Genomic DNA, 57671 nt, shown 5'->3' with positions numbered 1-57671 from the left:
CGCAGACACTGAGCTCGCAGATCGATGCCATGACAATCGAGGTTGTCCTGGTAAAAAGATTCGAAAGCAGGATCTGCCGGTTTTCAGTGCTCAGGTCTTGAGCCGATCCCACGAGCCATTTGAAGAATGGCGACCTCGGTTCGCTAAACGCCATGGAGTGCGCAATATGAGTGGTTATATGGTTAGCGGCGCGTCTGGCATTTTCTGATGTCGATTATCCCGTGATTACAGGTTGCGCTTAATAAAAATCTATTCTGACGTTTGCGTAAGGTGCGGGGCGCCGCGCAGTCCGGGCAGCGATATATAGGTGGATCGACGGCGAAGGTACTATGTGCGGCAGGGCAATGGCAAGCACATGTGCGGTGTTGGCGGCGAACGTAATGCATGCATTTTTTTACTCAAGGATAAGAAAATGAAGCAAGGCATTGGCTTACTCGTTGCACTGAGCTTGACGCTCCTGACGTCAGGCGCCGCAATGGCGTTCGACGAAGACGCGTCCTATAACCAGTGTGTGTTGCAAAGCCTGAAAGGGGTGAGAAGCAACTATGCAACGGACCTGATCACCGCGTCGTGCCGCAAGCTTTATAAAGAAAGCGCGTTCCTCAACAACAACGAGAAGAACTATCGCGTTTGTCTGTTGCAGAACCTGCAAGGCGCCGAGAACGATTACGCGTCGCAGCAGATCATGGCGGCTTGCGGACGGCAAAACGGCCGTTGATGGATAGCCGTTTTTTGCCAGAAATACTACGGGGCGTTCGTGTCAGTGCCCGTCAACCGACATCACGCCCAGATAGGACTCCAGTCTCAGTGCGCGGTCGCGCGTGAGGGACATGCCTTCTTCTTCCTGTATCGGTACGTACATCGTGCCCTGGCGCGTCGCGAAGATCGCCGATTGAGTCGATAGTTCGGTGTCGCGAAAAGTCAGCCAGCTTCGTTGCGACGCCTTCAGCTTTTGTGCGGGAACGGTGGGAAGTGTCTTCAACAGGCTTTGATACGCAACGTTCAGCCTGCGATCAAAAGCCTTGTAGGCGACCGAATAACACTCCGACATGTCCGCGGTGGATACGGTCTTCGGATTGTTGAGGCAGGCGTCCAGTGCCTCGGAGGTCTTGTCGCGGGGTTCTGCCGGCGCAGCGAATGCGGATGCCGCCGCGCACATGCCCGAGATCAGGACCAGCGGCGCGAGCCATCGGCTGGTTTTATGCAAGAGCGTGGTGATCATCCGGGAAAAATAGGGTGACGTGAGGGATCGTTATTTTGCCCTTAAAACCGGCATTGGATATGACATGCAAACTGGCTGCCAATATCTGCCGTAGCGCATTTCAGGCGATGATAGATTTACGCACACCCTGGAACCCCACTGGACTGACGGACAAGTTGCATGCGACCTTATCTCCCTCTGAATGCGCTGCGGGCGTTCGAATCGTCCGCGCGGCACCTGAGTTTCACGCGGGCGGCGCTCGAACTGAACGTGACGCAGGCTGCGGTCAGCCAGCAGGTCAGATCGCTGGAAGAACGGCTTGGCACGGCGCTTTTCAAGCGTTTGCCGCGTGGACTCGGCATGACGGACGAAGGCCTCGCGCTACGCCCCGTGCTGACCGATGCGTTCGACCGGATCGAAGCCGTGCTCAAGCAGTTCGATGGCGGCCATTTCCACGAAGTGCTCACGGTGGGCGCGGTTGGCACCTTCGCGGTCGGATGGCTGATGCCGCGGCTCAAGTCGTTCCGCGCCGCGCATCCTTTCATTGAATTGAGGCTGCTCACGCATAACAATCTGGTCGATCTGGCCACCGAAGGACTCGACTTCGCGATCCGGTTTGGCGACGGCACGTGGCCCGGTTCGGTCTCGACCAAACTGCTTGACGCGCCGCTCGCCATCCTGTGCTCGGCGGACATCGCCGCACGGCTGGACAAGCCCGAGGCCCTCGCCAACGAGACCTTGCTGCGTTCGTACCGGGTCGATGACTGGACACGCTGGTTCGCCGCCGCCGGCATTGCGCCGCGAACACTGCGCGGCCCGGTATTCGATTCATCGCGATTGATGGTGGAAGCGGCCATGCAGGGCGCGGGCGTCGCGCTCGCGCCCGCAGCCATGTTCGAGCGGGAACTGAACACAGGCGCGCTGGTTCGCCCGTTCGACATCGAGGTCAACGCGGGCAGTTACTGGCTCACGTCGATGAGAGGAAAAAGCACGACACCCGCCATGGTGTCCTTCAGCAACTGGATTGCCGCCGAGGTCACGGCAGCCCGCTCATAGGAAGCCCATGCCCGACGCCTTGAGCGTGGCGGCGGCGCGCGTCGAACATTCGAGCTTGCGGAACACGCTTTCCACGTGCGTGCGCACCGTGCTCGGACTCAGTTCCAGTTCGCGCGCGGCTTCCTTGTTGCTCGCGCCGCGGCTGATGGAGCGCAAGACATCGATTTCGCGTGCGGACAAACGCACCGCTTGCGGCCGCGCGTCATAACGCGGGCGTCGAGGCTGCGCTGGACCCGACGCAAGCAGTGCATCAACCACAGCGGCGTCGAAGCGTCCTTGTGCCGTTTCGGCGCGCATGAGTTCGGCGGCCGCGCCCGGACTCATGGCTTCACGCCACGGACGCGGCGAGCGCAGCGCGACCCACGCCGCCGCTGCCGCCAGCACGCGTGCTTCGAGCGGCAGCGCCGCATTGCCCGCGCTGCGAAAATAGCCCGTGCCGTCGAGCCGTTCATAGGCGAACGAGGCCAGCTCGGCCGCCTGTTCGAGCGTGCCCGTCTGCTTGCCGGCCCGCGAGGTCCAGTACGGCACGAGCCTCACTTTCTCCCACGCCGATGCCGACAGCCGCCCCGGCATGTTCCAGAGCGCGTTGGGCACGGCCGCGCGCCCGATGCCATGGATCAGCCCCGCGCGGTAGACGCGCTCTTGCGCGTCGTTATCGAGAGAAAGACGCGCGCAGCAAGTTGCGGCCGTCGCGGCGACTTCGCGCGAGAAGCCCGTCATCCACGGCAGTTTCAGGTCGATCACATCCGCGATGAGTTCTGGCGACGTGACCTGCTGCATCTGCGGCGTCAGCAGCGCTTCGTCAATCTCGCCGGGTTGCAGTGCATCGAGCGCGTTCAGCCAAGTCCCGGCATGCCTGGACACAAGCGCGGCAAGCCGGGCGGGATACCGGATGTCAGCCCGATGCGCGATCAGCGCGAGCGCGCGGTCGAGCCCGTACACGCGGCTGAAGATTTCGATATCGCCTGCCAGCGCCACCATGAACACCGGCGCGGGAACCTGCGGTCCCGCCATTCGTGCCGGCAGGCCCTGGCCGTCCCACGCTTCGAAGATGTGGCGCAGCGTGGTCTCGGTTTCGTGCGCGAGGCCGAGCATGCGCGCGACCTCGCCGGAGACTTCGCAATGAATCTGCGCAAGCGGCTGAATGGTGGCGCCCAGACCGCCCGGTTGCGCATGCAGCGGCTCATCCCAGTCGGGACGATTCGCGAGCATGGCTTCGCGGCCGGCGATGTCGTCGCCGAGCGCATCGGCGAAACCGGATGCGTTGGCCGTGCAGCCCGACCATCGGAGCAACGACGCCTCGCGCGCGGTGGCGCAACCGGCGGCGTCCGTTCCTGCCGCCTGCGCAAGTTGCAGCGCAAGCCACGCCGTGCGCAGCGAGTGGTCGGTCGGCTGTCCCATGCTGAGATCGCCGATAAAGGCGAGCGCCTTGACGGCGTCGAATGCGCGGATGTCAGAACGCGCGGAACGGTCGCTCTGCATGAGTTCGATGTCTCCGGAGATAAGGCGCACAAGGGCGAAACTTCAGGCCGTCACTATACGCGAGGCTTTCAGGGTCGGTCATTCAACCGATACCGCCCGCCGCCTTCGTCTGGGAAAGTAACGGCTCATATCGACCCACACAAGGAAATCACATCATGAACAATCTTCTTAAGAAAGTCCTCGCGTCCGCCATGCTGCTCGGCAGTCTGTTTGCAGTGCCCGCGGTCCACGCTGCTCCCGTGCAGGACCTGAAGGGCACGAACGTGGTGCTGGTGCACGGCGCATTCGCCGATGGCTCCAGCTGGAACAAGGTGATCCCGCTGCTCGAAGCGCGCGGTCTGCATGTGGTCGCGGTCCAGAACCCGCTGAGCTCGCTCGCCGACGACGCCGCCGCGACCCAGCGCGCAATCGAGCAGCAAAACGGGCCGGTCGTGCTGGTCGGTCATTCGTGGGGCGGCGTGGTGATCACGCAGGCCGGCAACGACGACAAGGTCAAGGCCTTGGTCTACGTCGCCGCTTTCGCGCCCGACAACAATACGTCGATCAACGACATGCTCAAGGGCAAGCCGGCGCCGGCCTGGGCGAGCCAGTTGCAGAAGGACTCCGGCAACTACTTGACGCTTTCCACCGACGCCGTCATTCATCAGTTCGCGCAGGATCTGCCGGTGCCGCAGGCGCGCCTGATCGCCGCCACGCAAGGTCCGTGGGCCGCGAGCGCGACGGACGACAAGGTGAGCACCGCCGCGTGGCACTCGAAGCCGTCGTGGTTTGTCATCGCCGATAAAGATCACATGATCGATCCGCATCTGCAAGCGGCCATGGCCGCGCAGATTGGCGCCACGGTCACGCACGTGAATTCGAGCCACGTGGCGATGGTGAGCCAGCCGAACGCGGTGGCGGCGGCGATCATCGCGGCGGCAACCAAGGTGCATTGATTGCATTGGATGGGCCAGGGTCGCACGATGCGGTTTGATGCGTAGTGGGAATTTTTTCGACGGCGCGGGTGGAATTTTCCCGCGATCCAGGGCGTTATCCGAACGAACCGCAGCAAGGCGGGAACCATCGGAGCCTGGAATGTTTGACTATCGGCGCATCCTGACGTGCTACGACGGCACGGCGGAGATGACGGCGGCGTTGCATCACGCAACGTCGCTGGGAAAATCCCTGGCGGCTGAGTTGCACGTGCTGGTTGTCATCGATACCGCCGCCATGGTGGCGTCCACGCTCGGCATGCCGTCCGAAGGCGCTTATCTGAACATCGAGCATGCGGCGCGCGAAACGCTCAGGCGCGGACTCGATCTCGCCGAGGAACGCGGCATGGACGCGCACGGGCACATTGCGATCGGCAATATTGCGGACAACGTGCAGCATTATGCGCAAGCGTTGCACGCTGATTTTGTGGTGCTGGGGCACAGGCGGCGCTCGGCGTTTGCGCGCATTTGGCACGGCCCCGCACCGCATCAGACGCTGATAGGGCGGTGTGGGGCAAGTGCTGTGATTACAGTAACGGTTTAAAAAGCGGCGGCCCTGGCGTGGGCGCGCCGCTTTTTCACGCGTGCGTACTACGCCAATCAGAACCGGTGAATGATGCCCACGCCTGCCGCAAACTGACTCGGCGACGAAGATGGCGCGGACTGGAAGCCATCGCCAATCGCCGACGTTGCATTGATGATGCTTACGCCGTTGGTGCCGAGCGTCTTGCCGTTCGCGCGCTGATAGGCCTGCAATGCATAGAGGCCAGTGCGCTTGGACAACGAATAGTACTCGGACAAGTTGAACTGCTGGTATTGCGCCGAACTGGTAATGCCGTTGGCCTTCGTCGCGCGCGTGTAGCTGTAGCCCGCCGCAAGGTCGATGAGGGTAACCGGCTTCCAGTGCACCACCGCGCCGCCCGTGTTGAAAATGGCCGTTGTCTTAAAGCTCGAATTGATCCCGGGAATGTATTGCACGTTCGAATACGAGAACGTGATATCGAAAGCCGGCGTGAAGGTATAGCCGCCAGCCACGGCAATGCGCTGCTGCGCCTGCGCAGTCTGGTACCCGTTGGTCACTGCCGATACACCCGATTGTCCCGCCGAGTTAGTGGTGGAATCCGCGCCGAATGCGCCGCCGCCCGGCGTCGAGTTGTTGATGCGCGTGATGCCCGCCGCAATGCCGAACGGACCAGTGGCATATTGCATCGCGCCGCTCCACGTCGAGCCCTGGTTCACGCTGCCCGGAACGCCCGCGAACGAATAGGAGCCGCTGATCGTGACGCCATAGAATTTCGGCGACGTGTAGACCAGCGAATTATTCGCGCGATAAATGGTATCGAGTTCATCCAGGTCGCCCGGATGCGCGCCGAACGCGCCTGTCAGCCACGTGGTCGGGCTATAGGGCGCAAGGAGCGTGTAGTAAGACGTGTACTGGCGGCCTGCCGTAAACGTACCGTAGACAGGGTTCGTCAAGCCGACCCACGCCTGGCGGCCGAACATGGCGTTAGTGTACTGCTGGCCGCCTGTCGCCGAGTTGAAACCCGACTCGAGCTGGAAGATGGCCTTGTTGCCGCCGCCCAGGTCTTCGGCACCCTTGAGGCCGAAGCGGCTGCCTGCCCAGACGCCCGGAAGCATCTTGACGTTGGAGCGTCCGCCGGAGTTCGACCCAAGCGACGCCTGGCTGCTCTGATACGTGATCGAGTCGTCGATAATGCCGTACAGCGTCACGCTGTTCTGCGCAAAGACCGGTGAGGCGAGGGTGGCAAGGCCGATGAGAACGGCTTTGCTGGCGTGGCGTGACTGCATGGAATCTCCTCTTTTTATATCGATGATTGCGGCTTGGCCAGCAGTGTCGCGGCCCGTTTTTTTGCTACCTGCTCTCATAGCAATCCTGAATATCCGCACTCCGGCGTGCCACATATGCCAGGCCGCACCGCGAGCAGATGACCGTCGAGTTCGCTGGCGCCGGTCGCCGGGCGTATGGACGTAATGAAAAGCGTGTCGAGGTCGCGGCCGCCAAAGGCGCACATCGAAGGCTTGCTGACCGGTAATGGCAGCGTGCGGTCGAGCGCGCCATCGGGCGCGAAGCGAAGCAGAGCGCCCGCGTCGTTGGCGCAGGTCCAATAGCAGCCATCGGCGTCGATCGCAGCGCCGTCAGGACGGCCGGTGAAACGGTTTAGATCGGCGAAGACGCGGCGATTGTCGGGTTCGCCCGTGTCCGTGTCGTAGTCGAACGCCCATACGACGCGACGCGACGCATGCGAGTCGGAGAGGTACATGGTCGTGCCTTGAGGTGACCATGCGAGTCCGTTCTGCACGATCAGATCGCGCACCACGGGCGCTGACAATGTACCGCTCGCGTCGTATCTATATAAACTGCCCGCCGGGTTGGACGCTGCCATGTCCTGCACCATCGTGCCAGCCCAGAAGCGGCCCTGGCGATCACAACGGCCGTCGTTGAAACGCATGCCGGGAAAGGGGAAATCGGGCGCGGCGAGCCGCTCGAACGTCATTGCCCCTGCGCTCGATAAAGTAACCGCAAAGAGCCCCGTCTCGCAGCCAGCCAACACCGTGCCGTTACGATCGAACGTGATGCATGCCACTTGTTCCGGCAATACCCAGTTCGTGCGCGTGCCGGTTTCCATGTGCACGCGGGCAATCGTGCGCGCCGGAATATCGACCCAGTACAACGCTTGGTCGGCTTCATGCCATACCGGACTCTCGCCGACTTGCGCCGGGGTTTGACCGGCTGCCTCGACACGTTCCACGCGCGCTGTGTTCATCGATGCATTGCTACGCATTGGCCGGGCGCGTGACGGTTGCGTCGGCGGGGCGATTGACCAGCGCCGGGCGAACCAGCGTCCAAAGCAGCACCACGCCGATCAGATCGCCAAATCCGAGCGCCACGAAAAACGGCGCATAGCCAATGGTCGAGACCAGCGCGCCGATCACGAGCGTGAAGCTCAGGTTGCCAATCCCCGCCGATAACCCCGCGAACCCCGTCACGGTAGCCACTTCGCGGCGCGGGAACAGGTCGGCCGACATTGAAATGACGGTGACCGACAACGTCTGGTGCGCGAAGCCGCCAAGGCAAAGAAGGAAGATCGCCGTGGCCGGCTCCTTCACATACCCCACGCCCGCCATTGCCGTCATAACAAGCGCACCCAGCGTGAAGACCATGCGCTTGCCGTTGATCACCGAGACGTTGAAGCGCTTGTTCAGGAACATGGAGATCGTTCCGCCCATCAGGCAGCCGATATCCGCTGCGACGAACGGCAACCACGCCGTCATGGCTATGGCCTTCAGGTCGAAGCCGCGCGCCTGATGCAGGTAGAGCGGCATCCAGAACACTAGCGTGCCCCACACCGGGTCGGCGAAGAAACGCGGCAACGCGATGCCCCAGAAATTGCGCTGGCTGAAGATCTGGCGCAGGTTGGGTTTTGCGCCGTTATCGGAGAGTTCGGCGTGTTCGCCTTCCACTATGTAAGCCGCTTCCTTCTGCGTGAGCGACTTGTGTTCGTTAGGATGACGATAGAACATGATCCAGAGCGCGGCCCACACGAGGCCGAGGCAACCTGCGATCACGAAAGCCATTTCCCAGTTGTACTTGAGGATCGACCATGCGATGAGCGGCGGTGCGGCAATGGCACCTATCGATGTACCGATGTTGAAGATTCCCGCTGCAAGCGCGCGTTCGCGTGCCGGGAACCAGAACGCCGCCATGCGCATGCCGGCCGGGATAAACGATGCTTCCGCAAGTCCGAGCAAGCCGCGCAGCACAAACAGCCCGACCCAGCCGCTGGCAAAGCCATGACCGATGCACACGATCGACCACATGACGCCGCATAGCAGAAAGCCGAAGCGCAGGCCGACGCGGTCCATGAGATAGCCGGTGACCGGCGCGCCGATGGGGTACATCACGAGAAAGGCGCCGGTGATCCAGCCGTATTGAGCGGTGGTGATATGAAGGTCGGCCATGACCGTCGGAGCGGCGACGCTCAGGGAACTGCGCGCGAGGTAGTTCATGACCGTGCCGAGTGTGAGCAGGCCGATCATCCACCAGCGCAGGCCTTTTAGTTTTATTGCCATGTCGGTGTCTCCGTGTCGTTGTTGTCTGACCAGACATTGCGTGGACGTAAGGTACGTTACGTAATGTGAACGCATCGTATGTCAGATGACTTAGCACGCGCAACAGGGAGGGACTCAGCGTTTACGCCAGCCATATTTAACCGAAATCTGGCATGAGGATGGCGAAAATGTTGGTAAAGCCAGGAGAGGCGGGGTCTAAGGCGTTTTAAGGCCAGTGCAGTTAGTTAGCAATATGAAATGACGTCATACAAGTAAGGGAAACCGATAAGTACCGTTAGGACAGTTCCGGCGTCCGACCCGCTTGATTGCGAGTTGCAGGATCGACGGACGCCAGGCACCGCATCATTTGGCCCCGTTTTGGCGATGCTAACATGCACGCTGCTAGAACATCAGATGTCATCACAGACTCGATTTGGATTAACGGCCAACCTCGCGTGTACCGGTCAATGATGCGCAACGACCGGACACTCCAATGCAATTCAATAAGCGTGTTTCGATATTTTGTTACAGAAAGTATCGCTTGGCCGCAATCACGCGCGTTGTGATCAGAATATGATTCGAATCACCCTCGCGAGGGTGAAGTTTGCCATTCAAAATGGACACAGGATGAAAAAGGCATTTGTCAGTGGATTATCCAGATTCAAGCGCCTGCTTGTTGGCCTGTCGCTGAAGGCGGATAACGTTGGTTATGAAAGTCCGCCGGTCTTTTCGGGAAAATGGCCGAAAATCACGAATAAAGGGCGTATTTATATTGCCCGGAATTGCTCTTTCCGTTCGTTCCGCACACGCCAGCACATCACGGTGACCAAGGACGCAATACTGGAAATCGGACGAAACACGTTCATGAACGACGGTGCGAATCTTTGCGCCACCCTGTCTGTCAAGATCGGCAGGAATTGCAAGATCGGCGATATGGCTTATATCTTCGACACCGATTTTCATCAGGTTTCGCCGCAACATCCAGCCAAGCGCGCGCCTATATCAATCGGCAATAACGTCTGGATTGGCGCGCGCTCCACCATATTGGCCGGCGCGGATATTGGCGATCACGCTGTCATCGCGGCTGGTTCCACGGTCGTGGGAGAAATCCCGGCAAAGACGCTTGCCGGCGGCTCTCCGGCGAAAGTAATCCGGGCGCTGGATGTTCCGGACGATTGGGTCAGAGATTAATGGTCCGAATGACTTATTACCACTAGTCAAAATCGGCCATTATCCAGACAGAAAGGCGCTTATCTCGAAGTAGAATAAAAACTGGTATTTTCGGGAGCACGCCTTCAAACAATAAAGGGAAATTCGATTTCCGGCTGTGGATCACCGTGCTTGTATCTGCTCATTAGTTCCGGATAAGGCGGCGACGTTTCACCCCCGCGATCGACAAAACGCGCGCCATCGCCCAGCCATCTGAACGACACCACCCGGCGCGACTGCTGTCCCGCCAGATTGCCGGGCGCGCCGTGCACGGTGTGGAAGTTGAATGCAATGGCGTCGCCCGGTTCCAGATTCCAGCCGAGAATCTGATAATCGCCACGGTTTGCATCGATATCCGGCAACTCCTCGAGCCGCTCCGACTTGTGATCGTAGGCAACTCCGCTGAACTTGCGCGGCCGGAACAACTTGCCCCACTTGTGCGATCCCGCCACGAACTCCACGCACGTTTCGCGCGGTACGGGATCAAGCGGAATCCACAGGCTCACGGCCTGATTCGCGCTCACGCAGTAGTAGGGTTCGTCGTGATGCCACGGCGTGAGCTTGGCCGCGCCCGCTTCCTTCACGAGCACATGTTCATGGAAGATGCGAGCGCGCTGCGAGCCCATCAACGCCTGCGCAACAGAGGCGGCCGTGCTGTGCTCGACAAAATCCCTGAACGGCTCGATGCGCTGCCAGTTGCAGTAATCGCCGAAGAAACGGCCTGAGGTTTTCTCGGGCGTGTAGTTCCTGAACGATGGTCCCGGATGCGTTGCGTTGTATTCCACGCCTTCGCGCAACGCTTCCATCCAGTCCGTGAACAACCCGCGCAACACAACCGCGCCGTCACGATCAAACGCTTCCCGTTCTGCCGCCAGCATGGTGTTCTCCTTTGACGTTGATGGGCTTTCCCTCGAATCACGCGCCCGGCAGCGCGGCTGCGGCGCCGCGTCCGCGCAGCCAGTTGATGCTGCTGAAAAGCGCAACCGCGAACAGGATCAGCATGGTCGCGACCGCGAGAATCGAGGGATCGATGGAATCGCGAATGCCGCTCCACATCTGCCGTGGCACGGTCCGCTGATCCGGGCCGCCAATAAACAGGATCACGATGACTTCGTCAAAGGAAGTCGCGAAAGCGAACACGCTGCCCGTCGCCACGGCGGGCAGGATCAGCGGCAAGGTCACGCGGCGAAACGCGGTCCATGGCGTGGCGCCAAGGCCTGACGCTGCGCGAATGAGACTTTGATCGAACGAAAGCAGGGAAGCCGTGACGGTGATCACCACGAAGGGCGTGCCGAGCGCCGCGTGCGCCAGCACCACGCCAACGTACGAATTCACCAGCCCCAGCGGCGCGAACACGAGATAAAACCCGGCAGCCACGACCACGATGGGAATGATCATCGGCGAGATGAGCAGCGGCATGATGACCGCGCGAAACGGAAAGTTGGAGCGGCTCAGCCCGAGCGCGGCAAGCGTGCCGAGGCACGTTGCCAGCAGCGTGGACGCCGCCCCGATGCCAATGCTGTTCACAAACGCGCGCTGCCAGTCGCTGCTGCCTAGCGCCTTCGAATACCAGTGCAGCGAGAAGCCCTGCATGGGATACGAGAAGTACGCGCCCGAGTTGAACGACAGCGGCACGATTGCAAGAATCGGCGCGATCAGGAAGAACAAAATCAGCGCGCAATGCAGGCGCAACCACCTGGACGCAATGCGCTCGGATAGCACGAGATGTCGCTGGCTTTGCATGATGACGTCTTCCCTGGTACTAGCCAAAGCGCAACCGGTCGATACCGACAAGCCGGTTGAACACGAAATAGAACACGGCCGTGAAGATCACGAGATACGCCGACAACGCGCCCGCCAGGCCCCAGTTGAGTTGCTCGTTGGTTTGCGCGGCGATGAGCTGGCTGATCATTTCGTCGCCCGCGCCGCCGAGCAGCGCGGGCGTGATGTAGTACCCGAGCGCCAGCACGAAGACCAGAAAGCAACCCGCGCCGACACCCGGCAGCGTCTGCGGCATGTAGATGCGAACGAACGCCGTCACCGGATGCGCGCCAAGCGATTGCGCCGCGCGCATGTAGACCGGAGACACGCCTTTCATGACTGAGTAGATGGCGAGGATCATGTAGGGCAGCAGGATATGCGTCATGCCGATCAAGACGCCCGTGCGGTTGAAAAGCAGCGGCAGGGGATGACTGACGATTCCCGAACTCACCAGCAGGCTGTTGATCACGCCGCTCGGTTGTAGCAACACGTACCACGCGGTCGTACGCACGAGCAGCGAGGTCCAGAACGGCACGATCACCAGCAGCATCAGGCGGTTGCTTTTCGCGGGCGGCAGCGTGGCGAGCAGATACGCGACCGGATAACCGAGCACAAGGCACAGCAATGTCACGGAGGCGCTGATCCACACCGTGCGCGCAAACGCGCTCAGGTAGACAGAGCTGTCTGCGGGAAGAGATTTGATCGCGCCGCCGGACGTGACTTCGGAATCCACGGCGGTCAGCAGGTAATCGGGTGTTGGAGAAACCGCCGAGCGCTTCAGATAACGCCATATGTCATGCGTGCCCCAACGTGCATCGAGTTCGATCAACGCAGGTTTCCATGCGGGTGGCGCGGTCTCCGGCAGCTGACGGGCGGTCTTCATCAGCAGGCTGCGAAACTCGGGCAGGTAGAAATTCATGCGCCGCGCGACCGGGCCGAGCTGGCCTTCCTGAGACGTCCGCCGCATGTCGGCGGCGAGCAGGGCGAAGGTGCGTTCGTCGGGCACGCCTTCGCCGTTCCATGCATTGAGCGCCTGCGACAGCGCTGGCAAATTCGCCGGCACTTCGTGGTTCACCACGCTCCTTGAAAGCAGGATCGCAATAGGCGCAATGAACGTGGCGAGCAGGAACAGCAGCAGCGGCAGCGCGAGCAGGAGTGCTTGGGCCGACGCTCGCCGGCGCGTCCTGTCATAAGCTGCGCGGCCGCCCGCACCGGGGTCGGCGCCGGCATCGGCCCCGGTGCGCGCAACGCCTGCTTCAGCCGGTTCCCGCAGATTGCTAGTCACAGTCACGGTCACGGTTCGCCTTGCCAAATTATTTACTGGGTCAGCCAGACCTGGAAGCGCTTGTTGATCTGGTCGGCGTTATCGGCCCAGAAACTCGCATTGATCTGCACTGCGCGCTTGAAGTTGGCGGGCGCGGTGGGCAAGTCGTTCAGGCGGGCTTTATCGATAAGCGGGATCGAGTCCTTGCGCGGCGGCGCGTAGGCAATGTACTTCGTCAGGTCAGCATAGCTTTTTGCAGTCGATGCGGACACGATGAACTTCGCCGCGGCGTCGGCGTTCTTCGCGCCTGCCGGAATGCCCCACCATTCGAAGTCGTAGACCTGGCCGTCCCACACCGATTCGAACGGCTTGTGATCCTTGTGCACGGCGTCGTCAATGCGGCCGTTGTAGGCCTGCGTCATCACCACCGCGCCGTCCGAAAGCAGTTGCGGCGGCTGCGCGCCGGCTTCCCACCAGACAATGCTCGACTTGATGGTGTCGAGCTTCTTGAATGCACGATCCACGCCGGCGGGCGTGCCGAGCACCTTGTAGACATCGGCGGGTTTGACGCCGTCGGCAAGCAGCGCCCATTCCAGCGTCACCTTCGGCGACTTGCGCAGGCCGCGCTTGCCGGGGTACTTTTTCAGGTCGAAGAAATCGTTGATCGAGGTCGGCGCGGTCTTGAGCTTGGTCGTGTCGTAAGCGTAGACCGTGGACCACACCATGGCGGCGACCGCGCAATCCATGATCGAGCCGGGAATGAATGCGCTGGTATTGCCCAGCGATTTCTTGTCGATTTTTTGCAGCAAGCCTTCGTCGCAACCGGTGATCGCGTCGTTTGATTCGAGGTCGATCAGATCCCACGTCGGGTTCTTCGCTTGCTCCATGGCGGACAATTTGGCGAGGCCTCCATCGTACGATTCGGTCGAAAAGCCGATGCCCGTAGCCGCCGTGAACGGCTCGAAGAACGCCTTCTTCGCGGCGGCTTCATACGCGCCGCCGAAGGTCACGACCGAGATTGTTTCGGCTGCAAACGCGCTGGCCGAAAACAGCGCGGCCGTCGACAGTACAAGCCCGGCGATGCCCGTCATACCGGTTCGGATAAGTTTGGTTTTCATGTCAGTGGACTCCTGCGGTGAGGGACGGAGCGAGGCCGTGGCTTGCGGTTACGGCCGTTGCGAGGATCTTGCAGTCGTCGTGGCGCCATGCCACGGCGGTTGCACTGCCAAGAGACGGAAGATCGTGATGCTGCGTATTGGGTACTTTGACAATCAGGCTGTCGCCTGTGCCCTGTTTCCCAAGTTTCAGGTGAACGCGGTGGTGGTCGCCGCAATACACGAGTTCTTCCACGCGCGCGGTCACCGTGTTGGTGCCGGTATTCGCACGCGACATGCTCTGAATGTCTTCTCCCGATGCAATGTGCGCGCGCTCCGGGCGCAGCGCCAGCATTGCTTCCTCGCCGTTGCGCAAGCCGCGTCCGCAACGTCCGCGAATCACCGCGCCATCGGGCAATATCAGGGTGGCCCACTCCGGGTCCTGATCAAGCACGCGTCCCATCAAGCCGTTGTTCTCACCCACAAAGTTCGCGACGAATGCGTTGTGCGCGTTCTCATAGAGTTCCGTTGGCGTTGCTGCCTGCTGGATACGGCCATCGGAGAAAACGGCCACGCGATCCGACATGGTCAGCGCTTCGGCCTGGTCGTGGGTCACGTAGACCACGGTCAAACCGAGTTCGCGATGCAGCCGCATGATCTCGTATTGCATGGTTTCGCGCAGGCGCTTGTCGAGCGCGCCGAGCGGCTCGTCCATCAGCACCACGCTCGGCTCGAATACGAGCGCGCGGGCCAGCGCCACGCGTTGCTGCTGGCCGCCGGATAACTGCGACGGACGGCGCGCCGCGAGGTGCGGCAACTCGACCATATCCAGCGCGCGCTTTACACGCGCCTTCTGCTGGGTCTTGTCCATGCGCCGCACGGACAGGGGAAACGCGACGTTCTGCTCGATCGTCAAATGTGGAAACAGCGCGTAGTTCTGGAACACCATGCCAATGTCGCGCTGGTGCGGCGGCTTGTCGTCGAGACGTTTCCCGTTCAGGCGAATCTCGCCCTGCGTCGCCGACTCGAATCCCGCAAGCATCATCAGCGTAGTGGTCTTGCCAGATCCGGACGGCCCGAGCAACGAGACGAACTCGCCCTTGGCGACATCGAGGTCGAGGCCTTCCACGACGTAATGAACGCCGTCATATGTCTTGCTCACGCCCGCGAAGGAGATGAAGGAGTGCGTTGACATCGTGTCGTGCCGTGAGAGTGTTGAGGATCAGGCGAGCGGTTGCGCGACGTGTTGGGCCAGATACCGCGCGAAATCGTAATTGGGCCTTTCCAGATGACTCAGGTGTCCCGGCCTGGCAAGCGGCGCGCCCACACCGCGAAACACGGCCTGCACGCCGCGCCGGTCTTCTTCGTTGACCGCATCGAGCAATGCCTTGAGCGTGGTCATGTATTCGGCCGCCTTTGGATCCGCGATGAACTCGGGCGCAAGGCCGCCGCCAAAGCGGATATGAACGCGCCCGGTGCCGACCGGCTGCAGCACGAGATACCAGAAGTATCCTGGCGTCAGCGTAACGAGGTGCGTCGGATAGATCGCGAGCAGCGCGGTCGTCTTGCGCCAGTGACCTTCAAGCCGGCGATTGTCAGGATGCGCCTGGCCAATGGGCAACGATGCTTCCTTCGTGATCCAGTGATAATTGAACGCGTCGCTGCCGGGCGGACATTCCATTTCTTCCAGGCGTGAATGTGGTCCGACGGTCGCCCGGTGCAGCATGGGCAGGTGATAGCTCTCCATGAAGTTTTCGGCGAGGATTTTCCAGTTGGTGTCCCACACATGTTCTTCGTAGAACGTTTCCTTATAGTCGGCCATGCCGTAGCTGGAAATCAACTCGGTAAGACCCGCAAGCTTCTCTGCGACCGGCGGCGCGCCGGCGTTGAGCGTCACGTAGATCCAGCCTTCCCAGACCTCGCACCGGACCGATGGCAAACGATAGTTCTCCTTGCAGAACCCGCTTTGCCGATCCATCATTGGCGCACCGCTCAATGCGCCGTCAAGCGTGTAGTTCCATGCATGATAGGGACAGACGATTCGGCGTGTGTTGCCGCGGCCTTCGAGCAGCACCGACATGCGATGCAGGCAGACATTGGAAAACGCCTTCAATTCCAGCCTCTCGTCGCGCAAGACCACGATCGGCTGACCATCGATATCCGCCGTGAGATAGTCGCCCGTTTCGGCAATCGCACTCGCCCGGCCAACGCACAGCCATTCGCTGCGGAAAATATTGGCTTGCTCGAGCGCGAGAAAATCCGCCGAAGTGTAGACGGCGGGCGGCATGGAACGCGCGTCGCTGAAGGGACGGTCGCAACTGGCCTGCAACTGACGGACGATCTCGAACCCCGCGCTCGACGCTGCCGTTGAAGATTCCATCGCGCCTCCCTGTCTATTCAGTGGATGCTACAGCCGGCGCAAAGTCCGCCAGGCTGCTCGCTGCATGGACATCAATCTATCAAGTCAAATTACCAGCCAAAATATTGTTTTCGCATGTAGAACCAAGTTTTTTCCTATCCAGGAATGGTTGCCTCAGCGCGGCCGTTCGCGCTTGATTTCCTCTTCACAGAACGCGGCGAAGCGCTGAACGACTTGCCGGGACTTCATGCTGCGGGATTGCGCAATCCCGAGCGTGGTCGCATTGACTTCGTCCCTGAACTGCTTGATCACGAAATCCTCGCCGTCCACCGTGCGGCTCGATTTCAGCGGAAAATTAAGGATGCTGTAGCCCAGGCCATTGGCGACCATTCCTCGCACCACTTCCGGCTGCGATGACCGGAATGCCGCAATCGGACGGCCGCCAACCGCATCGAAAAGACCGGCGAAATACTCGCGGCTATGGGGAAGATCGAGCATTACATAAGGTTCGTCGCGCAGGTCGGCGAGCGCCACCGTGCGCTGCCGCGCGAGCCTGTGGTTCTTCGGCAGGATCACATAAGGCGGCAGGGACAGCAGCGGCGTGAATGCTATTTCGTCGGTCAGGTCAAGGTTATAGGTCAGCGCGATATCGAGCGATCCATCGTGCAGGCCTCGCAGCAAATCGTCCTGATGCGCTTCCAGCGTGCGGAATGCAATGCCCGCATGACTCGCTATGAACCGGCTCATCATGGCGGGCATGAGCGGCGGCGCAAGCGAAACCAGACAGCCGAGCGTGATCGCGCCGGACATGCCGCCGTCCATTTCCTTCGCCGCGCTCTGGAGGTCTTCCGCGTTCTTCAACAGGTCGCGTGCGCGGCCGAGCATCTCGCGCCCGGCTTGCGTCAGGGATAAGCCGCTTGCGTGATGCCGGATGAAAAGCTGAACGCCGAACGACACTTCGAGGTCCGCGAGCGCCGTGGAAATCGATGGCTGCGAGATATGCAGCAACTTCGCCGCAGCCGTAAACGACAACACCTCCGCCGTCACCACGAAATACCTCAACTGCCTTAGCGAATAGCGTAATTGCGCAGGTTCCATGGGCCGCCCCGATCTTGTATCGAGCCTATTGTGCGTGGACATAAATAAGCTTGCATAGCCAAAACCAATGATTTGCATTTTTGAAATATGTTTTTCGGATGCGCAGCCTGAGCGTAGATTTTGCGAAAGATCAGTGCAAACGCGAGGGGGCGGTATGCAAACAGAGCAACGAGACAATGCCTTGATGGAAGCAGCGCACGAGTTGGATCACGATTTGCGCGCCGCATTTCTCGATTCGATGGCGTCCAATTCCACGTCGGTTCATGTAGTTACAACGGGCGCTGGCAACGAACGTTTCGGGGTGACTGTCAGCGCCTGCAGTTCGGTTTGCGCGGATCCACCCACGTTGCTGGTGTGCATCAATACACGCAGCCCCGCCAACGCTGCGATCGCGGCGAACGGCGTGTTCGCGGTCAACCTGCTCAACGTGGCGCAGCGCGGCATTGCCGATACTTTCGCTGGACGCTCGGCCACTGCCAGACCTTTCGACTTTTCATGCTGCACGGTGACGGCCGGAATGCTGGACGTGCCGCTTATCGATGGCGCGGTTGCGGCAATCGAATGCAGGCTTGTCGCGCGGCAGACCATTGGCACGCACACGGTGTTTTTTGGCGAAGTCGCCGCCATCAAGCGCGCGGCCGCGGCACATATGCCTTTGCTTTACTGCAAGCGCGACTATGGCCAGTTCCTGGCTTTCTAGGCGAGTTTGAAACACGCTATTTCCCAACGGATCGAGGCACAGCAATGATCAGAACAGGCGAGCAATATCGCGACTCCATTCGCGACGGACGACAGGTCTGGATCAATGGCGAACGCGTGAAAGACGTGACCACGCATCCCATGTTCAAACCGATCGTGGATATCCGCGCGCGCATTTATGACATGGCGCATGAGAAGGCGACGCAGGACGTGATGAGCTATGTCGATGAAAAGACAGGCGAGCGCAACGCGGTCGGCCTGAAGCTGCCCTATACGCAGCAGGACTGGCACGACAAGCGCCTCGCCGTCGATACGGTGCTCGACGACATCGGCGGAATCGCAACCCGTGTTGGCGATGAAACCATCGGCGAGATGTGGTCGCTGTACGACGGCAAGGATGTGCTCAACGAAGTCGATCCGCGTTTTGCCGAGAACATTGAACGGCACATCCATCGCGCGCTGCATGAAGATCCGTTCCATGTCTCGGCCAATACCGATCCGAAGGGGGACCGCTCAAAGCCGCCTCAGGAGCAGGATCCCGACATGCTGCTGCATGTGGTGAAAGAGACTGATGCGGGCATTGTGGTTCGGGGTGCGAAGTATGAAACGGCTGCGGCGTATGCGAACCAGGCGTTCGTGAAGCCGACCATCGCGAACTGGGGTGACGCAAAACTTTCCGACTATGCGGTGGGGTTTGTCGTCAACATGTCGGCGCCGGGACTCAAGTTTATTTGTCGTACAGGCTTTGCGGGCCGCGCGAATGCGGAGGATTATCCGCTGTCGAATCGTTGTGATGAAGTCGACACACTGCTGATTTTCGACAACGTACTGATCCCCTGGGAAGACGTGCTGTTTTATCAGCACACGAAAGCGGCCACGTTTATCCGCTCCACGTTGCATCGGTATAGCGCGTTCGCGTTTGTCCAGCGCAACCTGCGGCTCGCGGACCTGATGATCGGCGCGGCGTTGTTCAACGCGCGGCAAACCGGACTCGAAAAACAGCAGGCGGTGCAGGAAAAGCTGTCGACGCTCGCCGTGTATCGCGAGACCATCAATGCACATCTGACGGCGTCGATTGCATGCGGCGAACGCAGTCCCGCAGGCCTGATGATGCCCAATCAATCGCTGCTATATACGGGCCGCGTGCAAGCCTGTTCGCATCTTCACGAGATGATGCATCTTGCACGCGAACTCTGCGGCGGCCAGATTTGCGTGACGCCGGATTCGGCGTCGTTCGCGAACCCGGAGATCAGCGGCTGGCTCGACAAGTTCTACACAGTCAACGACAACTGGGTCTCCGACGATCGCCGGAAGCTGCTTGCCTTCGCGCGTGACCTGCTGAATTCGGACTACGCCGGGCACCGGCTCACGTTCCAGCTGTTTGCGCAGTCGCCGCCGTTCGCGCACCTCGGCGCGGTGTTCCGCAACTTCGACTTCGACAGCACGCTCGGCTACGTGAAGAAAGCCGCAAACCTGTCGGACCGTGTCGATCAATCCAGCGCGGAGCCGCGGCTCAAGCGCGTTGTGTGAGGTGTCCATGAGCCATACCCGTATCCGCAAGTTCAACACGCGTGAAACCTATCCCGAGCAGAAGCTCGATAACGACTTGTGTCAGGCGGTGGTCGCCAACGGCACGGTTTATCTGCGCGGCCAGATCGGCCAGGATCTGGAGACGCGCGAATCGGTGGGCGTTGGCGACGTCGGCGCGCAAGCCGAAAAAGCGATGGCCAATATCGCGATGCTGCTTGGCGAGGCTGGAAGCAAGCTGGAAGATATCTGCAAGATCACCATCTATCTCGTCGATGTGCGGTATCGGGAGGCGGTGTACACGGTGGTCGGAGAATGGTTGAAAGGCGTGTATCCGGTATCGACGGGTATTGTGGTTTCAGCGCTCGCGCGGCCCGAGTGGCTTGTCGAGATCGACGTGATCGCCGTCATTCCAAATAGCTAGAGGAGATACGCATGACCTTTTCACTGGCGGGCCGATGCGAGCGTACAGGCATGGTCGGCGGCATTGTATGCAGTTCGAGCATCGCGGTGCCCAGCCGTTGTTTATGGGCGAGTCCGCATGGTGTCGTGCTCAGTCAGAACGTGACCGACCCGCGTCTTGGCGTGCTGGGTTTGCAGTTGCTCGCACAAGGCTTTGGCGCGCAAAGCACCTTGCAGCAGTTGCGGCATGGCCGGCCTTATGCGGAGTGGCGCCAGCTTGCGGTACTCGATGCGGACGGCTCGTGCGGCGCCGCGACGGGCGAAAAAGGGCTGGGTATAATCGCGACGAAACCGGGGCGCGACTGCGTTGCGGCGGGCAACCTGTTGGCGCATGACGGCATACCGGCCGCCATGGTCGAAGCTTTCGAAGCGTCGCATGCGAGCACGCTGGCCGAGCGTCTGCTCGTCGCGCTCGAAGCGGGCGCGGCGGCGGGCGGTGAAGCGGGGCCCGTGCATTCAGCAGGATTTTGCGTGTATGGAAGAGAAGTCTGGCCGCTCGCCGAGTTGCGCGTGGACTGGTCCGATCAACCCATCGTGGACTTGCGTGCGCTCTGGCAGCGCTACGAACCGCAGATGAACGACTACGCAATCCGCGCGAAACGCCCCGAGCAGGCACCCTCGTATGGAGTACCCGGAGATCTCTAGTCAATGACGCACGCTTTGCTCGACAGCACGCTCGATCTGCTGAACAACCTGATCGCCTTCGATACCCGCAGTTCGGAATCGAATCTCGAACTGATCGAATATATCCAGCAGTATCTCAAGCAGCACGGCGTGGAATCGTCCCTCGTATTCGATGAAACCGGCCGCAAGGCGAATCTCTATGCGACCATCGGCCCGAAGGACAGGGCAGGTTTGTGTTTGTCGGGCCACACCGATGTCGTGCCTGCCGCCGGTCAGCCCTGGACCGTGCCGCCGTTCGAAATGACACGCGGCGGCGACCGCGTGTTCGGGCGTGGCACGGCGGATATGAAGGGGTTCATTGCGGCGGTGCTCGCGAGCGTGCCGCACTTCGTTGCGACTTGCAAGCAAGTGCCCATTCATCTCGCGTTCAGCTACGACGAGGAAGTCGGCTGCCGTGGCGTACGTGGCTTGTTGCGCGAACTGGCGGCAGCGCCGGTGAAGCCGCTTGCGTGCATTATCGGCGAGCCGACCAGCATGCAGGTCGCGGTGGCGCACAAGGGCAAGAAGGCCTACCGATGCTGTGTGAAAGGTCTTGCCGGACATTCGGCGCTGACGCATCTCGGTGTGAATGCGGTGGATTTCGCGGCGGAACTCGTCACGTTCCTGCGTCGTACGCAGCGGGGCCTGATGCAGCAAACAACGCTCGACCACGACTTCGATCCGCCGTACACGACCATTCATACGGGACGCCTGAATGGAGGCATCGCGTTGAATGTGATCCCCGATCATGCGCAAGTGGAATTCGAAATCCGCAATCTGCCCGCCGATAATGCAGATGCCATTGTGAACGCCATCGCGCAGTATGCCGATACCGAACTGGTCGGAACCATGCGCGAAACGTTCGAGCAAAGTGGTATCGATTGGGAACAACTGGTGGATTATCCGGCGCTGTCGGATCAGGCCGCGGCTAGCTGGCTGCGCGACCTGGCGTGCGCGGCGGCCGAACGCGAGGACGTTCGCACGCTCGCGTTCGGCACCGAGGGCGGCCTGTTTCAGTCGATAGGCATTCCAACGGTCGTATGCGGACCGGGTTCCATCGAGCAGGGACACAAGGCCGATGAATACGTCGAACTTGAACAGTTGTCCCGGTGCCTGAGTTTTCTCGGCAAACTCTCGACGAGTTTGCCGGAGACGATTACAGCGAATGACGCCTGAGCGCAATTCACACGCGGCCTGGCGGTGTCAGTTATATCCGAGAATGGCCACGGCCGTGACGTCGGCGCGGTCCGATACGTTGCAGGCAAGAACGGTCATGGGCGCCTGAAGCATCGACACATACGAGGATTGCTGCTTTTCTACCTTGGCTCCTGCTTTGGATACCTTGCTACGGCTGCCGGCGAACGTCGAAGACTTGGCGTTGAGATGATTAAACGTGTTCATGTTGGACACCACTTCAGTTGTTATGGCGAAAACAATTGCTTGTTCACTCACTAATCCCGCTGAATCATGATCTGGCGGGTGTGCTTTCAGTAAGCGCCAACCGAAGGCTTCCTGACATAGGTACTGTTACCAATACGTCTGCACCGCAGCCTTCTGGCTGGGGCTTTGCGGTAAGAGCGTATGTTTGTGGCAACACTATTTGCGTGTTTTATTGAATGCGGCTGCCGTGCATTCATGAGCTGAAGTCTTGAATTGATCGACCACGTGAAAAGCGATGCGGCGGTGCGCGCGATGCAAAACGTGGTTCATGACCGAAATCCGCTACGACCGTTGAACCTATTCCGCTAGCGGGCGATCGGACGTTGTGTCCGGCTCTTCGCCAAAACCTGTTTCCTTGTCGTCAGCGGCGTTCTCGGAAAGACTTCCCGATGACAATTGCTGGCGCGCTTTTTCCCAATACTCGTCGGCCCGTCCTTCCGGGCTGCCGTCCTGTTCCCAAAGATGGAACGCAAGCGTGCGAATCTGCTCTTCTGACAATTGGACATCCATGATTTGCCCCGTCGAGGTTGAACACTGATCGCAAGGCGCGATCGTTTCGGGCTCCTTTGAGCCTGCGTACGGGGCAGCAATTTCCGTGACACTGTCAGAATGTCTGGACGTTGACGGAAAAAAGGCGCGCGTTGTACCGCGCGCCTTAAGGTCAGTCAACGTGCCTCGGCGCCTCGATACTCAAGCCAGCCGCGCCGCGATCGCCTCGCCGACTTCCGTTGTGCTTGCCTTGCCGCCAAGGTCGCCGGTGCGCGGACCTTCCCTGAGCGTTGCTTCAATCGCCGCAAGAATCGCGTCGTGCGCATCGCGTTCCGGGCCTTTGGCGTCGCCGAGGAATTCGAGCATCATTGCAGCGGACCAGATCATGGCGACTGGATTGGCGATATTCTTGCCCGAGATATCCGGCGCCGAACCGTGCACCGGCTCGAACAGCGACGGAAACTTGCGATCCGGATTCAGGTTGCCCGAGGGCGCGAGGCCGATCGTGCCCGTGCAGGCCGGGCCGAGGTCGGAAAGAATATCGCCGAAAAGATTGGTCGCCACGACCACGTCGAAGCGATCCGGATTCAGGACGAAACGCGCACACAGGATGTCGATGTGCTGCTTGTCCCACTTCACCTCGGGATAAAGCGCGGCCACTTCGGCGGCGCGGTTATCCCACCACGGCATGCTGATCGCAATGCCGTTGCTCTTGGTGGCGACCGTGATCTTTTTCTTCTCGCGGCGCTGCGCGAGATCGAACGCGAACTTCAATACCCGTTCGCTGCCATGACGCGTAAAGACGGACTCCTGCAGTACGAATTCGCGATCCGTGCCTTCGAACATCACGCCGCCAACCGAGGAATATTCGCCCTCGGTGTTTTCACGGACGATCCAGAAATCGATGTCGCCAGCCTTGCGGTTCGCGAGCGGCGAAGGCACGCCTTCGAACAGGCGCGCCGGGCGCAGATTGATGTATTGATCGAATTCGCGCCGGAATTTCAGCAGCGAACCCCATAGCGAGATGTGGTCGGGCACGGTGTCGGGCCAGCCGACAGCGCCAAAAAGAATAGCGTCGGCGTCCTGCAGTTGAGCCTTCCAGTCGTCCGGCATCATCTGGCCGTGCTGCTGATAATAGGCGCAGCTTGCCCATTCAATATGCTTGTATTCGATTGCAATGCCGAAGCGTTTGGTGGCGGCGTCGAGTACACGCAAGGCTTCGGGCATGACTTCCGTGCCGATACCGTCGCCGGGTATGACTGCGATCTTGTAGGTTTTGGTCATGAGGGAATGTCTCCGGGTTTGAGGTGGACCAGTTGAGGGTAGCGTTCGCTTTGGGATTTTGCGGCCGGAAGCGAATTCCGTGCGATTGACATGCAACTATTCTATTGCGCCGTGTACGGCTTAGAATCGGCTTTTCAGTTAAGCCACTCTGCACGAAGCGTGAATAATGAAAACACCGCTTTCCCCGAATCTCGACGACCTGCGCGTGTTTTGCATGGTCGCCCGCAAGTCCAGCTTCAGCGCGGCGGCAGAGGCGCTGTCGGTATCGGCGGCTTATGTGAGCAAAAGAGTCGGCGTGCTGGAAAGCGATCTGGGTACGCGCTTGCTGCATCGATCCACGCGCCGGGTGGCGATCACTGAGGCCGGGGAACGCGTCTATGCATGGGCCGAAAAGATCCTTGATGACGTCGATCAGCTTGTCGAGGACGTGTCCACTACGCGGCGCATTCCACGCGGGACACTGCGCATATCGAGCAGTTTTGGCTTTGGCCGGCATATCGTGGCGCCGGCGCTCGCGCGTCTTTCCGACCACCATCCGCAGCTCAGCGTAAGGCTCGACTTGTTCGACCGGCTCGTCGATGTCGCGGGCGAAGGCTTCGACCTGGATATCCGTATTGGCGACGAAATCGCCTCGCATCTCATCGCGAGGCGGCTGGCATCGAACCATCGCGTGTTATGTGCGTCGCCCGAGTATCTCGAGCGCCACGGCGCGCCGAAACAGCTCGCCGACCTGACTAGCCATGCGTGCCTCGCGATCAAGGAGCGGGATCATCCGTTTGGTTTATGGCGTCTGCATGTTCGCGGCGAAGCCGTGTCGATCAAGGTGACGGGGCCGCTTTCGACCAATCACGGCGAGGTGGCCGTGCAATGGGCGCTGGCCGGCCGAGGAATCGTGCTGCGTTCGTTATGGGACGTCCAGCCGTTGCTGGAAGGAGGGCAACTCGTGCAGATCCTCCCCGACGTTACGCAGCCCGCCAATGTCTGGGCGGTGTATCCGGCGCGGCTGGCGGCATCGGCGAAGGTGAGGGTGTGCGTGGACTTTCTTGCCGAGGAATTCGCCCAATGGAGCGCTCCACCGCGCTGAGAGAATAGCGTCAGGCCAGCTTCAACCCTGACCGGGAGAAAACAGGCTTTCCAGCGGGTAATGGCGCTTCATGACCGGCGATTTGATGATGACAAAACTGAAGTATTTCTCAATGCCGATATTGCGTTCGAGCAAGCCTTCGATAATGCCCTGATAGTGGCTCACGCTGCGCGTCACGAACTTGAGCAGGTAGTCGTAACCGCCGCTCGCCAGGTGGCATTCCACGATCTCGTCCACGTCCTTGATCGCGGCGACGAACTTGATGAAATCCTCCCGCCGATGATCCGAGAGCGTGACTTCCGTGAACACGATCTGCACGTCGCCCAGTTTTTCAAGCTCGATGTGCGCGCCATACCCGACTATATAGCCCGCTTTTTCAAGCCGTTTCACGCGAATCAGGCACGGGCTCGGTGAGAGCCCGACCGTGTCGGCAAGCTCGACATTGGTGATGCGGCCTTTCTTTTGCAACTGCGAAAGAATGCGCAGGTCTATGCGGTCGAGCTTGCCGTCGCTGCTCATTGTCGGGGCGTGTTCCGGTGACTGGGGTCGTTGGGACATGTGGAATGTGCCCAAGGATCTTATCACGCGGCCACGCCGCCTTTTACCCGCAGCGCCGCGCGGACTTGGGGTTCGGCGAGCACGTCGTCGAGTGTTTTTGCGAGGCGCTCGAACAGCAGGTCGAACTCCGCCGCCGTGTAGCTCAAGGCCGGCGCAAAGCCCAGGATGTTGTCGCCGAACGCACGGAACACAAGGCGGTTCTTGTACGCGGCCGCCGCGATCCGGTCCGGCAGTTTCAGCGATGCATCGAAGCCCCGCTTGCTGTCTTTATCGGCGACGAGTTCGAGCGCGCCCAGCAAACCGCGATGGCGCGAATCGCCAACGAGCGGATGCGCGAGCAATGCGTCGAGGCCGCGCGCAAAACGCGGCGCGTGCGCCACGCCGTTCGCAAGCAGGCCGCCTTCGTGATACAGCCGCATGACTTCCAGGCCGATCGCCGCGCTGACCGGATGCGCCGAATACGTGTGGCCGTGACCCACGCTCGCGACCGGATCACCGTCGGCTATGCCTTGATAGACGGCGTCGGACATGAGGACCGCGCCCATCGGCGCATAACCCGCCGTCAGACCCTTGGCGACCGTCATCAGGTCCGGTTGGACGTCTTCGCCCTCGCAGGCGAACAGCGGGCCTGTGCGCCCGAACCCCGTGATGACTTCGTCGGCAACGAACAGGATGTCCAGCTTGCGGCAGGCTTCGCGCATTGCCTTGAGCCAGCCGGGTGGCGGCACGATCACGCCGCCCGATCCCTGCACCGGTTCGCAGAAAAATGCGGCGACGTTTTCAGCGCCCAGCGCCGCGACTTTCGCTTCGAGCGCGCTGACCGAGACGGCGATCAGCGCGGCGTCGTCGGCAAACGTGTTGCGGTATGCGTAGGGCGAGGGCACATGATGCTGATTGGGCAACGGCACGTCGAAGTTGCGATGGAACACCGGCAGTGCGGTCAGTCCCGATCCCACCGCCGACGACCCGTGGTAGCCGCGTTCAAGCGCAATGATGTGCTTCTTCGCCGGTCTGCCCGTGGCGTTGAAGTAATGCGTGATGAAGCGTAGCGCCGAGTCGACCGCGTCAGAGCCGCCGAGCGTGAAATACACATGCTGCAGCGAAGCGGGAGACCGGGCCACGAGCTGCTCGGCAAGTTCGATAGCAGGCGCGTTGCCGAAGTGAAAGTAGCTGGTTGCGTAGGGCAGGCGCGCCATTTGTTCGGCGGCGGCCTTCACGATGCTGGCCTGTCCGTACCCGACGTTCACACACCAGAGGCCGGAAAAGGCGTCGAGCAATTCGTTGCCGCTGGCGTCGCGCAGAAAGGCGCCGGTCGCCGATTCGAGCACGGTGACGCCACGCGCTTCATGCGCGCGGTAGTTGATGACCGGGTGAATCAGATGCTTGCGGTCGGCTTCAATGAGCGATTGGATCGACATGAAATTCTCTCGGCGGTTCGTGGGTGATCGATCTCTCAATGGTATTGAAGGCGCCATTTTTTCCGATGCGTTAATTCATGCCTGAACCGCGCAAGCACCTCGTTTTGCAGGGCGTGCGCAGCATTTTGTGCTGCCGGCGTTATTGCATTCAGCGAAATCAGGATTTACATTTGCATCACCGATCGAATCTTACAAATCCGCTTAAGTCTGGCTTTTTCGACAGGCAAGGGGGTAAAAATGCGCTGGTTCGTCCTGCTATGGTTTGTTGGCAGCGCTGCGTATGTGTTCAGGCGCGGCGACGTGCGGTTCGGCTTCTGGCGGCAATTATCGGATCATTCGACCTTCATGGCGCCCGTCAATTGCCTGTGTTATCTGTTCTCGCCGTTGAAATCCGCGCCTTATATAGAGAGCGGCACGTTCTCCGAACTCGAGCCCTTGCGGGCCAACTGGACTCGGATTCGCGATGAAGCACTGGCCGTCGATGCAGCCGAGAAGATCGCCGCGGCAAACGGCTTCAACGACATCGGCTTCAACTCGTTCTTCAAGACAGGCTGGCGGCGTTTTTATCTGAAATGGTACGACGCACCGCATCCGTCGGCCGCTGCGCTCTGTCCGTTTACCACGGGATTGCTACAGCAGATTCCCACCGTGAAGGCGGCCATGTTCGCGCAGCTTCCGCCGGGTGCGAGCCTGGTCCGGCATCGTGATCCATACGCCGGATCGGTCCGCTATCACCTGGGACTGGTGACGCCGAATGATCCGGGCTGTTATATCGATGTCGACGGACGCAAGTATTACTGGCGCGACGGCGAAGCGGTTCTTTTCGACGAGACCTATATTCACTACGCCAAGAACGAAACAGACGTCTCGCGGATCGTACTGTTCTGCGACATAGAACGGCCGATGCGCTTCGCCTGGGCCGCCGCGCTCAATCGCACTTTCGCAAAAATCTTGCTGCGTGCGGCGACCTCGCCGAACGACGAAGGCGACCGGACGGGCGCATTGAATCGCGGATTCAAATACATCTATGCCGTGCGGCGCGTGGGAAAGCGTCTAAAGGCATGGCACAGGCCCACCTATTACGTGGCCAAGTGGGTGCTGTTCGGCTCGGTTGCGTTCATTGTGTTCTACGCGCTGTAGCCAGGAGGCGCGTCAGGCCGGCACCGCGTCGTCCTTGCGCACGAACGCTTCGAAGCCTTCAACGCTCATGGGCCGCGAGAAATAAAAGCCCTGGTACGCATGGCATCCGACGCTTGCCAGGAAATCGCGTTGCGCCGCAGTTTCCACGCCTTCCGCAATCACGCCAAGTCCGAGACTCTGCGCAAGCGCCACAATGGTCCGTGCAATGGCGGCATCGTTTGGATCGACAAGCACGTCGCGCACGAACGATTCATCTATCTTCAATTGATCCAGCGGCAGGCGCTTCAGGTAAGACAGCGAAGAATAGCCAACGCCGAAGTCGTCGAGCGAGAACACCACGCCTTTCGCCTTGAGCGTCCACATCTTCTGGACGATGTCCTGCATGTTGTCCACCAGGAGGCTTTCGGTGAGTTCCAGCTTCAACCGGGCAGGATTCGCGCCCGTCTTGCGGATGACCGCCAGCACGCGGTCCACGAAGTCCGGCTGGCGGAACTGCTGCGCGCTGACATTGACGGCCATGCTCAGGTGCGCCATTTCAGGCTGTTCCATCCAGCGCGCCAATTGCGCGCAGGCGGTCTCCAGCACCCAGTTACCGAGCGCCAGAATCAGGCCGGTTTCCTCGGCGAGCGGAATGAAATCGGCCGGGGCCACAATGCCGCTCTCCGGATGCTGCCAGCGCACCAGCGCTTCCGCCCCGACCACGCGGTTGTCATCGAGCACCTGCGCCTGGTAGTGCAGCACGAACTGGTCGTCTTCAATCGCGCGGCGCAATCCTGCTTCCAGCGCCACGCGTTCCACCACGGCAGTCTGCATGGCGGGATCGAAGAAACACATTGCGTTGCGGCCGCGCTCCTTCGATTTGTACATGGCGAGGTCGGCCTGCTTCAGCAGTTCGTCGATGGCCGTCTGATGTCCCGTGAACACGGTCGCTCCAATGCTCGCCGTGCTGCGATATTCGACATCGTCGAGATGGTAAGGATTGCCAAGGACGGCGAGAATCCGCTCGCCCACGATCTCGGTCTGGTTCGCTGCCTCCTGCGGGTTTTCGTGCAGGCTTCCAAGCACCACGACGAATTCGTCGCCGCCCACGCGCGCAACCGTATCGCTTTCGCCCACGCTCGCGGCGAGCCGTCCTGCCGCCTGTTGCAGCAGCACGTCGCCCTTGTCGTGGCCAAGGGTGTCGTTGAGTGTCTTGAAGTGATCGAGGTCGATGAAAAGCAGCGCACCGCAGGTCTTTTTCTGCGCACTGAGCGCAATGGCCTGTGTCAGGCGGTCGATCAGCAGCGTGCGGTTGGGAAGGCGGGTGAGGGCGTCGAAGAAAGCGAGTTCGCGAATGCGTTCCTCCGCGATCTTGCTCTCGGTAATGTCGTGATGCGCGCCCACATAGTGGCTGACCACGCCGTCGGCGCCCGTCACGGCCGAGATGCTGAGCCACTTCGGATACACCTCGCCATTCTTGCGGCGATCCCATATCTCGCCTTGCCAGCCGCCCTCGCGGTTGATCGAATCCCACATCTGGCGGAAGAAGGCGGCGTCGTGGCGGCCGGACTGAAGCATGCGGGGCGTGTTGCCGACGAGTTCCTCGGCGCTATACCCGGTGCATTCTATAAACGCCGAGTTGACGCGCAGGATCCGCGTGTTGGCGTCGGTCACGATCATGCCTTCCAGCGAATCGAAGGCGACCGCGGCAATGCGCAGTTCCGACTCGGCCTGCTTGCGCTCGGTGATGTCGCGCCCGCTCGTGCGAAAACCCGCGAGAACGCCTTTGGCGTCGGTGATTGGCACCCACGACACCGATAGCCACACAATCGAGCCGTCCTTGCGCACGCAGCGGAATTCGAGGTCGTCTCCACGATATCCCTGCAGCCCTTTTTTGAACTCCGGCGCGACCCGCGGCATGTCTTCCGGATGAATCAGCGTGTCGGCGAAGTCGGGCATTGCCATGCATTCTTCAACGGTGTATCCGGTGTACTGCCTGACGGACGGATTGATCCAGCGCGGCTTGCCGTCCGGTCCCCACCAGACTTCCCAGTTGACCGTGCAATCGGCGATGGCGCGGAACTTCTCCTCGCTCTCGCGCAATTCGCGCGTCATGGTGGACGCGAGACGCATGGCGCGGCCGCGTCCTGTCACCAGCAGCCACGCGAGCAAGGCGAGCATCACGCTCAAGCCCGTGCCGGTGAGCGCGATGAGCCATTGCGCGTTGCGGCCGAAGCCGGCCTTGAAGCCGTCCAGCGTGGTGAGCGACAGCGTCCAGTCATGGCCCGCGACCACGAGATATTCGCTGGCGGAAAGCATTTCTCGCGGAGGCCTTTTACCGGCATTCGACGAACGATAAAGCAGGGCGGAGGCCGTGGGCTCGACGCCGTCATAGATGGCGAGCGACAGGCCGCGCGGCCGCTCGCCATAGAGACTTGCGATCACATCGTGCATGCGAAACGATGCATACACCCAGCCCGCGAGATGCGCGCGGCGCGCGGCAACATTGTCTTGCGGTTCGCCGCGGGTATAGACCGGTACGTACATGATGAAACCGGGTTGGGGATCGGGACCGTCGTCGACCGCGAGCCTGACCTTGCCCGATATCACCGCCATGCCCGAATCGCGCGCCTTTTCCATGGCCAGCCGGCGCGTGGGGTCGGTCCAGGCGTCGAAGCCGAGCGGCGCGCGGCGGTTGGCGCCAACGTTCGGTTCGCGCTGGATGATCGGCGCGTAGTCGTCGCGCATGCCCGGCGGCTGGATTGCATAGTGATTGAACCCTTGCGAGACCATGTTCGCGACATGCGCGTCCTTCTGCGCCGCCGATACCCATTTGACGAAGCCTATGGCCTGGATGCCGGAGAAGTTCGCATCGAGATTGAGCGCGGCGACGTAGTCGTGGATGTTGTCGCGGCCAACATTGTCGACCGCGGCGAACAGTCCCTGCACGCCGCGCAGCATCTGTTCGTAGGCGGCCATGCGCTGTTCGACACGGCTGACGGCGTCGCCGAGCGAGAAGTCGAACTGCGAGAGCAACTCACGCCGGGAAGCCTGGCGTTCATGATCCCACACCGCCCAGGTGACGCTCAGCGCCGCGCAGAGGATCAGCAACGGGATCATGAGCGGGATCAGGCCGACACGAGCCCAGCGGCGCGCCCAGTTCATTGCGGCGCCTTGAAATCGACCATCGCGTTGGCGAGGTCGGGCTTGAAGTACTTGAGAAAGATGCGCCGCACGGTGCCGTCCGCGCGCATCTGGTTCACGAGCGCGCGCCATTTCGCCTGCTCTTCGGGCGAGAGCGCTTTCTTCGACATGATCAGACCATGCGGCACGGCCGGATCATTGAATTCAATAACAGTCGTGACGTCGCGAATACGCTTTTCTTCGAGTGCCGGATAATCGAAGGGCTCCATGATCATGCCCTGGATGCGGCGGTTGATCAGCGCTTCGTACAACGGTTCCAGGCCCCCGGCCTGACTCACGCGATTTTCGGCGGCGAGTGTATCGACGAGTTTGTTCGCCGAATCGCTATAGCGAAAGCTGCGAATCACGCCCAGCTGAAACTGGTCGCTGCGTTCAAAATCCGCGAGCCTGTGCATGCCGGAATCTTTTCGCACCAGCAGATAATATTTATCGCTGAAATACCACGCAAACGATGCAAAGCGATCGCGCTCGGCATTGGCAATGCCCGACAAGCTGAAATCGAGCGCGCCGGATTCGATCAATTGCCAGATACGCGCGCGCGACATCAGGCTCACATTGACTTTACAACCGCTGCGGCGAATGAGTTCGTCGGCGAAATCCTTGTCGATACCCGTGTCGGTATCCGCGGAATAAAGCAGGCCGTGATCGTGCAAAGCGAGCGTAAATGGCCGTGAGCAGTCGGGACCGGCCGCCACCGCGCCGCTCATGGTCAAGATCAAGCAGCACAGCATAAGCAGCAAGCCGCCAAGACCATGTCTGATCACTGTGTCTCCATTCTGGCGAGTTGATTAAGAGCGCGGCGGCTCAATGAGGCTCACGCACATACGTCTTTGTTTAGCTGAATTTTTTAAGCGTTCGTTTAGTAGATTTGCCAATAGCATGCCATACAGGCAGCCGAGAGTTTATTCGCAAATCGATGGCACTAACGTCTGACGCCGCTCAGTTCGAGTAATTATTTAATTTGAGCAGGCTTGAATGAATGGATGTCTTTAATTGGAAGCACCTGATTTCAGGCGTGAAAAGACGATGATTAAGGGCATTGCCTTGAAGGAAAGCGTTTGCGCGCTTTGCAGCGCGTCAATGCACGGCGAATACCTCGTGCATTGACGCGCCGCTTCGCATTATTCGCTGCTGGTCCATTCCACGTTCGCCCCGACCGATCGCAGGTTCTCGACAAAGCGCGGATGCGCGCGCCGGATCGGCAGGGCGTTGATGATCTCCGAGCGCCCCTCGATGCTCGCGGCAACCATCAGCAACGCGATCGCGACGCGAATGATGTACGGGCTTTCGACCTTGGCCGGCGTGAGCGTGAGCCCTCCGAACGTGATCAGCCGATGTGGGTCCGACAGGAACACGTGCGCGCCGAACTTCGACAGTTCGCCCGACCAGCCCATGGCGCCGTCATACACCTTGTTCCAGAACATCGCGCTGCCCTCGGCCTTCACGCCAAGCGCGATGAAGATCGGCAGCAGGTCGACAGGAAGGTAGGGCCACGGCGCCGCCTCGACCTTGGTGAGGATGTTCTGCGTGAACGGCCGGCGCACGCGCAGCGGGCCGTTGCGAACGGTACGCGACCAGCCGCCGCTGTGCTCCACGTGCACGCCGAATTTTGCGAAGGTCCGGTCGATCAGCGGAAACTGTTCAGGCGCCGTATTTTTCACCGCGATGTCGCCGCCCGTGATTGCACCAAGCGCGAGGAACGTCGCGATCTCATGGAAATCCTCGCTGAAACGGAACTCGCCGCCGCCCAGCTTCTTGCCGCCTGTCACGGTGATGCGCGAGGTTCCGATACCCTCGATTGCCACGCCGAGCATCGCGAGAAAACGGCAGAACTCCTGCACGTGCGGTTCCGACGCCGCGTTGACCAGCGAGGACGTGCCGTTTGCCGACGCAGCGCAGAGCACGAAGTTCTCGGTGGTCGTCACCGACGCATAGTCGAACCAGTGATCGTTCGCGCTCATCTGCGTGTCGGCGCGCACGATCAACGAGTCGGACGTCCGCTCGATGCGCGCGCCGAAGCGCTCGAAGACCTCGACGTGCGGGTCGATCTCGCGCACGCCGAGCGTGCAGCCCTTGACGTCGTTTTCGAGGCGCGCCACGCCGAAGCGCGCAACGAGCGGCGGCACCAGCATGATGGAAGAACGCATCTCCTCGGGCAGCCGGTGTTCGGCCGGATCGAACCGCGTTGCATGATGATGCAACTGGAGAACACCGGTTGCAAAGTCCATTGACACGCTGCTGCCGAGCATGCGGAAAATATCGAGGATCTTCTTGACGTCGGTGATCTCGGGAACACCGACAAGCCGCAACGGCTGGTCCGTCAGAAGGGTGGCGCAAAGAATGGGCAGGACAGCGTTCTTGTTGGCGGACGGAGTGATTTCACCGCGTAGCGGGATGCCGCCGTGGACGATCAGGTTGGACATGTAGGGGTGCCGGGCATTGAAGAGCAAGGCGCATATGATGCCATTGCGTTGAACGTTTGCCTGCACCGCGCGGTCAATTTTTGATGTCGCTGTCTGCGCGGCACGACATTGGAGTGCACTTTTCAGAATGCGCACCCGGCCCCTATTTTTTCGCGTGCGGTTCGCGCTTTTACGTTCAACAAAGTACCGATACGTTTCAGCAAGACGCCTTCGGCGGTATCATGATGACTGTATATACATACAGTCATCATGAGCGACTCAACTTCGACGCCGCTGCCTGATTTTCAGCGGCATTTCTATTACCTAGTGAACTTCGAGCGCGCGCTTCAATGGCTCGCGGATCGCTACGACGACCTGTGGGTGCAAGACGAACGCGTTTTCCTGCGCGAATTTCCAGCGTTGCCGCTGGCATCGCGGGCGCTGCTCGTACGCATGCTGATGCGCGTGGGTCCGTACTTCCGCGCGAGTAGACTCGTCTACGACGAAATCGGATGTCCTTGCGAAGCACTCGCGCCGCTGAGTGCGCTTGGCTGGGCAGATCCAGATCCCGCAATCACGCTCGACGAAATCTTTTCCCTTCACACCAGGCCCGAACTGGCGAAGATTTTCCCGCCCGTCCGGGGCGCGGCCAGCACGCGAAAAGCCGAATTACAGGAATCGTTGCTGGCGGCGTATCCCGGGGCGCAAGTTTACAGGCAATGGCACCCGGGCTCGCACGACGTCGTGATCCGCCTGAACGTAAGCAGCTTGTGCGAGCGCTTGAGGCTCATGTTCTTCGGCAACTTGCGGCAAAGCTGGGCGGAGTTCGTGCTCGCGGACCTGGGGATCGTACGCTATGAGCGCGTCGTGCTCGAACGGTCGTCGCGCGCATTCCAGAGCCGTACGGATATCGATTCATTTCTGGCGGTGCGCGCATACCGCGACCTGCTCGACACCATCGATGATTTGCCATCCATCGAAGCCATGATTTCCAATATAGAAGCGTTGACGTGCGAGCGCGCGTGGCTCGAGCAACGCCGGCAGAAGCTGTTGTATCGCCTCGGGCAGCACTGCGAACGGCTTTGTTACTGGGAGGCGGCGCTGTCGGCGTATCGGACCTGCGCGTTTCCGGGCGCGCGGCATAGGCGCATGCGGGTAATGGAACGGGCCGGTCTTTATTCCGATGCATACTCCCTGGCGCGCGACGCATGCAATGACCCGGGGAGCGAAGAGGAGGCGCAACGGGCAGCACGCATGTTGCCAAGGCTTCGGCGCAAGCTCGGGCTTCCCACGGAGCCCGTAAGCAGGCCGCGCGCGGTCGAGCGTCTCGAGGTTGTCTTGCCCATGCCGGCCAAGGTTGCCCCGGTGGAAATGATCGTTCGCGACGCACTCAGCGAGCCGGGCGCAAGCGTGCATTACGTCGAGAACACGCTGATCAATTCGCTTTTCGGCTTGCTGTGCTGGGACGCGATCTTCACGCCGCTGGCGGGCGCGTTTTTTCATCCGTTTCAACGCGCTCCGGCAGATCTTCATTCACCTGGCTTTCATGCGGCGCGGCGCGATGAGTTCGAACGTTGCCTCGCGCTGCTCGATGACGGCCGGCATAAGCACGCAATCCGCTCGGCGTTCGTGGCGAAGGCTGGAGTGCAGTCGCCGTTCGTGCACTGGGCAGTGCTGAGCGGCGATCTGCTGGAACAGGCGCTTGCATGCCTGCCCGCCGCGCATATGAAGTTATGGTTTCGCCGCCTCTTGCAGGACATCGCCGCAAACCGCAGCGGTTTTCCGGACCTGATCCGCTTCTGGCCCGAGCACGGCCGATACGAAATGATCGAAGTCAAGGGCCCGGGCGACCGGCTGCAGGACAACCAGACGCGGTGGCTCGCCTATTGCGCCGCGCATGACATGCCGGTGCGTGTCGTCCATGTTCGATGGACGACAGCGGAATTCGGTTAAACGACGAATCGCATCAGACGTTTATCCTCGGCCGACAAACGGCATTTTTGCCGGCATGACCGTATGGAACAGGATGTTTGCTTCCAGTGGCAGGCTCGCCATGTAACGCACCGACTGCCCGACAATATTCACGTCGAGCATCGGCTCCGTGGCAATTTCTCCATTCGCTTGCGGCACGCCCTTCGCCATGCGCGCGGCCAAATCCGTCTGCGCGTTGCCAATATCGATCTGGCCCACCGCGATGTCGTACTTCCTGCCGTCGAGCGAGGCGGATTTCGTCATGCCTTCAACGGCATGCTTGGTCGCCGTATATGCAATGGAATTAGGCCGCGGTGAAGTCGCCGATATCGAGCCGTTGTTGATGATCCGGCCGCCCATGGGCGCTTGCGCGCGCATCACGCGAAACGCTTGCTGGATGCAATAGAACATGCCGTTGAGGTTGATATCGATCACCGATTTCCATTGCTCGACGCTCCAGTCTTCGAACGGTCCCGGCGGATTCGATACCCCCGCATTGTTGAACAGCAGGTCGACGCGGCCATACGTGTCGACTGCGGTGGCGAACAGCTTCCTGACGGCTTCGGGGTCGGCGACGTCGCACGAGCAGGGCAGGACGCGGCCTTCGGGCGCGTCTTTGGTAAGCTGTTCGAGAGGTTCGCTGCGCCGTCCTGCAGCAACCACGGTCCAGCCGTCCTGCAATAGCGCCAGCGACGCGGCGCGTCCAATGCCGGCTCCGGCGCCGGTGACAATGGCGATGCGTTCGCGGCGATCGGATTCTGAATTCACGGTGATGCTCTCCTGAGATGGGTTGCTGGGTTATTGAACCGGCCAAGGGGAATCGTAAGTATTGCTTGCGCTATTGCGCCGTAATGGCGCAATGGCCAAGAATGGATGATCGTCTTATTTTCGCATCGCTGCAGGGCGCGGCCCCCAAAAAAACGCGGAGGAATCGCGAACCTGACGTTCACGATTCCCCCGCTCAAAGACCGATGCCGAAGCATCAGCCCCTTCTTCTTACCAGCTGAACTTATACCCGACCTGCCCGAACACGCCACGGCGATAATCGCCGCCAATGTTGCGGGCGTACTTCACGTTGGCATACATCTCCGACGACTTGCCCATGCTCGTGGTCAGTCCTACACCAAGTTCATACCATGTCCTGGCAAATGCGCCGTTGAAGGTCGATCCGTCGACCGTCGTATTGCCCGGGGTCAGGAAGTCGTGCAACACGTCCGCCGTGAAGTAAGGCGTCAATGCACCCGTCTTCAAATCGTTGGTCAGGTTCGCCTTGAAGATGCGAAAGCCGGCGCGGCCGCGCAACGCGTTGCTCGATGTACTCGAGACCGGCGAGATGCCATCGTTGAAACCGTTCAGATGCAGGTACTGATACATCAGCTGCGCTTGCGGTTCGATGGCGATCGTGGTCGGTCCAATCAGGAACGGTTTGCCGGCTTCGCCTGAAAGACCCGTGCCGTAGCCGTTCTGTGAAGCACCGCCGCCGTATACGTCGCCGAACTTGTTGCGATAGTGCGTCAGTTGTGCGACGGCGTCGAAATAGCTGCCGTCCTTCAGGTACTTCGTCCAGTAGCCGCCGATCGATTGCGCCTGCGTTTCGACCGAGCCGGTGTTTGTGCTCAGCGTCGGATTCAGGCTGCGCGCGCTGTCTTCGAACGTGGCCGAACTCGAGCCGATCGTCAGCGTGACGCCGGCATGCGTGCTGCCGCCAGCCGGGTTCGACGTGAGCGTCCAGTCCTTGCCGAACTGTGCGAAGAACGTGCGTTCATCGGCGGAGAAACGGTCGCCGGAGTTTGCGTCGAGATTCTGGCCGCCGATGCGTCCCCACACGCCGTTATCGTGCGCGCCCTGGGCCTTTTCGAGGTTGGCGATATCGCCGACACGTTCATGCAGACGGCTCATGATCGCAAAGCCATAGTCGATATTCAGCGACGGCGTGAGCGCGTAACCCACCACCGCCGGCCGATACGCGATTGGCGCGGCCGGCGTGGACGCCATGGGCGGCGTGCCTGTGCCGCCGATCACCGCGCTATCGCCAGGCTGGGTAGGGGCGGTGGTAACCGGGGGCGTCACGGGCGGCGTGACCGGGGGTGTTACGGGCGGTGTAACAGGCGGCGTCACCGGAGGCGTGACGGGCGGGGTGACTGGAGGAGTCACCGGAGGCGTGACGGGCGGAGTAACAGGAGGTGTTACCGGAGGCGTCACAGGCGGAGTAACCGGCGGATTTTCCAGCGACGAGCGTAAATAGAAGTCGCTCGGCCGGCCCGAACCGCCTTGATACAACAGATATTCATACGCGCCCGCCTGCACCGGCGCGGCCATATGGAACGTTCCTGCCGCAGCCGAACCGTTCACCTGCACGACCTTGATGCCGTCGCCAACCGTCAGCGCGCCCAGGCCGGTCGGTTTCACGATCACGGTCGTATCGCCGCTCGCGTTTCCTCCAATCACCAGCTTGTCCGTGAACTGGTTCGATGCAGCACCACCCTCGTTCATCACCGTATTGACGATCAGCTTCGCGTTGTTGCCTACGTAATTGCCGCTGACGTTCAGCACATTGCCGGTCGCGCCCGATGCAGCCGCAAGGTTGATCGTGGCGTTGTTGGTGAGATTGCCCTGGATCAGGAACGAGCCCGTCGAGCTTGCCGAGAACGCCGGCAACGCGTTTGCCACCGCGATCGTGCCCGAGTTGTTCATAGAGCCGAGTACCGTGCCGAAGCCGCCGAGCGTCGCGCCATCGGCAACTGTCGTCGTGCCTGAGCCGATGGTCGCGCCCGTATGTTGCGCATCGCCGACTGCAAGCGTGCCAGCGAGCACGTTCGTGTCGCCGTAGGTGCTTGCGCCGTTCATGGTGAGCATGCCGCTGCCGAGCTTCGTCAATGCGCCCGAGCCGGTCACGCCCTGCGAAAGCGTGGATGAATACTGCTGGGTATCGATCGTTCCGCCATTCGCGCCGATCACAATTGCGCGTGTTGAGGCGAGGTCGAGGTCATCGCCCAACTGCAATGTTCCCCCGTTGAACGTCACGCCGCCAGTGGGCGCACCCAGCGCGTTATCGGCGCTGATGTTCACCGTACCCTGCGTGATCAGCGTGCCGCCGGAATACGTGTTGCCGCCCGCAGCAGGTGCAAGCGTCAACGTGCCCGCGCCGGTCTTTTCGATGGAACCCGTGCCGCTTAGTATTCCTGCATATGTGCCGTCGTCGGTCTGCGTGAAGCGCACGAGCCCGTTGTCCGTGATCGCCAGAGGCAGGCTTTGCGCACGTGCCTCGAGCGTGCCCGGGGCGTCGACCACGAACTGTCCCGCGTAAGCGCTGTTGTCGCCGGTGAGGATCAGCTTGCCATCCGCCACTTGCGCAAGCTGCACGTCGGGCAGGATGCCGTTGAGCGTCCACGTGCCGGTATCGTTCTTGATGAGCGTCTGGAAGCCGAAGATGTCGCCAGTCAACGTATCGGCGCCGGCGCCGCTCAGGTACAACTGATTGTTGCCCGCGCCTCCGTCGATACTGCCATGCACCGTCGAGCCGGTGTAGATGCGCATGGTGTCGTCGCCGCCCGCGAACACGAGGTTCCCGATCACCTTGCCTTTGTTCGCGAAGTCGATGGCCCCGTCGCCGGTCGATCCAATCGCATTGTCAGGCGCTGCAATCACGCCCGTCTCCGTATTGATCACCGTGTTGCTGCCCGAGGTGTTCTGAAACCAGATAGCTGCGGCATGAGTCGCCTGGATCAGCCCGCTGTTCCTGATGACGTTACCCTGGCCTTGCAGGTTTACGGCTTCCGCGATGTCCTCCGTACCCTTGGACAACACCTTGCCGCCAGCTTCAACCGTGAGCGTGCCGTTGTCCCGGAACTCGATGGTGTTGGTGCCCGTGCCGTAGATGCCGTGCAATTCGACCGCATGATTGCTGACCGTCCCGCCCGATTTCACCGTGACGTTGGCGCGGTCGGCCAGGCTGATAGCCGAGGCATCCTGCGTATTGACGAGAGCATGGTTCTTGACGACCACCGTGCGGTCGTCGTTACCCGGCGCATCGCCGGTGCCGATCGTCGTTGTTCGTGGCGAGCCGGCACTGCAAACAGTGTTGAGACCGTTCACCGCGCATGCGGCTGCCGCTGCGATCGGGTTGAGAAGAAACGGAATGAGCAGCAACGACGGTGCAAGCGAGATGGCTCGCGATCGAACAGGATTTGACATGGTACGCCCCGGTATCTGTTATTTGAATGCGAGCGGAATTTATCAACGGGGGTAATACGATGAATGTTGTGAGGCGAACAGATGTGCCTCGAAACCGGATCAACGATGCCCGCTATGTGTCGCGCCACTTATAGCGGGACAAATAGATGCGCCCGATGTGTCAGGTAGTGTCAAGCCGCGGCATCGAGATTCGATTGGAAGGGCAAGAACCCCGATCATGCAGGCGCCCCTTGCGTTATGTGGTCCACCCTACGTTGCATGACAGGTCATGCTGGACGATGTCCACGGTCCCTGTACGATGCGTTCCTTGACATGGCCGGCGTGCAGGCCAGGGATTTTTTATCGGGGGAAAGATGGCATCGAAGAGCACTGCGGCGAGCGTGCCGGCAAAGGTCCACGTGCATCTGTATTACGGCGTCGACCCGAGCCGTTATCGCAAGGATGACAACGTGGGTTGCCTGTACGGATATCACCATGCCGAATCGAATTCCCTGGCGTTGTCGTATTCGCAGGACCATCCCGAAGGGCGCGCGATGCGCTTGATCCGGCGCGGCCTGAAAGCGCTCCTTGGCTGCGATCTCATTCATACGTTCCGCAATCGCACCGCCTTGCTCGAAGCCGATGTCATCTGGACACACACCGAGCGCGAATATTTGTCGGCCGCATTGTTGCTGATGCTCAAACGCGGACCCAAACCGCTGCTGCTTGCGCAAAGCGTCTGGCTGCTCGATATCTGGAACTCGCTCGGCGTAGTCAAGCGCGCCATCTACAAGGTGCTGCTCAACCGGGCGGACCTGTTGACAACGCTTACTCACGACAACGCCGCGCTCGTCAGGAGGTTCTGGAACCGCGATGCGACCGTCGTGCTCTACGGCATCGGCACGGAAGACTTCCCTTTGCAGCCGGTCACGCAGTGGCGTCCGCACGCACCGTTGCGCGTCGCCGCCCTAGGCAATGACCGCGATCGCGACTGGCAGACTTTCATGGAAGCCTTCGAGAACGACAAGCGCTTCTCCGCGCGGCTTGCAACACAGCGCAAGGTGCCGCGTCCAAGCGAAGCCGACAACGTCGTGGTCGCACCGGTGACCGGTATCGACGAGCAGCGCAAGCTCTATGAATGGGCTGATGTGATCGTGGTGCCACTGCATCCGAATCATCATGCGTCGGGAATCACCGTGGTGCTGGAAGGCGTGATGGCTGGCAAGCTGGTGATTGCAACGGACATCGGCGGACTCAAGGATTATTTCTCGCACGACGCGGTCTCGTACGTCCCGGTTCACGATCCGCACTCGCTGCGCGAGACGGTTGCCGCGTTGGCCGCCGATCCCGATGGCACGACCGCGCGCATCGTCCGCGCGCAGCAGGAGCTGGTATCGAAAGAGCTGACTACGCGGGGCTACGCGCGCCAGCACGTCGCCCTGACGCATCAGATGCTGCGCGACGCGGCATTCAGAGAGGGCGTCACGTCGCTGGCGCGGCCCGGAACCACAACGCCAATCAAACGCAACCCGCACAAGAGATGGACCGTGTCTTGAGCGCTAGCGAACAGAGCGTGGTGTAAATTAATAAGTATGCTTACGGTTATGCCTGCGAGGACAGGCCCTGAAAAAATAACCGGGGGGAAGAGATGCGAGACGACGAAAGACTGGGCGCCCTGCTGCTGGTGCTGGCGATTGGGTGGGTTTATCAGATGATTGCCGCTTGCAAGGACTTTTTTCCCCGCCGATGGCCTGAAGCGTTGAGCGTCAAGCCGCGCTGGCCGGACTAGACCAGCGCGTATTCACTCGACATCCACTCCCGGCGAGGTCGTTGCGTCGCGCATGCTGTATGCCGACAAGATCCTGTACAGCGTGACGCGCGACACGCCCAGTTCCTTTGCGGCCTCGCCAAGACGTCCGCGATTCCTGAGCAACGCCATTTCAATTGCCTGCCGCTCTCCAGCTTCGCGCGCTTGCGCGAGCGAAGTGGGGGCGGGCTCGGCGAATTCGCCCAGTTCGAGATCATGCGCGCCGATCAGCCGTCCCTCGGCCATGACGATCGCGCGCCGCACGCGGTTGATTAACTCGCGCACGTTCCCCGGCCACGAATAATTGTGAAGCGCGGCAACCGCGTCCGGCGCGAAGCCGCGCAACGGCCGGTGCGCGTCCTTCTTGAAGCGGTCGAGCATGTGCTTTGCGAGCAATTCGATGTCCTTGCCGCGCGCACGAAGCGGCGGTTCATCGATTTGAAGTACGCACAAACGGTGGTACAGGTCGGCGCGAAACCGGCTTTCGGCCATGGCCGTCTGCATGTCCACGTGGGTGGCTGAAATGATGCGTACGTCCACAGGCGTGGAGCCGTGTCCGCCCAACCGCTCGACCTTGCGTTCCTGCAAAAAACGCAGCAGGCTCGCCTGGCTTTCGAGCGGCAGGTCGCCGATTTCATCGAGGAACAGCGTGCCGCCATTCGCCGCTTCCACCCGGCCGATCTTGCGCTGGTTCGCGCCCGTGAACGCGCCGCGCTCATAGCCGAATAATTCGGATTGAAGCAGATGTGTGGGGATTGCACCGCAATTGATCGCCACAAAGGGCTGGTCGCGACGTGTCGAATGCTGGTGGATGGCGGCGGCCGTAAGTTCCTTGCCCGTGCCCGACTCGCCGGAGATGAAGACGGGCGCGTCGGTGATGGCCACTTTGCGGATTGCACGGAACAGCGCGAGCATGGCGTCGCACGAGCCGATCATTTCGCCTTCGGCGTGGCTGCTGGCTTGGGCGTGTACGTTGCCCAGCGTTGCGCCCACTACGCCGCCGCTTGCGCCGCCATCGTGCAATGCAGCAATGCCATACGCATGTCCAAGCGCGTTCAGGATGCGTTCGCCCGAAGCCGGAAGCGTGACGTAGTCGAAGCAGAAATCGCGCACGAGCCGGCGGATTGTCTCGTTGTCGAGCTGGGCGGGTGTGAGGAGCGCCACCCAGCCAATGGTCTTGATCGATAACAGCGTTTCAGCCTGACGCAGGTTCGACTGAATGTGGCGGGACGAAAAGTCGAGTAATCCCCCGCTCGGCGTAGATGAAAAACTCTCGAGATCCCGCCCCAGTTCCGAGTTCCTGACCGTCCAGCCGCGCGCATCCATCAGTGAGCGAACCTCTAGCGTCAAGGGGTCGCCTACATAATAAAGATGCCTCTGACTCGACGAAAACGCTTCCATGAAGGATTACAGTGATTAGTTACAACGAATAATGCCACCAAAACCTGCAGTGGCACGCGTTGTATGGCCCGTGATTTGGTGTATTGACACGGCTCCGGATTGCGTGCTCCTTTTATAACGACTGTTTAGTCGAAAACTTGAAAACAACGCGCGCCCCAGTCCAAGGGCGATAGAGGGAAAACCCTGGGCGCCAGCAAAGCAATTGTCTGAGGAATGCGAATGACTTTGTCGTCCTTATGGATCCAGCAATGCTCACGTGCTGATGTGGCGGATTGCCGAATCCACACGCGCTTACTTGAGTGGCGCGCCTTGGACTGCGGACAGATCGCGGAACGAGGCGCCCGCATGTTCTTTCGGCAAATGCGCGGTGCCGCCGAAGAGCTTCTCACGCAGCGTGCCATCTGCGTAGGACGTTTTGTAGATACCCCTTGCCTGCAGTTCCGGAATCACCAGATCGATGAAATCCTCGTAGCTTTCCGGCGTCACCGTACGGGTCAGGTTGAAGCCGTCCACGCCCGTTTCGTTCACCCATGATTCGAGCGCGTCGGCTACGTCCGCCGCGTCGCCGACGATGGTCGTATAGCGTCCGCCGAGCTTCAACTGGTCGAGCAGACGCCGTACTGTCCAGCCGGATTGACCGTCGGTGACGCGCTGCACGGAGGACTCGATCCCGCGGCTTTTCGGGGCGCCTGGCGGCTGGATTTCGTCGTCGGGATTGAAGGTCGAATAATCGATACCCGTTCCCGCCGCGAAATGCGCCAGCCCGGCTTCAGGGCTCGCGTGGCGCGCATACTCGGCAAACTTCGCTTGCGCCTCTGCCCGCGTGCGGCCGACCACGACGGTCACGCCCATGAAGATCTTCAGGTCAGCGGGGTTGCGGCCAGCCTCGGCGGCTTGCCGGCGCAGTGCATCGACGAGTTTTTTCGTGCCTTCCTTGCTTTGACTCGATACGAAGACACACTCGGCGTGACGCGTCGCAAACGCCTGGCCGCGGCCCGATGACCCCGCCTGGAAGAGCACGGGGGTGCGCTGCGGCGAGGGCTCCGACAAGTGGTAACCCTCGACGTTGTAATAACGCCCATGGTGATTCACCTTGTGTACTCTTGCAGGATCAGCGAAGACTCGCGCTTCGCGGTCGCGCACAACCGCGTTGTCCTGCCAACTGCCTTCCCAGAGCTTGTAGAGCACGTCGAGATACTCGTCCGCGCGGTCATAGCGCTCGTCGTGGGCGATCTGTTCGGTCAAGCCCATGGCGAGCGCGGCGCTGTCGAGATAGCCCGTGACAATGTTCCAGCCAATACGTCCGTCGCTCAGATGGTCGAGCGTCGAGAAGCGCCGTGCAAGCAAGTAGGGCGCTTCGTAGGTGAGGTTCACCGTAATGCCAAAGCCAAGGTGACGGGTCACGGCGGCCATGGCCGAGACGAGCATCATGGGGTCGTTGACGGGAAGCTGGACCGACTCTTTCAAGGTCAGGTCGGCGGACTGCTGATACACGTCGTAGACGCCCACAATATCCGCGATGAAAAGTCCGTCGAACAGGCCTTTCTCGAGCAGCCGGGCGAGGTCCGTCCAGTACGAAAGCTTGCGGTAATCGGTCGAGCGGTCACGCGGATGCGTCCATAGGCCGTGATTGATGTGGCCGACGCAATTCATGTTGAACGCATTCAGAAGAATCTTTTTCTTGCTCATGGAAGTCCACGTGAAGAACGATGGATAAGAGACGCCGAGGGCGCAAAAGCATCGCACGGCCAGGCGCTTCGGCGAACCATCGAATTGATATTTGCATTCCATGAATGCAGCGGGCGCTTCATGGTACACGCCTGATTTTTCCGCCTGAATCGCCGGGTCCCGCGCGTCTCATACGCGCTAAGATAGCTACGAGCGCCGGTCCGGGCGGACCGGTTTCCTGCGTGATCTCTTTGATGGGAGAGCAAGATGGCAGCCAAGAAGATTCTGTTTCTGACCGGTGATTTCGCCGAAGATTATGAAACGATGGTGCCGTTCCAGGCGCTGCAGATGGTGGGTCATTCCGTGCATGCAGTGTGCCCCGGCAAGAAGAGCGGGGACACGATCAAGACCGCGATCCATGACTTCGAAGGGGATCAGACCTATACGGAAAAACCCGGACATCTCTTTACGCTGAACGCGAGTTTCGACGACATCGATCCCGCCAGTTATGACGCATTGATGATCGCGGGCGGCCGCGCGCCCGAATATCTGCGCTTGAATAGTCGTGTGATTGAAGTCGTCCGGCATTTCGCCGATGCACAGAAACCCATTGCCGCTGTTTGTCATGGTGCGCAACTGCTGGCCGCTGCGGACGTGATTCGCGGCAAACGCATTTCGGCTTATCCGGCGTGCGCGCCGGAAGTGCGTCTTGCCGGCGGTGAATATGCGGAGATTCAAGTGGATAGTGCGGTTACGGACGGCAACTTCGTCACGGCGCCCGCATGGCCTGCGCATCCGCAATGGCTCGGGCAGTTTCTGGCGCGGCTTGGAACGGAGATCAAACTCTAGGCTGACATGGGCCGGGTATGCGGTAAGCGCCGACGGTCTTAAATGCGCGGCCGATAACCACATCGGCCGCGCGGGTCATTTTCCTACCCCAGCTTCGCCTGCAATTCCGCGGCGCCGCCTCGCCGGTACAAGGCAACCGTGGCAAAGAACCCGCACACTGCGGCAAAAATGAGCCAGTACGCGGGCGCAGCTTTGTCGCCGGTTGCCTGGATCAGGTAAGTCGATACCGCTGGCGTGAAGCCGCCAAAGATCGCCGTTGCAAGGCTGAACGCCAGCGAGAAACCCGCCACGCGAACATTGACGGGCATTACTTCGGTGAGAGCCGCGACCATCGCACCGTTATATCCGCCGAAGAAGAACGAGAAATACAGCAGCACGGCGAGCATGCGCAAAAAGCTCGGATCGTGCGCAAGCCACGAGAGCGCGGGATACGCCGTGATGACCGCCAGCGCGGACACGAACAGGAGCACGGGCTTGCGTCCGATACGATCCGAAATCGCGCCGCCAATCGGCAGCCAGATAAAGTTCGATACACCCACGAACAAGGTCACGACCAGGCTGTCCGACGTGCTCAAATGCAGCACGGCGCGGCCGAACGTCGGCGTATAGACGGTGATCAGATAAAACGTGGTGGTGGTCATCGCGACCATCAGCATGCCGGCAACCACGGTCTTCCAGTTCGTCGCCATGGAGCGCAAGACCTCGGCAGTTGCCGGATGATGGCGGCGCGCCTGGAACTCGGCAGTCTCCTGCAGCGACCGGCGCAGGATGTACAGAAACGGCACGATCATGCAGCCGATGAAAAACGGCACGCGCCATCCCCAACCCGCGATCTGCGCCGGCGAAAGCCAGCTATTCAACGCATAGCCGAGCGCCGCCGCGACCACGATCGCGACCTGCTGGCTGGCCGATTGCCACGACGTATAAAAGCCTTTCTTGCCGGGCGTCGCCATCTCCGCCAGATAAACCGATACGCCGCCGAGTTCGGCGCCCGCCGAGAACCCTTGCAGCAAGCGGCCGATGAGCACCAGCGCCGGCGCCAGCAAGCCAATGGTCGCAAACCCCGGAACGCACGCAATCAGAATCGTGCCGCTTGCCATGATCGACAGCGTCACGATCAGTCCGCGCCGGCGACCGACCTTGTCGATATACGCGCCCAGCACAATGGCGCCAAGCGGGCGCATCAGGAAACCCGCGCCGAACACGGCGAACGTCTGCATCAGCGAGGCGAACTCGCTTGCAGCCGGAAAGAAGGTCTTGGCGATGTAGGTTGCGTAGAACCCGAACAGGAAAAAATCGAACTGTTCGAGAAAGTTGCCGCTGGTGACGCGCAGGACCGCGCCCAGCTTCGAGACACTGGGCGCGGTTGCGCCCAACGTCTGCGATTGAAATTCGTTTCCGGTTGCCATGTCGTCTCCTAGGTTTTTTTATTGCCACGTCGGCCATGATAGGCTCGGCGGACCCCGTTCCGCATCAATTCATTGTCAATCTTCCACTAGCAGTTTGCTTGGCTGGCGTTTTTCCACGGCCCATTTCAGCAGTGCTGCGCTGCGATATATACCATGCGCGAATTTTCCATATGGCAACGTCAAAAACAAGGCCATGACAATGCCAAGGTGCACCGCGAGCAATAACGCCATCGCGGATGTATCGCGCAGCAGCAGCAGCGCGAGGCCGCTTGCGCTCGTCAACAACAGCAACGCGATAAAACCGCGGTCCATCGGCTTTTGCGCCGCATCGCCATGTTGCGGATGGCGCTTTAAATTGAGCCATAACAACCCGGCTGGACCCGCAAGCAAGCCAATCCCGCCAAGCGAACCCAGTACGACCGGCACGCTCGTGAGCGCGTACGGCGCTTCGAGCTTCAGAAAGTAGTGATACAGCGTCGCCACGCATGTAGACGCGAAACACAGCATGAAGCCATAGAACGTCAGATGATGAAAGCGGCGGCGCGCGAGGGAAAACGCGTCGTCGGCATTGTTGCAGCCTTCTCCGTGACCACCGCCCAGGTAACGCAGGCTCAGCACGTCGTGTGTTGCCTCGCCGATGGCCTGCGCCGACATTGCGCCGGGGTCTTCGTTACGCCAGAACCGCCGCACGCCCACGCCGAGCGCGATCATCGCGAACACGAACACCATGCCAAACAAAAGTGCCAGCGTATTGTGCGGGAACACCGCATAGAAATTTCCGGCGAGTGGTGGCAGGACAAGCGTGCCTTTTAACGCCATTGTCATGATAAGGAAAAGTGCCAGACCGCCGGCCAAGGCGAGCGCCAGCGTCAGACCGTTGCGCTTGTACAGTGCGCCGAATCCTGCTGGCCACGCGTAGTCCACGTACGTCTGCAGACGCACCTCGGCCATGGCCTTCGGCACGTTGACGCCGAACTCGTGCGGCGGCGCGTACTGGCACGCGTGCAGGCACGCGCCGCAGTTGTGACAGAGATTTGAAAGGAAATGCACGTCGGCACGGCCGAATTCAAGGCGGCGGGTCATCGCTGGGAACACGGCGCAAAAGCCTTCGCAATAGCGGCACGCATTGCAGATCTGCATGATGCGGCTGACTTCGCCTTCGGCTGCTGACATCGGCTTGGCGAATGTGATGGGAACTTCGTTCAGTGCAAGCGCGCTCGCCTCGCGCGTCAGGTTTTCAAGCGACTGCATGACGGGTTTCCTTCAGTTTCAGGGCTGCCTGCGCGGCCTGAGTGCCCGCGATCCTTCCAAACGCCGTGCCGATCGCCATGCCGACACCCGCCGTATAGCCCTTGCCAAGCACGTTGCCCGCCATCATTTCTCCTGCAACGTAAAGGTTGGGGCTCGGCTTGCCGCCGAAGTGCACGGCGGACTGTTCATTCACCTTCAGCCCGAGGTACGTGAACGTGATTCCCGGACGAAGCGCGAAGGCATAGAAGGGTGGTTTATCGATAGGCTGCGCCCAGTGCGTCTTCGCGGGCGTGAGGCCTTCGGTATAGCAGTCGTCGAGCACCGCGTGATCGAAGGTACCAACGCGGCATGCGGCGTTATAGGTCTCAATTGTCTCGATGAACTTTGTTTCATCGAGTCCCGTGGCGCGCGCCAGTTCGCCGAGCGAATTCGCTTTCGTGCCGGGGAACACGGGCGGCATGAAGCGGCCTATCGCTTTGGAATCGATGATCGAATAACCGATCTGCCCCGGCTGGTGAGCCACGAGCCGGCCCCAGATGGCGTAGCGCTTGGGCCAGAAATCCTCGCCTTCATCGTAGAAACGCTCGGCGTTGCGATTGAGCATCACACCCAGCGATACACAATCCACCCGCGTGCAGATGCCGCCGTCATACAGTGGCGCGCGCGCGTCGATGGCGACGCAATGCGATTGCGACGGATCGCCAATGGAATCCGCGCCTGCATCGATCATGTACTTGAGCAGCACGCCCATGTTGAAGCGCGTGCCGCGAATCAGGAAGTTGTCGGCGACCCATTCGCCGTTGATTTGGCCCCACGCTTCACGCAGCCATGCGCGATTCGATTCGAAGCCGCCCGCCGCCAGCACGCAGGCGCGCGCTTCAATGCGTTCGTTGCCAATGTGTGCCGCGACAAAACGATCGCCGTCCAGTTCGATGGAATCCACCGGCGCGTCGTAGCGTATCTGCACGCCCAGCGCTTGCGCGCTGCGGAAGTATGCGTTGACGAGCGCCTTGCCGCCGCCCATGAAAAATGCGTTGGTGCGGGCTACGTGCAGCGCGCCCGAGAGCGGCGGCTGGAAATGCACGCCGTGCTTGCGCATCCAGTCGCGGCATGTGGACGATTCGCGGATGGCGAGGCGCGCGAGCGGTTCATTAGTGAGACCGCCGGTCACCTTGAGCAGATCCTGCCAGTATTCTTCCTCCGGGTACGCGTCGATCAGCACATCCTGCGGCGCGTCATGCATGCAGCGCAGGTTACGCGTGTGCTGCGAATTCCCGCCGCGCCATTCACGCGGGGCCGCTTCGAGCAACATGACGGACGCGCCTGCTTCGCGCGCCATCAGCGCGGCGCACAAGGCCGCGTTGCCGCCTCCGATCACCAGTACATCCACCATTGTCGACGTCTCCTCCAATCCCGGGAGTGTAGGACGCCAGGTGTTCAGCCGCCAGCAGGCAGCGAGCAACAGGTCTTCACGAATTGTGAAGAGGCGGCACTGTGGCGCCAGCCCAGTCGCCTCTGGCAACAAGCGTGCGCGCGACATCGGCGAGGACCACGCGGGCCGCGAGACCGGCGGGCGAGAGTTCGTCGTCGGAGAGGCTGACAAGCTGGTTCGGACGCACCATGCCGCGTTCGCTGACCGGGAGCGCGCGGAACGAGGCCGGATCGCGCCGGGCGAGCGCGGCGCCTGGCTGGATGGTGACGCCCAGGCCGCCGCCAACCGCATCCATCAGCATGGCGAGGCCATCGATTTCAGCCACGATGTTGGGTTCGATACCCGCGCGTGCGAACGCGGTATCGAGCAGCGAGCGCAATCCGTGGGGGCCGCTTGGAAGAATCATCGGCAACCGGGCGACATGCGCGAGCTTCGTGGTCCGGGTCGCGGGCAGGGGTTCGAAGCTTGCGGCGGCGATCAGGAACAGACGCTCGTCCAGCAAAGGCGTGGCGCTGAAGCGCTTGATGTTGTCGCTTTGAAAAAGGATGGCGAGGTCGATCTGGCGCGCGTTGAGCATGCCGGCCAGATGGCCCGACAGGCTTTCGACCATGCGCAGGCGGACATCGGGATAACGTTCGCGCATTGCACGCATGAACGCGAGACCGAGCACGCCCGTCGTGCTTGGCGCCATGCCTACGCTGACATGGCCCGAGAGACGCGCGTGCTGTGCGGCGTGCGCGGCGTCATCGACATGGCGGAGCGCCAGTTGCGCCTGGCGCCAGAACGCGAGGCCCGCGTCGGTGGGAACAACGCCGCTGGCGGTGCGCTGCAGGAGCCGTGTGGACAACTCGCTTTCGAGGCGGCTGATCTGCTGGCTCAGCGTGGATGTCACCACGCCAAGCTCCATTGCCGCGCGGCCCATGCTGCCGTGTTCGATGACGCGGACGAAGTAGCGAAGCTGACGCAGTTCCAAAGGGTCTCCCGGCAGGTCCGTTTTGATGTCCGCGCATTATCGCTGGTATCGCTGGTGAAGGCCGGTATCAGCCCGTGCGAAACGGCCTGGGCGTAAGCTCCGTGGTTCCGGCATGCAGCCGTTCGTATTCCGCGATCAACTGGGCGCCGAACAGCAGCAACGTCGCGAGCGCTTCGAGACTGAACAGTACGACAATCGATGTGGTCAGCGATCCATAAACCACGCTGACTTGCGAGAGCGTGGCGAAATACCAGACGAGCACGTGGCGCGTGATTTCCCACAACAGCGCGGCGGCGATTGCGCCGAACAGCGCGTGCCTGAAGTGTGGCCGGCCGACTGGAATCACTAGGTATATCGATGTCAGCACAAAGACCTCGCCCGCGAATCCAAACAGATAAAGCAGGGCCCGCGATGTGCCGCTCAAGGAAACTTCGATGCCGAATATATCCACGTTATGGGCGCCGACCGCCTGCAATCCTGTCGATACAAGCGTGACGAGCAGCACGCCAGCGCCGAGCGACAAGCTGTAGCAATAGGGCAGCAGCGCGGAAATCAGGAAGTGCCGCCGGCGAATCGCCACGCGATGAACGAAGATCACGGACATCGCGTTTTCGAGCACCGTGAAGGCCAATGAACTGAAGAAAATCATGGTGCAGAGAAGCACCCATCCAATCACCGTGCGATGCGCGAGAAAGTTTGCAAGCTCCCTGACGATGGCTTTTGCCTGTCCCGGCACGAGCCATTCGAGCAGATGAGACAGCGTATCCAGAAGTACGTGCCGGTCGACCACGTGCGAAAGCGCGATCACGACCAGTATCAGCAGCGGGATGATGGAAAGCAGCGCGTAATACGCGACCGCGCCCGCGAGGAGCATGCCCTGGTTCGCGCGAAACGCCTTGAGAACTTGCAACGCGAACGCGCCGGGATGATCGGCGATCGTCCTTAGCGTGCGATAGCGTATGAGTCGCATGTGTCCTCCAGTACGCGTAATGCCGCGTCGTCGGTAAGCAATGCGCAAGTCCCGGGCCTTGAAAAGGCGCATTTGCCAGCACTCCGGTCAAAATCTGTTGCGTGTGTTGTCGAGTGGCCGTTAAAATAAACAAGAATCATTCCCATTCGACGTAGCGAGTCTCTCCCTGCTGCGCATCATTACGCTGACATTGTTTTTCGCCATAGTGCGGCGCGCCCGGCGCTCAAGGGGCGCGTGGGCCATCGCGGCGTTTAACTATGCTTTGGAAACGATGCATTGAAACTGTAAGACTGACTGTAAGACTATCTATGACCGCCCGAACCGCGCAGGGACTGCAGGTATTTCAATGACTCGTCGAATTCTGTTTCAAGTGCACTGGCTGCTCGGCATCACAGTGGGACTGGTGCTGGCGCTCATGGGGCTGACGGGCGCCACCATGAGCTTCGAGGACGAGATAACGGGGCTCCTGAACAGCCGCACGATCAGCGTTGCAAACGGCGGGAAAGGCGCCGAACGCATGACACCGGATGCGCTGCTCGCGAGCATCCAGGCCCAGTTTCCCGGCGAGGACATCAGGCCGCTGGTGTTGTCGGCTGATCCGGCGAGAGCCGCGCAGTTTCGCGTGCGCCAGCCCTCCGGCGCGGCGACATACTATGCCGATCCCTACACTGGGCACGTGCTCGGCAAGGCTGCCGGCAATGATTTTTTTTCGTTCGTCGAAGACCTGCATCGATTCCTGGCGCTGCCTCTGACCGAAGGGCGCAGGGACAACGAGATCGGCAAGCAGATTACGGGCGTGGCTGCGTTCTCGCTCATATTCTTCGCGCTGTCCGGGCTGTATCTCCGATGGCCGCGCAAGCCGCTCGACTGGCGTTCGTGGTTCGTCCTCGATCTGAAGCGCACCGGGCGCAATCTTTATCGCTCGTTGCATGCGGTGATCGGCGCATGGATGGTCCTGTCCTATCTGTTGAGCGCGCTCACCGGGCTGTGGTGGTCATACGGCTGGTATCACGATCTGGTGAGCAAGACGCTGGGCATCGAGGAAATGCGGCGCGCGCCGGCCATGGATCGCAAGCCGAAGGAAGCGCTTGCGCTCGCGAAGGGCGACGCGCCCCGTGCTGCCGCCCCGCGTAAAAAGCGCGGCGCGCAAGGCGCGGCCGAGCCGGGCCATGCAATCTCGTTCGATGCCGCATGGAACACCTTCGTGCAACGAGTCGGCCCCGATTTCGGACGTGCTTCGCTCACGGTATCGCGCGATGGCAAGTCGGTATCGATTGAACGTTTCGACGGGCCGTTGCGAGGCGGCCTGATGGATCGATACACATTCGATGCCTCCACCGGCTCGCTGAAACTCACCGACCTCTACGCCGACCGGCCAGTAAGCAAGGTCGTCGGCACGAGCATGTTGTCGGTGCATAGCGGCAGCGTGTTCGGCATTGCAGGCCGGGTGGTGATCATGCTGTGCAGCCTGACCATGCCGCTTTTTGCAATAACCGGCTGGCTGCTGTATCTCGGCCGACGGCGCAAGCGCCGTGAAGCCGGCGCCATTGCCATTCCTTCCTTGCCACCCGTCGTGGTGAATGACGTGGACAGCGACTTGCTGATCGTTCATGCGAGCCAGACCGGCACGGCCGAGCGCATAGCGAGCATGAGCGCGGCGGCATTTGCATCGGCGGGACGGTCGGCGCGCTTGCTGCCCATTTCCGCGCTCGATTCCGTATCGCTGGCGGCCGCCCGTTGCGTGCTTTTTGTGGTCAGCACCTACGGCGACGGACAAGCGCCCGATCGCGCCCGTTCGTTCGTGCGGCAGATGATGGCGCGCCCCGCGCCGAGCGGCGGTTTCAGCTATGGGGTGCTGGCGCTCGGCGATCGCGAGTATCCGGATTTCTGTCACTTCGGCCGTCAGGTCGATGAATGGCTGACCCGGGCTGGCGCGCGCAAATTGTTCGAGCGCATCGAAATGAATGGGCGCGACGATGAAAGCGAACAGCGCTGGCGCCGGCAGTTATCCGAGCTGGGTGCTGCAACAACCGCTTCCTGGGCACAAGCGCCGGTCGAGGCGTGGACGCTGGCAACACGTGAGCTTTTGAATCCTGGCAGCCAGGGCGGCGGCGTGCATTTTGTGCGGCTGAAAGCGAACGCTGCGACCGCGCATCAGTGGACTGCGGGAGACATTGTCGAGATTTATCCGCGCAATGATCCGGCGGCGGTGACGCGGTTTTTATCGGCGGCGGGTTTGGATGCCGATACCCGCGTGCACGGTCAGCGTCTCGATACACACTTGTCCGGCGCGATTCTTCCTTTGCCTGATGCCGCGGACAAGATGAGCGCTGCTGAACTTGTCGATATCCTCAAGCCGCTGCCGCATCGCGATTATTCGATCGCCTCCGTTCCCGCCGATGGCTACCTGGACCTCGTAGTGAGGCAACTGGTCAAGTCATCGGGCGAACTGGGCGTTGGCTCGGGATGGCTGACGGCTTATACAACCGAAGGCGATGCAGTGCAGGCGCGCATCCGCACGAACGCGGGGTTTCATCGGCCGGAAGGGGAGCGGGCGCTGATACTCATTGGCAACGGCACAGGCTTTGCCGGACTGCGCGCGCATCTTCGTGAGCGCAGCCTGGCGGGATCGAAGGGGCACTGGTTGTTGTTTGGCGAGCGCAATGCCCGGTACGACGCCTTCTTCAAGCACGAACTCGACGCATGGCGCGCGGACGGCACGCTTGCGCGCGTCGATCTGGCGTATTCCCGCGACGATGATTGCGGACGCTACGTGCAAGACCTCATCAGGCAATCCGCGAGCGAGATTTTCATGTGGGTGGCGGGCGGCGCGGCGATCATGGTGTGCGGCAGCCTGGCGGGAATGGCGCCTGCCGTCGACAGGGAACTGAGGGCCGCGCTCGGCGATGAACGCGTCAGCATGATGGTTGCGAACGGGTTGTACAGGCGCGACGTTTATTGAGTCGCCTCGTTTCAGGCGCGTGCCGGCCGGCTTTGCGTGCGCCTGAAAACCGCTGTTGAGACCGCTACATCACGCGCGCGCTTGCGCATACCGGCGCGCGACTTCCGGCCAGTTGATCACGTTATAAAACGCCGCGATGTATTCCGGACGGCGGTTCTCGTACTTCAGGTAGTACGCGTGTTCCCAGACATCGAGACCGAGGACCGGAGTGTTGCCTGAAATCAATCCGGTCATGAGCGGATTGTCCTGATTCGCCGAGCTTTCCACAACAAGCTTGCCTTGGTTGTTCACGCTCAACCACGCCCAGCCGCTGCCGAAACGCGTCAGCGCGGCCTTGGTGAACGCTTCCTTGAAGGCGTCGAAACTGCCGAGATCGGTATCGATCGCCTGAGCCAGTTCGCCTTCGGGCGTGCCACCGCCCTCGGGCGACATGACGGTCCAGAACAGGCTGTGATTTGCATGGCCGCCGCCGTTGTTGCGCACGGGCGCCTGCAACGCTTCGGGCAGCGAAGAGACTTGCGCCACGAGCGTTTCAATCGGCAATTCTGCGTACTCCGTATCTTTCAGCGCCGCGTTCAGGTTGTTGACGTAGGTCTGGTGATGCTTCGTGTGGTGAACCTCCATGGTGCGGGCATCGATATGCGGTTCGAGTGCATCGAACGAATAGGGCAACGGGGGAAGGGTATAGGGCATCGTGGGTTCCTTTCGGATGGGATGGATGGGCGGTGCGTTTGCGTCAGTGCGTCGGGGAATCAATGCATCAGTGTGGTAGCGGGGTACTTGCGTTCAACGCTCGTTCGCCCAATTCGAGCGTCCGCGCGATGGACGTATGAGGACCATGCGTGGCGACATGGTTCAGCAACGCGACATGCGTCTCGCGGCTATGGCGCAGTGCGGCTTGCTGCAGGGCTGGGCCGCGGGTTGTATCGAGGAAAATTTTAAACAGCGCTTCGTGCGCGGCGCAGAGTTGCGCGACGGCGTGATCGATACGGCCGCGTTCGAGTTCGAGATCCGCGAGATTGTGATGCGAGACCACGAGGGCCGCGACGCAATCGCCAGCACGTCCCTCGGGAGGCTGTTCAATAAGCCGATGCGCGATTGCGAGCGCATGTTCATACCCCTGAAACGCCGCAAGCGGCTGCGCTGCGCGTAGCGCGGCAACAGCCGCGCGCATCACGCATTCCCACAGGCTCAAACTCGCTTCGAGTGAAGGTGTAACGACTTCGGCTAACGGGGCAACGCGCGGCTGGTGCATGAAAGGGTCTCCTGTTCTGCACCCTTTTCGTTGACCGGACGCCTGCGTACTCGGGATGGTTAATAATAATCATTCGCGATACGGGTGTCCAGCACAGACTTTTTCATTTGTTCTTTCGATGTAGCCATTCCGTGCTCGAACCGACTTCGCAAGCCGGCGCACCGGAATGACCATTGCTGCCGAATGGTTGCCATCTGCGTGTCTTGAATCAACGGAGATAAATCATGTCGGGTAAATGGATCATGTGCTTTGGTGCAGCAGTGCTGGCGTTCGCCTGCGTGGCATGTTCGAAAAGCGGCGATTCAGGTATTAGCCCGCCCGTGCCTGGACGTGGCACGGCTGCATCAGCGCCCGCGGCCGGTTCGTGAATACGCGGAGTGTTGATGCACGCGCCGGTCTGGGCATGAATAACCCATGACGCTTTAACTCTTCGATTAGCGCGTTCGTACGCATGCGGCTTTGAGTTCGCGCCGGCATTTGCCATAAGCCGCTGTGCAGTTATCGCAGATTGACATGCAGATTTTTTTTACTATTAAACTGCGCCACAATGCCCCCCGATAGTGACTACTCGAATCATGTTTAGTCACATGAGCCATAGGCCGAGTCATAGCAGACTAAATATAGAAGGGTTTTTTACGGGAAATGATGTCGGCGCGCCCTAGGAAGCTGCAAGGATGCCGCTTGCCTATATTTGAAAGGTCGGCGTTTGCATGGCGTGGGAAGATTACAAAAAAGCTAAATAACCGAATTGCGTGGCGTGCAGGTATTTGCCAGATTGTCGAGCGCGCAAGATTTCGCTCGGATTGCCCGACCAGGATCCATGCAGCTTGAATCCCCTTTTGGTCAATTTTCACAGTTTGAACATTTAACCATGTTGAAGTAGCGCCTTAACTCGACTGCGCGCAATCTGGAGCCTCGTTCAATGGCAAGGTGGATACTTTAAACGGCGCAATGAGAAAGCTGCGAAACGTGCATTTTAATTGTATGAGGAATTGCATAAAAAGATTAAGTTGTTTATTAGGCTGTCGTTGTATGCAAGTGTCTTTTTTGCGGAAAACATCTTTTATTTGAAAATACCGGGCTCCGCGACTTTTATGCGGGGAATTTCATCGTTTCCGCATCGTATAAATAATGATAAATCTCAAGAAGATATGGGTGATTTCTTTGGTTGGCGGCGCGATTCTCAGCGTCAGTGCATGCGGCGGTGGCGGCGGGAATTCGGATTCGTCCGCGGTTACAGGTCTTAGCAGTTCGTCCGGGGTTGGCGGTAACGTAGCCGGCGCCTCGTCGGCATCCGCGGCCGCGCCAAGCGGGGCAAGCGCGGCTGCGGCGCCCCCGGCCACATCCGTGGGCGCGAGTTCCCCGGCGAGTGGATCGAATCCGCCCGACAGCAGCAGCGACAACCCGCCTCCTGTAATCGCTCCCCAAGCACCGGCGTCTGATGCGGACGCCGCGGAGTCAGGCGCCATCGTCATGCCGCTCGAAGTCATGGGCGCGGGCAGCGGCGTGGTGGTCACCACCACGCTACCGGTCCCCGCCGGCGCATCGGCAACCACGCTGACGCTGCGCGTGAACAACCTCTCCTACGACGCCAAGGGCTCCATCCAGATCAACGGCGGCAAATGGATCGACCTC

At 60.7% G+C, this 57671-nt stretch carries 50 protein-coding genes (1 of these 50 running past the window's edge); 17 read left to right on the top strand and 33 right to left on the bottom strand.

Annotated elements, in window-relative coordinates:
* On the bottom strand, positions 1 to 154 hold the 5' portion of the coding sequence (locus AWB64_RS28305) for a putative bifunctional diguanylate cyclase/phosphodiesterase (protein WP_060858728.1). It extends 1748 nt beyond the left edge of the window; 154 of the gene's 1902 nt are visible here — the first part of the coding sequence; its start codon is at positions 152 to 154; the stop codon falls past the left edge of the window.
* A gap of 258 nt (positions 155 to 412) precedes the next feature.
* Between AWB64_RS28305 and AWB64_RS28300 the strand changes: the two genes are divergently transcribed.
* The gene (locus tag AWB64_RS28300) at positions 413 to 718 is read left to right on the top strand and encodes a VF_A0006 family four-cysteine protein (RefSeq protein WP_063493295.1); all 306 of its coding nucleotides are present in this window, start codon (positions 413 to 415) and stop codon (positions 716 to 718) included.
* A gap of 42 nt (positions 719 to 760) precedes the next feature.
* On the opposite strand, the gene AWB64_RS28295 is transcribed toward AWB64_RS28300, so the two are convergent.
* Positions 761 to 1222: a lysozyme inhibitor LprI family protein gene (locus tag AWB64_RS28295; protein ID WP_060858726.1), complete on the bottom strand. Its 462-nt coding sequence runs from the start codon at positions 1220 to 1222 to the stop codon at positions 761 to 763.
* Positions 1223 to 1381: 159 nt separating this feature from the next.
* Here AWB64_RS28295 and AWB64_RS28290 point away from each other — a divergent pair, with 159 nt between their 5' ends.
* Entirely contained in the window at positions 1382 to 2257 is an 876-nt protein-coding gene (locus tag AWB64_RS28290; RefSeq protein WP_060858725.1) for a LysR family transcriptional regulator, read from the top strand.
* Here the strand turns inward: AWB64_RS28290 and AWB64_RS28285 are convergent.
* Positions 2252 to 3739 carry an HD domain-containing phosphohydrolase gene (locus AWB64_RS28285; RefSeq protein WP_060858724.1) on the bottom strand — a complete coding sequence of 496 codons (1488 nt, stop codon included), beginning with the start codon at positions 3737 to 3739 and terminating at the stop codon, positions 2252 to 2254. The two genes, AWB64_RS28290 and AWB64_RS28285, sit on opposite strands and share 6 nt — an antisense overlap.
* Before the next feature lie 155 nt (positions 3740 to 3894).
* On the opposite strand from AWB64_RS28285, the gene AWB64_RS28280 reads away from it, so the two are divergent.
* A complete protein-coding gene (locus tag AWB64_RS28280) occupies positions 3895 to 4674 on the top strand; it encodes an alpha/beta fold hydrolase (RefSeq protein WP_060858723.1) in 780 nt (259 codons plus the stop codon).
* A 139-nt stretch (positions 4675 to 4813) separates the two neighbouring features.
* Entirely contained in the window at positions 4814 to 5254 is a 441-nt protein-coding gene (locus AWB64_RS28275) for a universal stress protein (protein ID WP_063493292.1), read from the top strand.
* A gap of 56 nt (positions 5255 to 5310) precedes the next feature.
* Here the strand turns inward: AWB64_RS28275 and AWB64_RS28270 are convergent, their stop codons facing one another.
* The 3 genes from AWB64_RS28270 to AWB64_RS28260 all read right to left on the bottom strand — a co-directional run bounded on the left by AWB64_RS28270 (position 5311) and on the right by AWB64_RS28260 (position 8802).
* Positions 5311 to 6519, bottom strand: a complete 1209-nt coding sequence (locus tag AWB64_RS28270) for a porin (protein WP_060858722.1) — start codon at positions 6517 to 6519, stop codon at positions 5311 to 5313.
* Positions 6520 to 6593: 74 nt separating this feature from the next.
* Positions 6594 to 7496, bottom strand: coding sequence for an SMP-30/gluconolactonase/LRE family protein (locus AWB64_RS28265; RefSeq protein WP_082850668.1), 903 nt, complete (start codon positions 7494 to 7496; stop codon positions 6594 to 6596).
* Positions 7497 to 7506: 10 nt separating this feature from the next.
* Positions 7507 to 8802, bottom strand: a complete 1296-nt coding sequence (locus AWB64_RS28260) for an MFS transporter (RefSeq protein ID WP_060858720.1) — start codon at positions 8800 to 8802, stop codon at positions 7507 to 7509.
* Between the two features lie 552 nt (positions 8803 to 9354).
* Between AWB64_RS28260 and AWB64_RS28255 the strand changes: the two genes are divergently transcribed.
* Positions 9355 to 9972: an acyltransferase gene (locus AWB64_RS28255; RefSeq protein ID WP_244164233.1), complete on the top strand. Its 618-nt coding sequence runs from the start codon at positions 9355 to 9357 to the stop codon at positions 9970 to 9972.
* A 104-nt stretch (positions 9973 to 10076) separates the two neighbouring features.
* On the opposite strand, the gene AWB64_RS28250 is transcribed toward AWB64_RS28255, so the two are convergent.
* The 7 genes from AWB64_RS28250 to AWB64_RS28220 form a co-directional block, all read right to left on the bottom strand.
* The gene (locus tag AWB64_RS28250; RefSeq protein ID WP_060858718.1) at positions 10077 to 10868 is read right to left on the bottom strand and encodes a phytanoyl-CoA dioxygenase family protein; all 792 of its coding nucleotides are present in this window, start codon (positions 10866 to 10868) and stop codon (positions 10077 to 10079) included.
* A 37-nt stretch (positions 10869 to 10905) separates the two neighbouring features.
* Entirely contained in the window at positions 10906 to 11733 is an 828-nt protein-coding gene (locus AWB64_RS28245) for an ABC transporter permease (protein WP_060858717.1), read from the bottom strand.
* Positions 11734 to 11752: 19 nt separating this feature from the next.
* Positions 11753 to 13036, bottom strand: a complete 1284-nt coding sequence (locus AWB64_RS28240; RefSeq protein WP_082850667.1) for an ABC transporter permease — start codon at positions 13034 to 13036, stop codon at positions 11753 to 11755.
* A gap of 32 nt (positions 13037 to 13068) precedes the next feature.
* Positions 13069 to 14106 carry an ABC transporter substrate-binding protein gene (locus AWB64_RS28235; protein ID WP_099050615.1) on the bottom strand — a complete coding sequence of 346 codons (1038 nt, stop codon included), beginning with the start codon at positions 14104 to 14106 and terminating at the stop codon, positions 13069 to 13071.
* Positions 14107 to 14134: 28 nt separating this feature from the next.
* Entirely contained in the window at positions 14135 to 15304 is a 1170-nt protein-coding gene (locus AWB64_RS28230; protein ID WP_060858715.1) for an ABC transporter ATP-binding protein, read from the bottom strand.
* Between the two features lie 27 nt (positions 15305 to 15331).
* Positions 15332 to 16489 carry an SRPBCC family protein gene (locus tag AWB64_RS28225; protein WP_060858714.1) on the bottom strand — a complete coding sequence of 386 codons (1158 nt, stop codon included), beginning with the start codon at positions 16487 to 16489 and terminating at the stop codon, positions 15332 to 15334.
* 153 nt (positions 16490 to 16642) lie between these two features.
* A complete protein-coding gene (locus AWB64_RS28220; RefSeq protein WP_060858713.1) occupies positions 16643 to 17566 on the bottom strand; it encodes a LysR family transcriptional regulator in 924 nt (307 codons plus the stop codon).
* A gap of 154 nt (positions 17567 to 17720) precedes the next feature.
* Between AWB64_RS28220 and AWB64_RS28215 the strand changes: the two genes are divergently transcribed.
* Genes AWB64_RS28215 through argE form a run of 5 tightly spaced genes read left to right on the top strand, consistent with a single transcriptional unit; the run spans position 17721 to position 22093 of the window.
* Complete coding sequence (locus AWB64_RS28215) at positions 17721 to 18266, top strand: flavin reductase family protein (RefSeq protein WP_157766723.1); 546 nt, start codon at positions 17721 to 17723, stop codon at positions 18264 to 18266.
* Between the two features lie 44 nt (positions 18267 to 18310).
* On the top strand, positions 18311 to 19795 hold the full coding sequence (locus tag AWB64_RS28210) for a 4-hydroxyphenylacetate 3-hydroxylase family protein (RefSeq protein ID WP_060858711.1): 1485 nt from the start codon (positions 18311 to 18313) through the stop codon (positions 19793 to 19795).
* Between the two features lie 7 nt (positions 19796 to 19802).
* Positions 19803 to 20216, top strand: a complete 414-nt coding sequence (locus AWB64_RS28205; RefSeq protein ID WP_060858710.1) for a RidA family protein — start codon at positions 19803 to 19805, stop codon at positions 20214 to 20216.
* Between the two features lie 11 nt (positions 20217 to 20227).
* Positions 20228 to 20899 carry a DUF1028 domain-containing protein gene (locus AWB64_RS28200; protein ID WP_060858709.1) on the top strand — a complete coding sequence of 224 codons (672 nt, stop codon included), beginning with the start codon at positions 20228 to 20230 and terminating at the stop codon, positions 20897 to 20899.
* 3 nt (positions 20900 to 20902) lie between these two features.
* Positions 20903 to 22093, top strand: a complete 1191-nt coding sequence (argE, locus tag AWB64_RS28195; protein WP_060858708.1) for an acetylornithine deacetylase — start codon at positions 20903 to 20905, stop codon at positions 22091 to 22093.
* Between the two features lie 27 nt (positions 22094 to 22120).
* On the opposite strand, the gene AWB64_RS28190 is transcribed toward argE, so the two are convergent.
* The 3 genes from AWB64_RS28190 to AWB64_RS28180 all read right to left on the bottom strand — a co-directional run bounded on the left by AWB64_RS28190 (position 22121) and on the right by AWB64_RS28180 (position 24130).
* Positions 22121 to 22318 (bottom strand): hypothetical protein, encoded by a 198-nt coding sequence (locus AWB64_RS28190; protein ID WP_060858707.1) that lies wholly within the window; start codon positions 22316 to 22318, stop codon positions 22121 to 22123.
* A 336-nt stretch (positions 22319 to 22654) separates the two neighbouring features.
* A complete protein-coding gene (locus AWB64_RS28185) occupies positions 22655 to 22867 on the bottom strand; it encodes a DUF2934 domain-containing protein (protein WP_060858706.1) in 213 nt (70 codons plus the stop codon).
* 180 nt (positions 22868 to 23047) lie between these two features.
* Positions 23048 to 24130 (bottom strand): tartrate dehydrogenase, encoded by a 1083-nt coding sequence (locus tag AWB64_RS28180; protein ID WP_060858705.1) that lies wholly within the window; start codon positions 24128 to 24130, stop codon positions 23048 to 23050.
* A gap of 166 nt (positions 24131 to 24296) precedes the next feature.
* Here AWB64_RS28180 and AWB64_RS28175 point away from each other — a divergent pair, with 166 nt between their 5' ends.
* Positions 24297 to 25214: a LysR substrate-binding domain-containing protein gene (locus tag AWB64_RS28175; RefSeq protein WP_060858704.1), complete on the top strand. Its 918-nt coding sequence runs from the start codon at positions 24297 to 24299 to the stop codon at positions 25212 to 25214.
* Positions 25215 to 25235: 21 nt separating this feature from the next.
* Here the strand turns inward: AWB64_RS28175 and AWB64_RS28170 are convergent, their stop codons facing one another.
* Positions 25236 to 25733, bottom strand: coding sequence for an Lrp/AsnC family transcriptional regulator (locus tag AWB64_RS28170; protein WP_060858703.1), 498 nt, complete (start codon positions 25731 to 25733; stop codon positions 25236 to 25238).
* Between the two features lie 62 nt (positions 25734 to 25795).
* Positions 25796 to 27190 (bottom strand): aspartate aminotransferase family protein, encoded by a 1395-nt coding sequence (locus AWB64_RS28165; protein ID WP_060858702.1) that lies wholly within the window; start codon positions 27188 to 27190, stop codon positions 25796 to 25798.
* A 237-nt stretch (positions 27191 to 27427) separates the two neighbouring features.
* Here AWB64_RS28165 and AWB64_RS28160 point away from each other — a divergent pair, with 237 nt between their 5' ends.
* Positions 27428 to 28330, top strand: a complete 903-nt coding sequence (locus AWB64_RS28160) for an aspartyl/asparaginyl beta-hydroxylase domain-containing protein (protein ID WP_060858701.1) — start codon at positions 27428 to 27430, stop codon at positions 28328 to 28330.
* Between the two features lie 12 nt (positions 28331 to 28342).
* On the opposite strand, the gene AWB64_RS28155 is transcribed toward AWB64_RS28160, so the two are convergent.
* From AWB64_RS28155 to AWB64_RS28145, 3 genes are all read right to left on the bottom strand, one after another.
* The gene (locus tag AWB64_RS28155) at positions 28343 to 31474 is read right to left on the bottom strand and encodes a bifunctional diguanylate cyclase/phosphodiesterase (RefSeq protein ID WP_060858700.1); all 3132 of its coding nucleotides are present in this window, start codon (positions 31472 to 31474) and stop codon (positions 28343 to 28345) included.
* On the bottom strand, positions 31471 to 32277 hold the full coding sequence (locus AWB64_RS28150) for a substrate-binding periplasmic protein (RefSeq protein WP_060858699.1): 807 nt from the start codon (positions 32275 to 32277) through the stop codon (positions 31471 to 31473). The genes AWB64_RS28155 and AWB64_RS28150 overlap by 4 nt, the downstream gene beginning before the upstream one ends.
* A gap of 357 nt (positions 32278 to 32634) precedes the next feature.
* On the bottom strand, positions 32635 to 33936 hold the full coding sequence (locus AWB64_RS28145) for a UDP-N-acetylglucosamine 1-carboxyvinyltransferase (protein ID WP_060858735.1): 1302 nt from the start codon (positions 33934 to 33936) through the stop codon (positions 32635 to 32637).
* A gap of 249 nt (positions 33937 to 34185) precedes the next feature.
* Between AWB64_RS28145 and AWB64_RS28140 the strand changes: the two genes are divergently transcribed.
* Entirely contained in the window at positions 34186 to 35868 is a 1683-nt protein-coding gene (locus AWB64_RS28140; protein WP_060858698.1) for a VRR-NUC domain-containing protein, read from the top strand.
* A gap of 21 nt (positions 35869 to 35889) precedes the next feature.
* Here AWB64_RS28140 and AWB64_RS28135 read toward each other — a convergent pair whose 3' ends face one another.
* Both AWB64_RS28135 and AWB64_RS32650 read right to left on the bottom strand, forming a co-directional pair.
* Positions 35890 to 36654 (bottom strand): SDR family oxidoreductase, encoded by a 765-nt coding sequence (locus AWB64_RS28135; protein ID WP_060858697.1) that lies wholly within the window; start codon positions 36652 to 36654, stop codon positions 35890 to 35892.
* Positions 36655 to 36882: 228 nt separating this feature from the next.
* Positions 36883 to 40080 (bottom strand): autotransporter family protein, encoded by a 3198-nt coding sequence (locus AWB64_RS32650; protein WP_060858696.1) that lies wholly within the window; start codon positions 40078 to 40080, stop codon positions 36883 to 36885.
* Positions 40081 to 40433: 353 nt separating this feature from the next.
* Between AWB64_RS32650 and AWB64_RS28125 the strand changes: the two genes are divergently transcribed.
* Both AWB64_RS28125 and AWB64_RS31770 read left to right on the top strand, forming a co-directional pair.
* On the top strand, positions 40434 to 41615 hold the full coding sequence (locus AWB64_RS28125; protein WP_060858695.1) for a glycosyltransferase: 1182 nt from the start codon (positions 40434 to 40436) through the stop codon (positions 41613 to 41615).
* A gap of 92 nt (positions 41616 to 41707) precedes the next feature.
* Positions 41708 to 41848 carry a hypothetical protein gene (locus AWB64_RS31770; protein ID WP_157766722.1) on the top strand — a complete coding sequence of 47 codons (141 nt, stop codon included), beginning with the start codon at positions 41708 to 41710 and terminating at the stop codon, positions 41846 to 41848.
* 12 nt (positions 41849 to 41860) lie between these two features.
* Here the strand turns inward: AWB64_RS31770 and AWB64_RS28120 are convergent, their stop codons facing one another.
* Both AWB64_RS28120 and AWB64_RS28115 read right to left on the bottom strand, forming a co-directional pair.
* Positions 41861 to 43267: a sigma-54 dependent transcriptional regulator gene (locus AWB64_RS28120; RefSeq protein ID WP_060858694.1), complete on the bottom strand. Its 1407-nt coding sequence runs from the start codon at positions 43265 to 43267 to the stop codon at positions 41861 to 41863.
* A 291-nt stretch (positions 43268 to 43558) separates the two neighbouring features.
* Positions 43559 to 44956: an LLM class flavin-dependent oxidoreductase gene (locus AWB64_RS28115; RefSeq protein ID WP_060858734.1), complete on the bottom strand. Its 1398-nt coding sequence runs from the start codon at positions 44954 to 44956 to the stop codon at positions 43559 to 43561.
* 246 nt (positions 44957 to 45202) lie between these two features.
* Between AWB64_RS28115 and AWB64_RS28110 the strand changes: the two genes are divergently transcribed.
* Positions 45203 to 45784 (top strand): DJ-1/PfpI family protein, encoded by a 582-nt coding sequence (locus AWB64_RS28110; RefSeq protein WP_060858693.1) that lies wholly within the window; start codon positions 45203 to 45205, stop codon positions 45782 to 45784.
* Positions 45785 to 45867: 83 nt separating this feature from the next.
* On the opposite strand, the gene AWB64_RS28105 is transcribed toward AWB64_RS28110, so the two are convergent.
* The 5 genes from AWB64_RS28105 to AWB64_RS28085 form a co-directional block, all read right to left on the bottom strand.
* Complete coding sequence (locus tag AWB64_RS28105) at positions 45868 to 47193, bottom strand: MFS transporter (RefSeq protein WP_060858692.1); 1326 nt, start codon at positions 47191 to 47193, stop codon at positions 45868 to 45870.
* A gap of 75 nt (positions 47194 to 47268) precedes the next feature.
* Entirely contained in the window at positions 47269 to 48444 is a 1176-nt protein-coding gene (gene tcuB, locus AWB64_RS28100) for a tricarballylate utilization 4Fe-4S protein TcuB (protein WP_060858691.1), read from the bottom strand.
* Positions 48431 to 49837, bottom strand: a complete 1407-nt coding sequence (gene tcuA / locus AWB64_RS28095) for an FAD-dependent tricarballylate dehydrogenase TcuA (RefSeq protein WP_060858690.1) — start codon at positions 49835 to 49837, stop codon at positions 48431 to 48433. Before tcuA ends, tcuB begins: the two co-directional genes overlap by 14 nt.
* A gap of 76 nt (positions 49838 to 49913) precedes the next feature.
* Complete coding sequence (locus AWB64_RS28090) at positions 49914 to 50849, bottom strand: LysR family transcriptional regulator (RefSeq protein WP_060858689.1); 936 nt, start codon at positions 50847 to 50849, stop codon at positions 49914 to 49916.
* A gap of 67 nt (positions 50850 to 50916) precedes the next feature.
* On the bottom strand, positions 50917 to 51819 hold the full coding sequence (locus tag AWB64_RS28085; RefSeq protein ID WP_060858688.1) for a YihY/virulence factor BrkB family protein: 903 nt from the start codon (positions 51817 to 51819) through the stop codon (positions 50917 to 50919).
* 346 nt (positions 51820 to 52165) lie between these two features.
* On the opposite strand from AWB64_RS28085, the gene AWB64_RS28080 reads away from it, so the two are divergent.
* Entirely contained in the window at positions 52166 to 54781 is a 2616-nt protein-coding gene (locus AWB64_RS28080) for a sulfite reductase flavoprotein subunit alpha (RefSeq protein ID WP_060858687.1), read from the top strand.
* Positions 54782 to 54850: 69 nt separating this feature from the next.
* Here AWB64_RS28080 and AWB64_RS28075 read toward each other — a convergent pair whose 3' ends face one another.
* The 3 genes from AWB64_RS28075 to AWB64_RS32095 form a co-directional block, all read right to left on the bottom strand.
* Positions 54851 to 55474, bottom strand: coding sequence for a superoxide dismutase (locus AWB64_RS28075; protein ID WP_060858686.1), 624 nt, complete (start codon positions 55472 to 55474; stop codon positions 54851 to 54853).
* A 67-nt stretch (positions 55475 to 55541) separates the two neighbouring features.
* A complete protein-coding gene (locus AWB64_RS28070; RefSeq protein ID WP_060858685.1) occupies positions 55542 to 56036 on the bottom strand; it encodes a DUF2753 family protein in 495 nt (164 codons plus the stop codon).
* A 1106-nt stretch (positions 56037 to 57142) separates the two neighbouring features.
* Complete coding sequence (locus tag AWB64_RS32095; protein ID WP_060858684.1) at positions 57143 to 57439, bottom strand: hypothetical protein; 297 nt, start codon at positions 57437 to 57439, stop codon at positions 57143 to 57145.
* Positions 57440 to 57671 lie beyond the last annotated feature (232 nt).

It is taken from the genome of Caballeronia sordidicola, assembly GCF_001544455.2.
Classification (GTDB): domain Bacteria; phylum Pseudomonadota; class Gammaproteobacteria; order Burkholderiales; family Burkholderiaceae; genus Caballeronia; species Caballeronia sordidicola.
The sequence above is the reverse complement of the archived record's forward strand: the minus strand, read 5'-3'. Positions and strand labels throughout refer to the sequence as shown.

Coding starts and splice junctions, on each gene's coding strand:
- AWB64_RS28275 (WP_063493292.1), top strand. CDS start 4,814: ATGTTTGACTATCGGCGCATCCTGACGTGCTACGACGGCACGGCGGAG.
- AWB64_RS28300 (WP_063493295.1), top strand. CDS start 413: ATGAAGCAAGGCATTGGCTTACTCGTTGCACTGAGCTTGACGCTCCTG.
- AWB64_RS28125 (WP_060858695.1), top strand. CDS start 40,434: ATGGCATCGAAGAGCACTGCGGCGAGCGTGCCGGCAAAGGTCCACGTG.
- AWB64_RS28180 (WP_060858705.1), bottom strand. CDS start 24,130: ATGACCAAAACCTACAAGATCGCAGTCATACCCGGCGACGGTATCGGC.
- AWB64_RS28205 (WP_060858710.1), top strand. CDS start 19,803: ATGAGCCATACCCGTATCCGCAAGTTCAACACGCGTGAAACCTATCCC.
- AWB64_RS28070 (WP_060858685.1), bottom strand. CDS start 56,036: ATGCACCAGCCGCGCGTTGCCCCGTTAGCCGAAGTCGTTACACCTTCA.
- AWB64_RS28085 (WP_060858688.1), bottom strand. CDS start 51,819: ATGCGACTCATACGCTATCGCACGCTAAGGACGATCGCCGATCATCCC.
- AWB64_RS31770 (WP_157766722.1), top strand. CDS start 41,708: ATGCGAGACGACGAAAGACTGGGCGCCCTGCTGCTGGTGCTGGCGATT.
- AWB64_RS28250 (WP_060858718.1), bottom strand. CDS start 10,868: ATGCTGGCGGCAGAACGGGAAGCGTTTGATCGTGACGGCGCGGTTGTG.
- AWB64_RS28285 (WP_060858724.1), bottom strand. CDS start 3,739: ATGCAGAGCGACCGTTCCGCGCGTTCTGACATCCGCGCATTCGACGCC.
- AWB64_RS28160 (WP_060858701.1), top strand. CDS start 27,428: ATGCGCTGGTTCGTCCTGCTATGGTTTGTTGGCAGCGCTGCGTATGTG.
- AWB64_RS28110 (WP_060858693.1), top strand. CDS start 45,203: ATGGCAGCCAAGAAGATTCTGTTTCTGACCGGTGATTTCGCCGAAGAT.
- tcuA (WP_060858690.1), bottom strand. CDS start 49,837: ATGGTGGATGTACTGGTGATCGGAGGCGGCAACGCGGCCTTGTGCGCC.
- AWB64_RS28245 (WP_060858717.1), bottom strand. CDS start 11,733: ATGCAAAGCCAGCGACATCTCGTGCTATCCGAGCGCATTGCGTCCAGG.
- AWB64_RS28105 (WP_060858692.1), bottom strand. CDS start 47,193: ATGGCAACCGGAAACGAATTTCAATCGCAGACGTTGGGCGCAACCGCG.
- AWB64_RS28235 (WP_099050615.1), bottom strand. CDS start 14,106: ATGACGGGCATCGCCGGGCTTGTACTGTCGACGGCCGCGCTGTTTTCG.
- AWB64_RS28165 (WP_060858702.1), bottom strand. CDS start 27,190: ATGTCGATCCAATCGCTCATTGAAGCCGACCGCAAGCATCTGATTCAC.
- tcuB (WP_060858691.1), bottom strand. CDS start 48,444: ATGCAGTCGCTTGAAAACCTGACGCGCGAGGCGAGCGCGCTTGCACTG.
- AWB64_RS28265 (WP_082850668.1), bottom strand. CDS start 7,496: ATGAACACAGCGCGCGTGGAACGTGTCGAGGCAGCCGGTCAAACCCCG.
- AWB64_RS32650 (WP_060858696.1), bottom strand. CDS start 40,080: ATGTCAAATCCTGTTCGATCGCGAGCCATCTCGCTTGCACCGTCGTTG.
- AWB64_RS28290 (WP_060858725.1), top strand. CDS start 1,382: ATGCGACCTTATCTCCCTCTGAATGCGCTGCGGGCGTTCGAATCGTCC.
- AWB64_RS28270 (WP_060858722.1), bottom strand. CDS start 6,519: ATGCAGTCACGCCACGCCAGCAAAGCCGTTCTCATCGGCCTTGCCACC.
- AWB64_RS28185 (WP_060858706.1), bottom strand. CDS start 22,867: ATGGATGTCCAATTGTCAGAAGAGCAGATTCGCACGCTTGCGTTCCAT.
- AWB64_RS28230 (WP_060858715.1), bottom strand. CDS start 15,304: ATGTCAACGCACTCCTTCATCTCCTTCGCGGGCGTGAGCAAGACATAT.
- AWB64_RS28175 (WP_060858704.1), top strand. CDS start 24,297: ATGAAAACACCGCTTTCCCCGAATCTCGACGACCTGCGCGTGTTTTGC.
- AWB64_RS28075 (WP_060858686.1), bottom strand. CDS start 55,474: ATGCCCTATACCCTTCCCCCGTTGCCCTATTCGTTCGATGCACTCGAA.
- AWB64_RS28220 (WP_060858713.1), bottom strand. CDS start 17,566: ATGGAACCTGCGCAATTACGCTATTCGCTAAGGCAGTTGAGGTATTTC.
- AWB64_RS28170 (WP_060858703.1), bottom strand. CDS start 25,733: ATGAGCAGCGACGGCAAGCTCGACCGCATAGACCTGCGCATTCTTTCG.
- AWB64_RS28190 (WP_060858707.1), bottom strand. CDS start 22,318: ATGAACACGTTTAATCATCTCAACGCCAAGTCTTCGACGTTCGCCGGC.
- argE (WP_060858708.1), top strand. CDS start 20,903: ATGACGCACGCTTTGCTCGACAGCACGCTCGATCTGCTGAACAACCTG.
- AWB64_RS28210 (WP_060858711.1), top strand. CDS start 18,311: ATGATCAGAACAGGCGAGCAATATCGCGACTCCATTCGCGACGGACGA.
- AWB64_RS28140 (WP_060858698.1), top strand. CDS start 34,186: ATGAGCGACTCAACTTCGACGCCGCTGCCTGATTTTCAGCGGCATTTC.
- AWB64_RS28145 (WP_060858735.1), bottom strand. CDS start 33,936: ATGTCCAACCTGATCGTCCACGGCGGCATCCCGCTACGCGGTGAAATC.
- AWB64_RS28200 (WP_060858709.1), top strand. CDS start 20,228: ATGACCTTTTCACTGGCGGGCCGATGCGAGCGTACAGGCATGGTCGGC.
- AWB64_RS28260 (WP_060858720.1), bottom strand. CDS start 8,802: ATGGCAATAAAACTAAAAGGCCTGCGCTGGTGGATGATCGGCCTGCTC.
- AWB64_RS28255 (WP_244164233.1), top strand. CDS start 9,355: ATGATTCGAATCACCCTCGCGAGGGTGAAGTTTGCCATTCAAAATGGA.
- AWB64_RS28115 (WP_060858734.1), bottom strand. CDS start 44,956: ATGAGCAAGAAAAAGATTCTTCTGAATGCGTTCAACATGAATTGCGTC.
- AWB64_RS28155 (WP_060858700.1), bottom strand. CDS start 31,474: ATGAACTGGGCGCGCCGCTGGGCTCGTGTCGGCCTGATCCCGCTCATG.
- AWB64_RS28225 (WP_060858714.1), bottom strand. CDS start 16,489: ATGGAATCTTCAACGGCAGCGTCGAGCGCGGGGTTCGAGATCGTCCGT.
- AWB64_RS28280 (WP_060858723.1), top strand. CDS start 3,895: ATGAACAATCTTCTTAAGAAAGTCCTCGCGTCCGCCATGCTGCTCGGC.
- AWB64_RS28295 (WP_060858726.1), bottom strand. CDS start 1,222: ATGATCACCACGCTCTTGCATAAAACCAGCCGATGGCTCGCGCCGCTG.
- AWB64_RS28120 (WP_060858694.1), bottom strand. CDS start 43,267: ATGGAAGCGTTTTCGTCGAGTCAGAGGCATCTTTATTATGTAGGCGAC.
- AWB64_RS28215 (WP_157766723.1), top strand. CDS start 17,721: ATGCAAACAGAGCAACGAGACAATGCCTTGATGGAAGCAGCGCACGAG.
- AWB64_RS28080 (WP_060858687.1), top strand. CDS start 52,166: ATGACTCGTCGAATTCTGTTTCAAGTGCACTGGCTGCTCGGCATCACA.